The 57,671-nt window shown below is 71.4% G+C and carries 38 protein-coding genes (2 of these 38 only partly in view); 20 read left to right on the top strand and 18 right to left on the bottom strand.

From position 1 onward, the window contains the following. From ACSRUE_RS27585 to ACSRUE_RS27600, 4 genes are all read right to left on the bottom strand, one after another. Nucleotides 1-624 carry the 5' portion of a hypothetical protein gene (locus tag ACSRUE_RS27585; RefSeq protein WP_441286201.1) on the bottom strand. It extends 462 nt beyond the left edge of the window, so the window shows 624 of its 1,086 coding nt (coding positions 1-624); it begins with the start codon at nt 622-624; its stop codon lies beyond the left edge, outside the window. Between the two features lie 87 nt (nt 625-711). Continuing rightward, the gene (locus ACSRUE_RS27590) at nt 712-1,101 is read right to left on the bottom strand and encodes a hypothetical protein (RefSeq protein ID WP_437944419.1); all 390 of its coding nucleotides are present in this window, start codon (nt 1,099-1,101) and stop codon (nt 712-714) included. Nucleotides 1,102-2,074: 973 nt separating this feature from the next. After that, nucleotides 2,075-3,061 (bottom strand): protoglobin domain-containing protein, encoded by a 987-nt coding sequence (locus ACSRUE_RS27595; RefSeq protein ID WP_441286202.1) that lies wholly within the window; start codon nt 3,059-3,061, stop codon nt 2,075-2,077. Between the two features lie 184 nt (nt 3,062-3,245). Beyond that, nucleotides 3,246-5,990, bottom strand: coding sequence for a bifunctional acetate--CoA ligase family protein/GNAT family N-acetyltransferase (locus ACSRUE_RS27600; protein ID WP_441286203.1), 2,745 nt, complete (start codon nt 5,988-5,990; stop codon nt 3,246-3,248). 154 nt (nt 5,991-6,144) lie between these two features. On the opposite strand from ACSRUE_RS27600, the gene ACSRUE_RS27605 reads away from it, so the two are divergent. Beyond that, nucleotides 6,145-7,761 (top strand): pectinesterase family protein, encoded by a 1,617-nt coding sequence (locus ACSRUE_RS27605; RefSeq protein WP_441286204.1) that lies wholly within the window; start codon nt 6,145-6,147, stop codon nt 7,759-7,761. A 70-nt stretch (nt 7,762-7,831) separates the two neighbouring features. Continuing rightward, a complete protein-coding gene (gene uxuA / locus ACSRUE_RS27610) occupies nt 7,832-8,905 on the top strand; it encodes a mannonate dehydratase (RefSeq protein WP_441286205.1) in 1,074 nt (357 codons plus the stop codon). A gap of 187 nt (nt 8,906-9,092) precedes the next feature. Here the strand turns inward: uxuA and ACSRUE_RS27615 are convergent, their stop codons facing one another. Next, nucleotides 9,093-12,758 (bottom strand): hydantoinase B/oxoprolinase family protein, encoded by a 3,666-nt coding sequence (locus ACSRUE_RS27615; protein ID WP_441286206.1) that lies wholly within the window; start codon nt 12,756-12,758, stop codon nt 9,093-9,095. Nucleotides 12,759-13,256: 498 nt separating this feature from the next. Between ACSRUE_RS27615 and ACSRUE_RS27620 the strand changes: the two genes are divergently transcribed. The 3 genes from ACSRUE_RS27620 (at nt 13,257) to ACSRUE_RS27630 (ending at nt 17,061) form a co-directional block, all read left to right on the top strand. Next, complete coding sequence (locus ACSRUE_RS27620; protein ID WP_441286207.1) at nt 13,257-14,243, top strand: Rpn family recombination-promoting nuclease/putative transposase; 987 nt, start codon at nt 13,257-13,259, stop codon at nt 14,241-14,243. Nucleotides 14,244-14,402: 159 nt separating this feature from the next. Then, nucleotides 14,403-15,224: a hypothetical protein gene (locus ACSRUE_RS27625; RefSeq protein ID WP_441286208.1), complete on the top strand. Its 822-nt coding sequence runs from the start codon at nt 14,403-14,405 to the stop codon at nt 15,222-15,224. 175 nt (nt 15,225-15,399) lie between these two features. Next, on the top strand, nt 15,400-17,061 hold the full coding sequence (locus ACSRUE_RS27630) for a serine/threonine-protein kinase (RefSeq protein WP_441286209.1): 1,662 nt from the start codon (nt 15,400-15,402) through the stop codon (nt 17,059-17,061). Between the two features lie 55 nt (nt 17,062-17,116). On the opposite strand, the gene ACSRUE_RS27635 is transcribed toward ACSRUE_RS27630, so the two are convergent. Together ACSRUE_RS27635 and ACSRUE_RS27640 are read right to left on the bottom strand one after the other, a co-directional pair. Continuing rightward, nucleotides 17,117-18,061 carry a bifunctional methylenetetrahydrofolate dehydrogenase/methenyltetrahydrofolate cyclohydrolase gene (locus ACSRUE_RS27635; RefSeq protein WP_441286210.1) on the bottom strand — a complete coding sequence of 315 codons (945 nt, stop codon included), beginning with the start codon at nt 18,059-18,061 and terminating at the stop codon, nt 17,117-17,119. A gap of 120 nt (nt 18,062-18,181) precedes the next feature. Next, the gene (locus ACSRUE_RS27640; protein WP_437767228.1) at nt 18,182-18,979 is read right to left on the bottom strand and encodes a hypothetical protein; all 798 of its coding nucleotides are present in this window, start codon (nt 18,977-18,979) and stop codon (nt 18,182-18,184) included. Between the two features lie 439 nt (nt 18,980-19,418). On the opposite strand from ACSRUE_RS27640, the gene ACSRUE_RS27645 reads away from it, so the two are divergent. Beyond that, on the top strand, nt 19,419-24,356 hold the full coding sequence (locus tag ACSRUE_RS27645; protein ID WP_441286211.1) for an MG2 domain-containing protein: 4,938 nt from the start codon (nt 19,419-19,421) through the stop codon (nt 24,354-24,356). A 75-nt stretch (nt 24,357-24,431) separates the two neighbouring features. Here the strand turns inward: ACSRUE_RS27645 and ACSRUE_RS27650 are convergent, their stop codons facing one another. Then, on the bottom strand, nt 24,432-25,994 hold the full coding sequence (locus ACSRUE_RS27650; protein WP_441286212.1) for an endo alpha-1,4 polygalactosaminidase: 1,563 nt from the start codon (nt 25,992-25,994) through the stop codon (nt 24,432-24,434). Between the two features lie 265 nt (nt 25,995-26,259). On the opposite strand from ACSRUE_RS27650, the gene ACSRUE_RS27655 reads away from it, so the two are divergent. Beyond that, nucleotides 26,260-27,741, top strand: coding sequence for a sigma 54-interacting transcriptional regulator (locus ACSRUE_RS27655; protein WP_441286213.1), 1,482 nt, complete (start codon nt 26,260-26,262; stop codon nt 27,739-27,741). Here ACSRUE_RS27655 and ACSRUE_RS27660 read toward each other — a convergent pair. From ACSRUE_RS27660 to ACSRUE_RS27685, 6 genes are all read right to left on the bottom strand, one after another. Continuing rightward, nucleotides 27,731-27,919, bottom strand: a complete 189-nt coding sequence (locus tag ACSRUE_RS27660) for a hypothetical protein (RefSeq protein ID WP_441286214.1) — start codon at nt 27,917-27,919, stop codon at nt 27,731-27,733. The genes ACSRUE_RS27655 and ACSRUE_RS27660 overlap by 11 nt on opposite strands. A 109-nt stretch (nt 27,920-28,028) precedes the next feature. Continuing rightward, the gene (locus ACSRUE_RS27665; RefSeq protein ID WP_441286215.1) at nt 28,029-29,048 is read right to left on the bottom strand and encodes a hypothetical protein; all 1,020 of its coding nucleotides are present in this window, start codon (nt 29,046-29,048) and stop codon (nt 28,029-28,031) included. Nucleotides 29,049-29,809: 761 nt separating this feature from the next. Beyond that, the gene (locus ACSRUE_RS27670) at nt 29,810-30,670 is read right to left on the bottom strand and encodes a formylglycine-generating enzyme family protein (protein ID WP_441286216.1); all 861 of its coding nucleotides are present in this window, start codon (nt 30,668-30,670) and stop codon (nt 29,810-29,812) included. Continuing rightward, nucleotides 30,670-31,548: a hypothetical protein gene (locus ACSRUE_RS27675; protein WP_441286217.1), complete on the bottom strand. Its 879-nt coding sequence runs from the start codon at nt 31,546-31,548 to the stop codon at nt 30,670-30,672. Before ACSRUE_RS27675 ends, ACSRUE_RS27670 begins: the two co-directional genes overlap by 1 nt. 4 nt (nt 31,549-31,552) lie before the next feature. Then, nucleotides 31,553-33,280: a serine/threonine-protein kinase gene (locus ACSRUE_RS27680; protein ID WP_441286218.1), complete on the bottom strand. Its 1,728-nt coding sequence runs from the start codon at nt 33,278-33,280 to the stop codon at nt 31,553-31,555. A 65-nt stretch (nt 33,281-33,345) separates the two neighbouring features. Then, nucleotides 33,346-33,741, bottom strand: coding sequence for a VOC family protein (locus tag ACSRUE_RS27685; protein WP_441286219.1), 396 nt, complete (start codon nt 33,739-33,741; stop codon nt 33,346-33,348). A gap of 824 nt (nt 33,742-34,565) precedes the next feature. Here ACSRUE_RS27685 and ACSRUE_RS27690 point away from each other — a divergent pair. The 4 genes from ACSRUE_RS27690 to ACSRUE_RS27705 all read left to right on the top strand — a co-directional run bounded on the left by ACSRUE_RS27690 (nt 34,566) and on the right by ACSRUE_RS27705 (nt 38,381). Continuing rightward, on the top strand, nt 34,566-35,729 hold the full coding sequence (locus ACSRUE_RS27690; RefSeq protein ID WP_437767246.1) for an IS481 family transposase: 1,164 nt from the start codon (nt 34,566-34,568) through the stop codon (nt 35,727-35,729). Between the two features lie 873 nt (nt 35,730-36,602). Continuing rightward, nucleotides 36,603-37,424 (top strand): hypothetical protein, encoded by an 822-nt coding sequence (locus ACSRUE_RS27695; RefSeq protein ID WP_441286220.1) that lies wholly within the window; start codon nt 36,603-36,605, stop codon nt 37,422-37,424. A 214-nt stretch (nt 37,425-37,638) separates the two neighbouring features. After that, nucleotides 37,639-38,034 carry a hypothetical protein gene (locus ACSRUE_RS27700; protein ID WP_441286221.1) on the top strand — a complete coding sequence of 132 codons (396 nt, stop codon included), beginning with the start codon at nt 37,639-37,641 and terminating at the stop codon, nt 38,032-38,034. A 170-nt stretch (nt 38,035-38,204) separates the two neighbouring features. Next, entirely contained in the window at nt 38,205-38,381 is a 177-nt protein-coding gene (locus tag ACSRUE_RS27705; RefSeq protein WP_441286222.1) for a hypothetical protein, read from the top strand. 67 nt (nt 38,382-38,448) lie between these two features. On the opposite strand, the gene ACSRUE_RS27710 is transcribed toward ACSRUE_RS27705, so the two are convergent. The 4 genes from ACSRUE_RS27710 to ACSRUE_RS27725 all read right to left on the bottom strand — a co-directional run bounded on the left by ACSRUE_RS27710 (nt 38,449) and on the right by ACSRUE_RS27725 (nt 43,007). Continuing rightward, nucleotides 38,449-39,390, bottom strand: coding sequence for a formylglycine-generating enzyme family protein (locus tag ACSRUE_RS27710; RefSeq protein ID WP_441286223.1), 942 nt, complete (start codon nt 39,388-39,390; stop codon nt 38,449-38,451). A gap of 6 nt (nt 39,391-39,396) precedes the next feature. Continuing rightward, nucleotides 39,397-40,023: a hypothetical protein gene (locus tag ACSRUE_RS27715; protein ID WP_441286224.1), complete on the bottom strand. Its 627-nt coding sequence runs from the start codon at nt 40,021-40,023 to the stop codon at nt 39,397-39,399. Between the two features lie 11 nt (nt 40,024-40,034). Continuing rightward, nucleotides 40,035-42,227: a hypothetical protein gene (locus ACSRUE_RS27720; protein WP_441286225.1), complete on the bottom strand. Its 2,193-nt coding sequence runs from the start codon at nt 42,225-42,227 to the stop codon at nt 40,035-40,037. 168 nt (nt 42,228-42,395) lie between these two features. Continuing rightward, nucleotides 42,396-43,007, bottom strand: coding sequence for a 50S ribosomal protein L11 methyltransferase (locus ACSRUE_RS27725; RefSeq protein ID WP_441286226.1), 612 nt, complete (start codon nt 43,005-43,007; stop codon nt 42,396-42,398). Between the two features lie 553 nt (nt 43,008-43,560). Between ACSRUE_RS27725 and ACSRUE_RS27730 the strand changes: the two genes are divergently transcribed. The 9 genes from ACSRUE_RS27730 to ACSRUE_RS27770 all read left to right on the top strand — a co-directional run. After that, nucleotides 43,561-44,880 (top strand): CmpA/NrtA family ABC transporter substrate-binding protein, encoded by a 1,320-nt coding sequence (locus ACSRUE_RS27730; protein WP_441286227.1) that lies wholly within the window; start codon nt 43,561-43,563, stop codon nt 44,878-44,880. Between the two features lie 79 nt (nt 44,881-44,959). Then, nucleotides 44,960-45,757 carry a nitrate ABC transporter permease gene (gene ntrB / locus ACSRUE_RS27735; protein ID WP_437767261.1) on the top strand — a complete coding sequence of 266 codons (798 nt, stop codon included), beginning with the start codon at nt 44,960-44,962 and terminating at the stop codon, nt 45,755-45,757. 5 nt (nt 45,758-45,762) lie between these two features. Beyond that, nucleotides 45,763-46,593, top strand: a complete 831-nt coding sequence (locus ACSRUE_RS27740) for an ABC transporter ATP-binding protein (RefSeq protein ID WP_441293137.1) — start codon at nt 45,763-45,765, stop codon at nt 46,591-46,593. Further along, nucleotides 46,590-47,471, top strand: a complete 882-nt coding sequence (locus tag ACSRUE_RS27745; protein WP_441286228.1) for an ABC transporter ATP-binding protein — start codon at nt 46,590-46,592, stop codon at nt 47,469-47,471. Before ACSRUE_RS27740 ends, ACSRUE_RS27745 begins: the two co-directional genes overlap by 4 nt. Nucleotides 47,472-47,855: 384 nt before the next feature. Beyond that, the gene (locus ACSRUE_RS27750) at nt 47,856-49,592 is read left to right on the top strand and encodes a hypothetical protein (protein ID WP_441286229.1); all 1,737 of its coding nucleotides are present in this window, start codon (nt 47,856-47,858) and stop codon (nt 49,590-49,592) included. Nucleotides 49,593-49,646: 54 nt separating this feature from the next. Further along, nucleotides 49,647-50,873, top strand: coding sequence for a vWA domain-containing protein (locus ACSRUE_RS27755; protein WP_441286230.1), 1,227 nt, complete (start codon nt 49,647-49,649; stop codon nt 50,871-50,873). 358 nt (nt 50,874-51,231) lie between these two features. Beyond that, nucleotides 51,232-56,292, top strand: coding sequence for an AAA family ATPase (locus ACSRUE_RS27760; protein ID WP_441286231.1), 5,061 nt, complete (start codon nt 51,232-51,234; stop codon nt 56,290-56,292). Between the two features lie 188 nt (nt 56,293-56,480). Next, nucleotides 56,481-57,503: a sugar-binding protein gene (locus tag ACSRUE_RS27765; protein ID WP_441286232.1), complete on the top strand. Its 1,023-nt coding sequence runs from the start codon at nt 56,481-56,483 to the stop codon at nt 57,501-57,503. Nucleotides 57,504-57,583: 80 nt separating this feature from the next. Next, nucleotides 57,584-57,671 carry the start of a sugar ABC transporter ATP-binding protein gene (locus tag ACSRUE_RS27770; protein WP_441286233.1) on the top strand. 1,439 nt of this gene lie beyond the right edge of the window, so 88 of the gene's 1,527 nt are visible here — the first part of the coding sequence; it begins with the start codon at nt 57,584-57,586; its stop codon lies off the right edge, out of view.

Genomic DNA, 57,671 nt, shown 5'->3' on the forward strand with positions numbered 1-57,671 from the left:
CGCCGGGATCCCGCCGGGGTCGGCGACCATCCCAGGCGTCACAGTGTACAGCAGATGGTCGCCCTCGCGAGCGTTCGCCGGCACCGTCTCCACCACCCGCAGCGGAAAGACGCAGAGCCGACCCTCGTGTGTGCCCGGGCCCGTCGGGGTGAGCGCGCAGCCGAGCGATCTCAGCGCCTCGACGAAGCGCGGGGTCAGGCGGGGCGCGAGCACGCGGAGGGCGACGGAGGAGGGGGCCTCAATCTCTGCAACGACGAGGTACTGCAGCGCGTAAGCGAGGAGCATGCGGGCGTCGTCGCGTTCGAGCTCGTCGGTCGGCCCCTTGAAGTGCACGAGGGTGTGCTCGGCCAGCCCGCCCACGACGCTGGTGAGAAGGCTCGGCCTGGGCGGGGCGCCGCGCCGCCGGCGCCGGAGGATGACGAGGTCGACGCGGAGCGGCTCGCGCGCGAGCTGAAACTCCGAGATGCACTGATACCAGCCCGCGGGCAGCACGTGCTCGAGGAGCGCGACGAGCACCGGGTGCCACGCCGTGTAGACGCGGGCGCGACGGCGTCCCTGCGGGGAGCGCGTCCCGCTCTTCGTCGTCGTGCGCGCGGCCTTCGGCATGAGGAGCAGCGCTACCACGGCCGCCGCCGACAGGCGAGCTCGTGGCGTGAAGCGGTGACGCTGGCGGCGCAGCGCGGTGCCCGCCATTCATGGCCGCTCACACGATTACGTGACGCCCGGAGTCGTCGTTCCGGTGAAGGCATCCCAGGCGCGGATGTAAGCGCGCGCATCGGGTCCCAGATGAGAGACGACGCGCGCGACGGCGGCAGGGGCATCGACGCTGCGGGCGCAGATTGCCTCCAAGAGCCCCGTCGCGACCGCATCTGCCGCTGGGCCACTTCCTGACAGCGAGCGCTCCACGAGCCGCGAGACCTCATCAAGCGTGGTGTCATCGAGGTCGGACTCAAGCTGGACGAGCGCACGCCCGATGTGGCCGAAGACGACCGTCGCGGGCGCCGAATCGGGCTCCCAGTCGGCGACGACCTCAGACACCGCTTCCCGCAACTTCGGGTGGCAGGCGACAAAGTCCTGGTACGGGTTGAGCGAGTCTGCCATCGACGTCCTCCTGCTCGGAGAGGGCTCTCCTCGACGTTCAGGCGGTACGGCGCCGGGATCGCCTGGCTTTAGCTCTCTGGACCTGCAAAGCGAACACCTGCCTATTCGCGAGCGCCTCTCGGTCGCCGCGAAGGCGCTATTCCGTTGGCCAGGGGCGGCTCCTGCGACCAAACCGGGCCATCATTTCCCTGGCGCGCGGAGATGAGCTCAGCCGGTTCGCCACCGCCGGATGATCAGCCTTTCCTGCGTGCTCGAGCGCAATCACGGCCTCGGCTGCCGCGTCCATGGCAGAAGCCGCTCGTTCGATCTCTGCCAGAGCTCCCCAGGGGGCCCCGCCCAGCACCGTCGCCGCTGGGCCGTCGAGGGCGCCGCCCGCCCGCCGCGATCACGCCCCGTGAACTGTCCCGCCGGCTTGCACCTCGCGGTGGGGGATCGCCGCCGGCTTGCCGCTCGCCGGGGAAGGAGCCCGCATCCGCACCACAAGGCACACGCGTGGCTCGAGGGGGACTTCTCGATCCCCTGCTCGTTGAGATGATGGGGCGGAATTCGCCGCGAGAACGCTCGGCGAGGCGGTCGCCCACAGAGCGGGATGGTTCGGCGGGCGGGCGACTGCGCCGGGAGGGCCAGGCGGGGGTGTGTACCTCCTGATGCTCACGCTCCGCGCGCTTCGAGGGTAGGATGGCGGAATGACGCGTGTGATCGTCGCCGGCGCTGTGACGTGGACGCGATCTTCCACGTCGACCACCCGGACGACCTGCAAGTCCTGGTTCACTCAAGTCGAGGAGCGCCGTCGATCTGGGCGACCTGTTCGGCGCCGGCCCGCCGGAGGAGCTCGTGAGCTTCGGGCTCATCCCGGAGCTCATCGGGCGGTCGCCGGTGGCGGTGACGCCGCACGAGCTCAGCGAGGAGCCGCTCTTCGACATCCCGTCTACGTGAAAGAAGCGGAGCTCGCGTAGCGCGCGGTGGCGGGGGATCACCGCGCGCCGCCGGACGCGAGCCGCCGGCCCCGCTCGGCGGCGTGCGCCGGCGGCTCCGCCGTGCGCTGGCGCTCTGCTTTGGGCATGATCGCCATGCCCATGATATCGAGCGCGAGCTTGATCCCTGCGGCCAGCTCTCCGACCGCGTGCATTCCGGACATGTCGGCGTCGATCTCGACCAGGGTCTTCGCCAGGCTGGCGCGGACCCCTGTGAGCACCACGCTGGCCCCGAGCAGCCGCACGGCGGCCGTGGTCTTCACCAGGTGTCGAGCGATCTGCGCGTCCACCGTGGAGATGCCGGCGATGTCGAGGAGGAGCACCTGCGCTCGCTCCTCGCTCACGCGCTGGAGCACGGCCTCGATGATCTGCTGCGCGCGCTGATCGTCGATGGCGCCGACCAGGGGCAGGAGCAGCACGGCGTCGTGGACGCGGATGATCGGCGTGGACATCGCGCGGATCGACGCTTCATGGCGCCTCAACACGTCGAACGTCGTGGAGAAGTACGCGTCGAGCGCCAGGGAGACGTCGAAATAGACCAGCTTCTGGACGCTCTTGAACGCGCGCACCACCTCTGCAGGATCTCCGATGTCCTCGGAGAACGCCTCGAGCAGGAGGTGCATGTACCGGCGATACGCGCCGAGGTACCACGTGGGCTCGACGCCGATGCGCGCGTGCGCCGCGCCGACGTGCAGCCGGTGCTCGACATAGGCCCGGTCCAGCTTGCCGGTGAAGAGCCCCAGGAAATACTCGCGTTGCAGCTGCTTCACGCGGCGCAGGGAGTCGCCGTCGCGGAAGAGCTGGCGCGTCGGCCCGAAGGCGAGCAACAGCTCGTAAAACGCGTCGACGATCCTCTCGGTGCGCTTCTCGGCGTGCGGCCGCAGCGCCGCGACGCACGCGAGATCCTCGTCGGTGATCTGGAAAAACGCGCGACGATCCTCGATTTCGCGATCGAGCGGTCGCGACGATATTCTGTCTTGGGCCATGATGGGTCTTTGAGAGGAGAAAGGGCGATAGCACGCTTCGGGCCAAAGTAGATACGTCCCGGTCGTATTCCCTCTCGACGAGTGCTGGGCGGCTCGTTCTGCCCTCATCACGTGCAAGATTTGCGACGCCGCGCAAGGCGTGCGTGGTTCGCAGACGCGATCGGCGTCGGCCGCGACTGCGCGCCTACAGCGTCAGCTCCGCCCTCGCGGTCGAGTCCCCGATCTCGCGCGTCAGCCGGAAGCCGAGCTTCTGCGCCACGCGCTGCATCTCCACGTTGTCGGCCAGGATGTCGGCGCTGATGCGGGAGAGCCCCTCGTCGCGGCCGATCTGGACGAGGAGGCCGAGCAGCCGTGAACCGAGCCCCTGCCTCTGGTGCTCGTCGCTGATCAGCAGGGCGAACTCCGCGTCGCGCGTGCCTGGCAGCTTGCTCAGCCGGCCGACGCCGATGATCTGTCGCTGCGCGCCGCCCGCGGGCGGCTTCTCGACGACGAGTGCCATCTCGCGGTCGTAGTCCGCGAAGCAGACGCGCGTCAGCCGCTCGTGCGCGGTGCGCAGGTCGAGCTGCATCGGGTAGAAATAGCGGAGCCGCACGGTCCGCTCGGACAGCTTCTGGTGGAACTCGACCATCTGCGGCTCGTCCTCGGGGCGGATGGGCCGGATCGTGAACGCCTGTCCGTCCTTGCTCTTGAGCTCCGTCACGTACTGCGTGGGATACTCGCGGATCGCCGATCGGGGGAGCGAGGACTCCGGCGTGTCCGGCGCGTGCAGGACGACGCGGGCGTCGAGGGCGATGGCCCCCTCCGCGCTCACGGAGAGCGGGTTGATGTCGATCTCGCTTATCCATCGCTGCTCGATCACGAGCTGCGAGAACCTCACGAGCAGGTGCTCGAGCGCCGTGAGGTCCACGGGCTTGCGGCCGCGCACGCCCTTCAGCGCGCGGTAGATCCTCGTCTGCTCCATCATGCGCCGCGCCAGCGTCGCGTTGAGCGGCGGCAGGCCGAGCGAGCGGTCCTTGAAGATCTCGACGAGCTGCCCGCCGGCCCCGAACAGGAGCACCGGGCCGAACTGCGGATCGATCGAGCTGCCGAGGATGATCTCGTACGCGTCCTTCAGCGAGATCATCGGCTGGACCGTCACGCCCTGGAAGTGCTGCGCGCCGGCCCGCCGGGAGACGCTCTCCTGGATCTCCTCGAACGCCCTGCGCACGGCGTCGTCGTCGCGCAGATCGAGCTTCACGCCGCCCACGTCGGTCTTGTGGGTGATCGTCGCGCTGTACAGCTTGAGGACGGCCGGATACCCCATCTCCCTGGCCGTGGCCACGGCCTCGTCCGCGCTCCTCGCGACGGCCGTCGGCACCGTCGGGATGCCGTACGCCGCCATGAGCTGCTTCGACTCCACCTCATCCAGGAGCGTCCGCCCCGACGCGCGGACGCCGGCGATGAGCTCCCTGGCCCTCTCGCGATCGACGTTCAGCGCCCGCTCGTCCGTGCTCGGGGTCTCGTAGAGCCCCCGGAGGGCGTACGCGTAGCGGAACATGGAGCAGAACGCGCGAGCGGCGGTGTCGGGGTACTCGAACGTCGGGACCCCGGCGCGGTTCAAGATGGCTTTGCCCGCCTCCACCTCCGCGCCGCCCATCCAGCTGGCGAGGACCGGCTTGCCCTCGACGTGCGCGTGCTTGCGCAGCGCCTCGGCGGTCTGGGTCGGCTCGGTCATGTCCTGCGGCGTGAGGATGACCAGCACGCCGTCGTTGTTCGGGTCCTTCGCGCAGATCTCCAGGGCCTTCGCGTAGCGATCGGCGCCGGCGTCGCCGAGCACGTCGACCGGGTTGTTGCGGCTCCACGCGGCGGGGAGGAAGCCGCTCAGCTCGCCAAGGATCTCCGGCGAGAGCGGCGCCAGCTCGCCGCCGTTCGCGACGAGCGCGTCCGCCGCCAGCACGCCCGGGCCGCCGGCGTTGGTGACGATGCACAGCCGGTTGCCGCGGGGCCGGGGCTGCTTGGCCAGCGTCTCGGCCATGGAGAACAGGTCCGCGATGTCGTTCACGCGCAGCACGCCCACGCGCCGGAACGCCGCGTCGAGCACCTCGTCCGAGCCGGTGAGCGAGCCGGTGTGCGAGGCGGCCGCCTTCGCCGCCGCCTCGCTGCGGCCCGGCTTGATCACGATGATCGGCTTGGTGAGCGCCACCTCGCGGGCCGCCGACAGGAACGCTCGCGCGTCGCGCGGGTCGCCGATCGACTCCATGTAGATGAGGATGCTGCTCGTCTTCGGGTCGTTGCCGAGGTGGTCGATCAGGTCGCCCCAGCCGACGTCGAGCATCGAGCCGACGCTGACGAACGCGCTGAAGCCGACCTGCTCCTGGAGGCTCCAGTCGAGCACCGCCGTGCAGAGCGCGCCGGACTGGCTGATGAACGCGACCTTGCCCGGCCGCGCCTGCCCCTTCGCGAACGTCGCGTTGAGCCCGCCGATCGGGTTCATGACGCCCAGGCAGTTCGGGCCGATGATGCGCATCCTCCCGCGGGTGCGCTCCATGATCTGCTGCTCGAGCTGGACGCCCGGGGGGCCCATCTCCTTGAATCCCGCCGAGATGATGATCGCGCCGGGGACGCCGGCGTCCACGCACTCGCCGATGAGGCCCGGCACGCTCGCGGCCGGCGTGACGAGGACCGCGAGATCCACCTTCGCCGGCACGGCCGCGATGCTCGGATAGGCCTTGATGCCGAGGACGCTCTGCCGCTTCGGGTTCACCGGAAAGACGGTGCCGCCGAACGGGTTGCTGATCAGGTTCCAGAGGAGCGTGCGGCCGACGGCGCCGCTGTTCTCGGTCGCGCCGATGACCGCGACGTTCCGCGGCCTGAAGATGGGGTCGAGGCTCTGAGGCTCCTGACGAAGGACATCGTGGGCACGGTCGGTCATGGGTACGGAGTCAGCCATGAAGCTCCTCGAGGGTGGATGGGGCGAACGCACCAGGGGCCGTCGCGCGGGAACGACGATGGCCGTCGTGCCACACGGCCGGCCCTGGTGCATGGGGAGTCTCTGCGACCAGAGCAGGGGCACGTTCCGTGCCCTGAGCGCAGATTGCCAGGCCGTGCAGCGCCTTGATACCCTGCGCGGCGCCATGATCCGCTCTCGACTTTTTCTCTTCGGGCTCCTCGGTCTGTGTTCGATCGCCTGCGAGGGCGCCGAGACGGCGGACGACACAAGCGCCGAGGCGTCCAGCGGCGCCTCGACGGCCGGCGCCTCGACCAGCGGCGGATCGACCGGCGGCGGGTCGACCAGCAGCGCGGCGTCGGGCGGCGGCGGGTCGACCAGCAGCGCCGCATCGGGCGGCGCGGGAGAGGGCGGCGCCGGCGCGGCCGGCGGCGGCGAGGGCACGGGCGCGAGCCAGGGCGACGGCGGCGCGGATCCGGTCGACCTCCCTGCCGGCGTGAGCGCCCTGTTCCCCGCGCCGGGCGCCCGGGGGCTGTGCCCGGATCCGCCGCTCCGCATCACGTTCCCCGGCGCGCCGACGCTGGGCCGCGCGGGCGCCGTTCGCGTGTTCAACGCCGCCCGGCCGGGCGCGGCGGTCGCGACGGTCGACATGGCCTCGATGACCGTGACCGCCACGATCGGCGGCCGGACGTTCAACGTACCTCGCCCGGTGTACGTGGACGGCAACGATGCTGTCGTGTCCTTGCCGTCGCGCGCGCTCGACTACGGCCAGTCCTATTACGTCACGGTCGACCCCGGCGCCGTCGTCCCCCCGGGGGGCGGCTCCTTCGCGATCGCGGACGCGACGGCGTGGCGCTTCGACACGGCGGGCGCGGGCCCATCGAGCGTCGCGTCGCTCGAGGTGGCGCTCGACGGCTCCGGCGACTTCTGCTCGGTGCAAGGAGCGCTCGACGCGGTCCCGGCGAACAACCGGGACAGCGTGCTCATCACCGTTCAGCGCGGGACCCACCACGGCGTCGTCTACTTCGAGAACAAGCACAAGATCACGCTGCGCGGGGCCGATCGCAAAGGCACGGTCCTCTCGGGCACGAACAACAACAACCTGAACCCGAGCACCAGGGGGCGCGCGCTCGTCGGCGCCGACAAGGTGAGCGACCTGATCATCGAGAACCTCACCATCCACAACCTGACGCCGCAGGGCGGCTCCCAGGCGGAGGCGCTGCGGCTCCAGGACTGCGACAGGTGCGTCGTGCGCGACGCCGACATCCTGAGCCTCCAGGACACGCTGCTCTGGTCCGGGCGCCTCTACGCGGACAACTGCATGATCGCCGGCAACGTCGACTTCGTGTGGGGCACGGGCGCGGCGTATTTCAACCGGTGCGAGATCAAGACGGTCGGTCGATCCGGCTACAACGTCCAGGCGCGCAACGGCGACGCTGGCTACGGCTATGTCTTCGTCGACTCGCGCATCACCAGCGACGCGGGCATCACGGGGAACACGCTGGCGAGGATCGACGTGAGCCAGTATCCGGCGAGCCACGTCGCGTACGTCAACTGCACGCTCGGCAGCCACATCTCGCGGGCGGGGTGGACGATCACGGGCGGGTCTCCTCCGCGCACCCTCCGCTTCTGGGAGTACCAGAGCCGGGACGCCGATGGACGCCTCATCGACACCAGCGGGCGTATCGCCGGATCGACGCAGATCTCCGCGCAGCAAGCGGCGATGATGCGCGATCCGGCCATCGTGCTCGGCGGCTGGGCCCCTCCGCGCTGAGGCGGCCGCGCGGCGCCTCGACCCCCGAGCTCTGCACGGGATGACCCGTGACGCTGGAAGGACCGAAACGATGAAGATGACCTTTCGCTGGTACGGCGAGAACGACCCCGTGAAGCTCGAGTACATCCGTCAGATCCCGGGCATCTACGGCATCGTCTCGGCTATTTACGATGTGCCGGTGGGCGAGGTGTGGCCGGTCGAGCGGCTGCAGGCGCTCAGGGCGCGCGTCGAGGGCGCCGGGCTCCGGTTCGAGGTGGTGGAGAGCGTGCCGGTGCACGAGGACATCAAGCTCGGCAAGCCGACCCGCGCGCGGCTGATCGACAATTTCTGCCAGAACATCCGCAGCTGCGCGGCCGCCGGCGTGAAGGTGATCTGCTACAATTTCATGCCGGTCTTCGACTGGACCCGCACCGAGATGGCCAGGGAGCTGCCCGACGGCTCGCTGACGCTGGCCTTCGACGCCACGGCGGTGGCCGAGATCGACCCGGAACAAGGCATCTCGCTGCCCGGCTGGGACTCGAGCTACAAGCCGGAGCAGCTCCGCGCCGTCCTCGACGAGTACAGGAACGTCGGCGAAGACGCGCTATGGGAGCACCTCACGCACTTCCTCCGGCGCGTCATCCCGGTCGCCGAGGAGGTCGGCGTCCGGATGGCCATGCACCCGGACGACCCGCCCCGGCCGATCTTCGGCCTGCCGCGCATCGTCAAGAACCGCGACGACCTGATGCGCCTCGTGAAGACCGTCGATTCTCCGGCCAACGGCATCACGCTGTGCTCCGGCTCGCTGGGCGCCGATCTGTGCAACAACATCGTGTCGCTGGTGCGCGAGTTCGGCGGCATGGGCCGCATTCCCTTCGGGCACCTGCGCAACGTGGCGGTCCAGGAGGACGGCACCTTCTTCGAATCCGCCCACCTGTCCTGTGAGGGCTCGCTCGACATGGCCGCCATCGTGAAGGCGTACCATGACGTCGGCTTCGACGGCTATGTGCGCCCGGATCACGGCCGCATGATCTGGGGCGAGACCGGCAAGCCGGGCTATGGGCTTTATGATCGCGCGCTGGGCCTCGTGTACCTCAATGGTCTCTGGGAGGCCACGTGCAAGCTATCGCCCGGACCCGCTGCCAAGGCGCCGACTCCTGGATGAGCGGGTGAGCGGGCAGGGGAGCAGGACGCCTGCTATCTCAGCGGAACGCGCCTGACAAATCCCCTCATTTTATTGGCATTTTTAACGTGGAAGATTCACGGGAAGATGGTGGGATTTTACTCCCCGTCTCCCCGTCTCCCTGTGAATCTTCCCGAAAAATTCGAGGGGATGCTTCAGGAACGCGCCCTCACGCGGGCACCGGCGCCCCGTACCCGCCGCCCCCTGGCGTCTCGATCACGAACACATCGCCGCTCCCCATCTCGACCGATCCGATGTGCCCCAGCACCTCGACCGAGCCGTCCGCGCGCACCACCAGGTTGCGCCCTGGCGCGCCCGCCTGCCCGCCCGCCAGGCCGAACGCGGCCGTCGAGCGCCCGTTCGACAGGATCGACGCCGTCATCGGCTCCAGGAAGCGCACGGCGCGCGTGCCGCCGTTCCCGCCCGGAAAACGCCCGGCCCCGCCGGAGCCCTCGCGGATCTCGTAGCGATCCAGCCGCACAGGGAACCGATGCTCCAGCACCTCCGGATCCGTCAGGCGCGAGTTCGTCATGTGCGTCTGCACGACGCTCGTCCCCGCGAAGCCGCGCCCGGCGCGCGTGCCACCGCGGCCGCTCCCGCCGATCTCGATGCCCGCCCCCGAGCCGCCCGAGATCGTCTCGTAGTACTGGAGCCGCTCGTTGCCGAACGTGAAGTTGTTCATCGTCGGCTGGCTGCTCGCGAGCACGCCGAGCGCCCCGTACAGCGCGTTCGTGACGCAGGTCGACACCTCGACGTTGCCCGCCACCACCGCGGCCGGCGGGCGCGGGCTCAGCATCGAGCCCTCGGGGATCACGACCTCGATCGGCTTCAGGCAGCCCGCGTTGAGCGGGATGTCGTCGTCCACGAGCGTGCGGAAGACGTAGAGCACGGCGGCCATCGTCACAGCGCGGGGCGCGTTGAAGTTGTTCTCCGTCTGCCCGGACGTGCCGGTGAAGTCCACGACCGCGGCGCGGCGCTCCCTGTCGATCCGGAGGGCCACCTCGATCGTCGCGCCGTTGTCGAGCGGCAGCGAGAAGCGCCCGTCGTGCAGGAGCGCCGGGTCGAGCCGCGCGATCGCGAGGCGCACGCTCTCCTCGGCGTTGTCCTGCACGTGCTTCATGTAGGCCTGCACCGTCGGGAGGCCGAACTGCGCCACCATCGCGGCGAGCTCCTGCGCGCCCTTCTCGTTCGCCGCGATCTGCGCGCGCAGGTCGGCCAGGTTCTGCTGCGGGTTGCGCGCCGGGTACGGCCCTCCGCCGAGCAGCGCCAGGAGCTCCGCCTCGCGGAGCCGCCCGGCCTCGACCAGCTTCACGTTGTCGAGCAGGACGCCCTCCTCCTCGATCGCCCTGGAGAACGGCGGCATCGAGCCCGGCGTGACGCCGCCGATGTCCGCGTGATGGCCGCGCGACGCCACGTAGAACAGCACGCGAGCGCCCGCCTCGTCCCACACCGGCGTGACCACCGTCACGTCCGGCAGGTGGGTGCCGCCGCGGTACGGATCGTTGAGCGCGTAGACGTCCCCCGGCTTCATCCCGGGGTTGCGCGCGATCACGGTCTTGATCGACTCGCCCATCGAGCCGAGGTGCACCGGCATGTGCGGCGCGTTCGCGATCAGGCTGCCCTCCGCGTCGAACAGCGCGCACGAGAAGTCGAGCCGCTCCTTGATGTTGACCGAGTGGGCGGTGTTCTGGAGCCGCAGGCCCATCTGCTCGGCGATGTTCATGAACAGGTTGTTGAACACCTCCAGCATCACCGGGTCGACCTCGGTGCCCACCGCGCGCCGCTCCGGGCGCGGCGCCACCCGGGTGAGCACCATGTGGCCGAGCGCGGTGATCTCCGCCCGCCATCCCGGCTCGACAACGGTCGTCGCGTTGGCCTCGGCGACGATGGCCGGCCCGTCGATCACCGCGCCGCGCCCGAGCCGCTCGCGCCGGTACAGCGCCGCGTCGTGGAACGCGCCCTCGGCGTACATCCGCGCCCGGGCGTCGGCCTCGGGGCGGTGCGGGCGCGCCTCCGCGGGCCGCTCGTCGGCGGCCTCGCCCGGCCCGATCGCCTCCACGGAGACGCTCTCCAGGACGAGCGCCTTGTCCGGCATCAGGAAGGCGAACCGCCTGCGGTAGGCCGCGTCGAACGCGGCGCGGATCGCCTCCGCGTCGCCGTCGGGCACGACGAGGGCGGTGTCGGTGCCCTCGTAGCGCACGTGGACGCGCCGGACGAGCCGCACCCGCTCCGGCGAGAACCCTTGCCCCACGAGCTCGGCCTCCGCGTCGCGGCCGATGCGCGCGAGCGCCTCGCGCGCATCGGAGAGCCCCGCCTCGTCGAGCCGCCGCTCCACGGCCGCCTCGCGGATCGCGCTCTGGTCCGAGAGGCCCATGCCGTAGGCGGACAGGACCCCCGCGAGCGGGTGGACGAAGACGCGGCGCATGCCGAGCGCGTCGGCCACCGCGCAGGCGTGCTGGCCGCCGGCGCCGCCGAAGCATTGCAGGGTGTACTGGGTGACGTCGTGGCCGCGGGCGACCGAGATCTTCTTCACCGCGTTGGCCATGTTCGCGACGGCGATCTGCAGGAAGCCCTCGGCCAGCTGCTCCGGCGTGATCGGGCGCGACGTGTCGCGCTGCACGTCGGCCGCCATGGCCCGGAAGCGCTGCTCGACGACCTCGCGGTCGAGCGGCGCGTCGGCGCCCGGGCCGAACACGTGCGGGAAGAACTCCGGCTGGATCTTGCCGAGCATCACGTTCGCGTCGGTGACGGCCAGCCGCCCGCCGCGGCGGTAGCACGCGGGCCCCGGGCTCGCGCCGGCCGACTCCGGCCCCACGCGCAGCCGCGCGCCGTCGAAGCCGAGGAGCGAGCCGCCCCCCGCGGCCACGGTGTGGATGCTCATCATCGGCGCGCGCATCCGGACGCCGGCCACCTGCGTCTCGAAGGCGCGCTCGAGCTCGCCGGCGTAGTGCGACACGTCGGTCGAGGTGCCGCCCATGTCGAAGCCGATCACCTTCTCGTGCCCGCCCGCGAGCGCGGCGCGCACCATGCCGACGATGCCGCCCGCCGGGCCGCTCAGGATCGCGTCCTTGCCCTGGAAGCGGCCGGCCAGCGTCAGCCCGCCGCTCGACTGCATGAAGTAGAGCGGCACGCCGGGCATCTGGCCGGCCACCTGCTCGACGTAGCGGCGCAGGATGGGCGACAGGTACGCGTCGACCACCGTGGTGTCGCCGCGCGAGACGAGCTTCATCAGCGGGCTCACCTCGTGCGACGCGGAGACCTGGGTGAACCCGACCTCGCGCGCGATCTCGGCCGCCCGCCGCTCGTGCGCGGCGAACCGGTAGCCATGCATGAAGACGATCGCGCAGGCGCGGATCCCGGCCTCGAACGCCTCCGAGAGCGGGCCGCGCAGCGCCTCGCCGTCGAGCGGCTGGACCACCTCGCCGCGCGCGCCGACGCGCTCGCGGGCCTCGACCACGCGCTCGTAGAGCAGGTCGTGCAGCGCGATGTGGCGATCGAACAGGCGAGGGCGGTTCTGGTAGCCGATGCGCAGCGCGTCGCGGAAGCCGCGCGTGGTGACCAGCACGGTGCGGTCCCCCTTGCGCTCGAGCAGCGCGTTCGTGGCGACCGTGGTGCCCATCTTCACGCACTCGACCTCGGCGGGAGAGATGACCTGACCGGGCGCGAGGCCGAGCAGGCGGCGGATCCCCTCGACCGCCGCGTCGGCGTACTGCTCGGGGTTCTCCGACAGGAGCTTGGCGGTGGTGAGCGAGCCGTCCGGCCGTTTGGCCACGACGTCCGTGAACGTGCCTCCGCGATCGATCCAGAACTGCCACTTGTGCGAGGTCGAGGTCATGGAACCCACTCCTTGCCGGCCGCCTCCTCCGCCGCGCTCCGCGCCGTCCTGCCCGCCGAAGGGCGGCAAGACTAAGTTTTCATTGAACAATCTTCAACCGTCGGGAGGGCGGCCCCGCCCACGCCGCTGGAAGCTCGCAGCGTCCCGGGAATTGCTGTCCTGTACGTAAAATTGGCATCTCGGCTTGATGGAGGTCCTTGCCGTCGGCCCGCTCCCCGTGGCCTCGCTCCTCTGGCAGCCGCCGGGCGCGTGGATGTTCAGGTTCGTCTGCGAGGCCACGTTCGCGCCGTAGCAGCGCGCCGGTCCGCTCGCTGGTGGCCCGGCTCTCCGTCGCCGAGATCGACAAGTCGATCGAGGTCGTGTGCGACAGGATGCTCACGAAGGACGGTGCGTCGCGCGAGCATGGATTACGGAGAGCCGTTCTGATTCATTCGCAAAAGAGCTTGTCGAAGAAATGGTGTCTGTGACGCGCGCATGAGGCATGGTGCTGCCCGACCCATGCAGATCAACGCGCATGATGCGCTGTTCAAGGCAGCCTTTTCCCAGGTCGAGCACGCGGCGGGTGAGCTGAGGCAAGCGCTGCCGCCCGCCCTCTCGGCGCGGATCGACTTCGCGGCGCTGCGGCTTCGCCCCGGGAGCTTCGTGGATGAGGCGTTGAAAGAGCGACAGAGCGATCTGCTCTTCTCGGCGTCGATGGGCGAAGCCCGCGTGCTCCTGTATCTCCTGTGCGAGCACCAGAGCACGGTGGAGCCGCTGATGGCGTTCCGGCTCCTCCGGTATATGGTGCGGATCTGGGAGCACCACCTGGCGGAGCACCCGGGGTCGAAGCTCCTGCCGGCGATCTTGCCGGTGGTGCTGCACCACAGCGAGACGGGATGGACCGCGGCGACGTCCTTCGAGGACCTGCTCGAGCTCGACGAGGGCGCGCGGGCCGTGATGGCCGACCATGTGCCGCGGTTCCGGTTCGTGCTGGACGACATCAGCCAGGAGGGAGACGAGGCGCTGAAGGCGCGGGCGATGAGCGCGTTCTCGCGGCTGGTGCTGTGGTGCCTGCGGCACGGGCGGGAGCCGGACGAGCTGCTCCGGCAGCTGGGGAAGTGGCTCGACCTGGTGAACGAGGTGCGGCGCGCGCCGAACGGGGTGGAGGCGCTGCGGGCGATATGGCGGTACATTCTGGCGACGAACGAGCGCGACGAGGCGGACGAGGTCCTGCAGCGGCTCCTGGCCGCGGCGGGAGAGCCCTGGAAGGAGGAGATCGTGTCGGCAGCCGATCAACTGATGGAGCGCGGCAGACAGCAGGGGTTGCGGGAGGGGTTGCGGGAAGGGCGCCGCCACATGCTGCTGAAAGTGCTCGGCGCGCGGTTCGGCGCGCTGCCCGACGACGCCGTGGCGCGGGTCAACGCCGCCGACATCGCGGTGCTCGATCGATGGTCCGAGCGCGTGCTCACCGCGCCGACGCTCGCGGCGGTGCTGAGCGAGCCCTGAGGCTGAGGCGCGCGTCGCCGGCCGCGCGCAAGGGGGCGCCGCCTCGCCACGACCCCATGGCCGCGTGCGCCCGTCGGGAACCGGCGTTCAGCGCTGTACAACCGTTCGTGCGGCGTGATAAGCGCTCGAGCAGCTCTCGAAGCGAGAGGATCTGCTCGAATGTCCAGCAAACAACCTCCTCCGCACGTCACCGCCGCCCACGCGGCGGGCCTGGCCGCGCTGCTCGGCGCGACGGACGCTGCCGCGGAGAACGAGCGCGCGGGGAGCGCGGAGCGGCACTTCGAGCGGTCACGAGGGGTGCGGTCAGCGCGACCCGGGCCGCGCGCGAAGCCCGCCGCCGGCCCGCTCCCGTCGCCGCCGGGCGGCAGGTCGAACGCGGGCGGCGCGCGGGAGTACGCGCACGCCGCGCCGACGCGCTCGCCGGTGCTGAACGCGTTCCTGAGCGAGCTCGGCACGGAAGGCGACGCGCTCGTGCCGGCGAACGTCCACGTCTTCGACGAGCACACCCTCGCGCCGCGGCTCGTCGAGCTCGCGCGCCAGCGGGTGGTCTCCATGCTGCTCGCCGTGGGCAGGACCGAGGTGGCCCTGACCCTGGCGCAGATGCCGCAGATCACCAACGAGCGCGCGGCGCGGCTCTTCATGCGGCAGGCGGTCCACGTCGGCGGCGATCTCGGGGCGATCACGGGCGACTACGCGCGGCACTACCGGCGCTCGGGGGCCCCGGAGCGCGACGACCAGCGCGCGGGCTGCATCATGGCCGCGTTCGCAGGACGCCTGAGCGCCATGGCGGAGAAGCTCCTCGGCCCGCACGTGCGCGCCGAGCTGCGCGTCGCCCTGGAGACGCTGACGTCGCAGGGCAGCCCTCCCGCGCGGCGGGCGCGCGCGAGCGATCTGCGCGCGCCGCAGGGCGCCGGGCGAGGCGCCCCTGCGACGGCGGCGCGCGACGCCGCGAGCTCGGCGACACGGCCGAGGCGCAAGTAGGCGGCGCGCGGCGCCGCGAGCGCGGCGATCCGGTCGAGGCGAAAGGACGCGGCGCGCGGCCCGGGTCGGATCCTGTTGCGGTGGGCTCCGTCGTTTGCTTCGTTGGGCGCGAGGCGCCCCGGCTGCTCGACTCCGAGCGCCTGGGGTGCGCGTCCCCAGCGAGAGGCCGAGGCTCATGAATTCGCTCGCAGAAGGCAGCGTCGTCGCCGGAAGATACCGCCTCGAGCGGGTGCTCGCGCGGGGCGGGATGGGCTCGATCTGGGTGGCCCGGCACCTCCAGCTCGACGCCACGGTCGCGGTCAAGCTCATGGCGCCCGAGTACGCTGCCTCGTCCACCGCGCGGGCGCGCTTCGAGCGCGAGGCGAGGGCCGCGGCGCAGCTCAAGATACCGAACGTCGTGCACGTGCACGATTATGGGCTCGAGGGCGACACGCCTTTCCTCGTGATGGAGCTCCTCGACGGCGAGGATCTGGAGACGCGGCTCGCGCGGGAGGGGCGCCTCTCCACGGCGGCCACGCTCGGCATCGTCACGCAGGTGTGCAAGGCCCTGCGCCGCGCGCACGAGATGGGGATCGTCCACCGCGACCTCAAGCCCGCGAACCTCTTTCTCTCGCGGCAGGACGAGGACGAGCTCGTGAAGGTCCTCGACTTCGGGATCGCCAAGGCCCAGGGCACGCTGCTGGCCGGCAACGAGACGAAGACAGGCACGCTCGTCGGCTCGCCCTACTACATGAGCCCCGAGCAGGTGCGCCGCAGCAAGACCCTCGACTGGCGCAGCGATCTCTGGTCCGTCGGCGTGATCGCCTATCGCTGCCTCACCGGCCGACTCCCGTTGCCGGGCGAGGAGATCGGCGAGGTGTTCGTGGCGATCTGCACAGAGGACGTCCCCCTCGCATCGAGCGTCGTGCCGGAGCTCGGGCCCGCCGTGGATGGGTTCTTCTCGCGGGCGCTCGCGCGCGACCCGGCGCATCGGTTCCAGGGCGCGAGCGAGCTCGCCGAGGCGTTCGGCGCGGCGGCCTCCGCGGCGGGGTCGGAGCCCCGACCTCTCCAGCCGTCGGCTCCCGAGGAGCGTGCGTCTCCGCTGCTCGTCGTCCGCGGCGGCACGATGGCCGCGAGCCCAGATGCGATCGGGGCGCGTCCAGATGCGATCGGGACGCGTCCAGATGCGATCGGGACGCGTCCAGATGCGATCGGGACGCGTCCAGATGCGATCGGGGCGCGTCCAGATGCGATCGGGGCGCGTCCAGATGCGATCGGGGCGCGTCCAGATGCGGCGAGCCCTGGAATGATGGAACCGAGCCCCGGCACGATGGGCGCCGCCTCCAGCGCGTCCTTGCCGACGCTGCGAAACGAAGCAGGGCCCCCCTTCCACGGCTCTCCGAGCCGCGGCGCCTCGGAGGGCGCTGCGCCGGCGTTCCAGGAGGCCGTCAGCACGTTGACGTCGGCCGGAAGTACCCTCGCCCCGACGAACGCCGACGGCCGCCGCGCCAGGATCTCGCTGGCCCTGGGCGCCGCCGCGCTCGCCCTGGGGCTCGTCACCTATGCGGTCCTTCGCGCCCCCGCGCCGGGCGGCGAACCGACGTCGCAGCCCGACCCGGCGGCCTCACCTGCCGCCGCGTCCGCGCTGTCCGCCGCCGCGCCGTCTACCGCGTCAACGGAGCCTCCGCCGCCGCCCTCCCACAGCGCGACGGCCGCGCCGGGCGCGCCTTCGGCCTCCGAGGCGCAGACCAGCGCGCCCGCGCCCGTGCCGCCGGCGCCGTCGTCGTCCGCCAGAAAACGGGCGCCGCTGCCCCCGAGGCCCCGGATCCCTCGGGACGATCCCACCGACCACATGTGACCGGCCGCCGCGCAGCGAGGAGCCCGTGCGCTCGCGCGCGCCGCTGCGAGCGAGCTCACCCGCCCGGGTGGGTGTTCTTGTAGAGCCGCAGGCTGTTTCGGATCGCCATCGTCACCGTCATGGGGCCGACGCGGGGCACGAACACGCTCGCTTTGCTCTGGATATCGTCGCTGAAGTTCTTGAAGGTGGAGAAGTTGATGCAGAGGGCGCCCTCGCGGATCTCGGCGCCCTGCACGACCGGGAAGCTCCGCGAGGGCACGCCGGTCACCACGATGTCGGCCTGCCGCAGCGCGGTGGCCCGGTCCACCGTCGTCTCGCGCACCTCGTGCATGTCGCCCGAGGAGCTGGGCACGAAGAGCAACGGTCCATCGATGTCGAACGAGGTCACGTGGGCTCCGTCGTGCGCCATCATGCTCGCGAGCGGCCTCCCGACGACCTCGCTCCGGTTGAAGATGCACACGCGCCGGCCCTCGAGCGGCCGCTCCCCCTCATCGAAGAAGCCGGCCGCCTCGACCAGCTTGAGGATGGCCAGCGGCGTGCACGGCAGGATCGCCTTCCTGGTCTTCGCCTCGTCCAGGAAGCGCTGGTTCTGGTACAGGCAACGTGCCCAGAACGTGTGGAGCCCCTCGATGTCCTTCGCGGGATCGACGCTGTCCCGCAAGTACACGTCCTGCTCCGTGCCGAAGATCGGGTAATACACCATCATCCCATGCACGCGCGCGTCCTCGTTCGCCGCGCGGATGGCCTCCTCGGCGTCGAGCCGCGTCGCGTGGCGGATCTCGAAGCGGACCCCCACGTCCTCGCACGCCTTGCGCGTGTACTCCGCGTACGTGTACGACGGCCCGTGATCCGCCGCGAGCACACCGACCAGGACCAGCGGCTCGGGCAGCGCCGCGAGCTCCGCCCGGATCTCGCTGCGGAACGTCTCCGCCACCGCGGTCGGATCGAGGACGCTGGCCGTGCGCGTGCCCGGGCTCGGCGGAATGTGGTGAGGGTCCATCCTGGGGCGGAGACGAGCACGCGCGAGCATCGGTGTCAAGTTTCCGGCGGGGCGACGATCTCAACTCCACCTCTCGGAAACTCCATCTCTCCGGAGAGCCGCCGTGCCTGGCTCACGGGCTCATCGCGAGGAGGACCGCCGCTCCGGGCCCTCCTCCACCACCGGCGCCGCCACGCGGTTGCTCTCGGCCTCGGCGGGGCTGCCGGCGCCGGGCACGCGGAGGAGCATACCGCCCTTGCCGCGCAGCTCATCGACGAAATTCGCTCCGAACACCTCCTCGGGCGTGTCGCCGTCGCGTCCGCCCATGCCCGAGAGCCCCTCGAGGCTCGCGAGGTTTCCGTCCCGGCGTCTGGGCGCCGGACGAGAGCGCAAGATATCGTCCCGGGTCACCTTCAGCGCCACCACGTCCTCGCGCATCACGTCGATCCAGGACGCGGGGAAGTCGGCCTCGGCGCCTGCGGGGCCGCGCACGCGGATCCGCGAGATGTCGTTGCCAGGATCGTTCGCGCCGATGCCCACGAGCTGCGCCTCGGCCTCGTCGGCGGTCATCACCCGCGTGTCGGGGCCGAGCTCGACCGTATCGTCCGTGACCCCGAGCGCCTCCTCCAGCTCCTGCCTCCGCTCGGGCGGCTGCGGCACGAGCGAGGTATCGACGCGCCCCGGCGGCTGCGCCGTCGTCCGCCCCTCGTAGTACCGAGGCAGCGCCAGGAGCTCGTCCCGGCCGGGCCGTAAGCGGAGGTGCCCGTCCGCCGTGCCCTGCACGAGATCCATCGAGATCAGCAGCTCCTCGCTCGCCAGCGGAGAACGGAGCACCACGTGGGTCAGCACGCCCCGCTCCCGGTCGACCAGGACGCGGTCGAGCACGCCCGCATCGAGGCCGCCGTCGGCCATCACGGGCATCTCGAAGTCGATCTGCATGATCCCCTCCTCGGCGGCGAAGCGCCTTGCGCTCGCGCGAGAACCTGAGACGGTCCGATCCCGATGTCCAGGGGAGCACGGCGCGGACCCTCGTGACCGGTCGACCCCATCCCATGGGCCGGGCACGCCACGCGGCCTCGCCATCGCGGGGGGGCGGCGGTCCTCGGCTCGTCGAGTCATCGAGTCATCGAGTCATCGAGTGATCGAGTCATCGAGTCACAGAGGCGTCGCGATCCCCCCAAGTGAACGGATACCCGCACGCGGTGGAGGCGCGGATCGGCCAGAACCTTGGCACAAGGTGGCGCACATTCCGCGCGTGGTCCGCGTCTATTCCCGCGGATTTGCTGCTCGATGGCGGTGGTACATCTTGGTACGTCGTATGCAGCTTCCGCGCCGGTCGCTGGGGATGTGCCAGCGCCGCTCGGGAGGATTTGGACTTATGCGTGTACGCTTCGATGCTCTCCGCCGACGCTGGAGCTCTCCCCACCTGCTCGCCGCGCTGGCGCTGGCGAGCGCGTTCGCGGCGGGGTGCTCCTCCGACGAGGCCCCGCCAACGACGCTTGGTCGCCCGGATCAACCGCGGAACGGCACGCTCGAGATCGACGAAGCGCGGCTGCTGGGCGTGATCGACGGGAGCGATCTGCGCCTCCAGATCCCGGTGCGCAACCTGACCGCCGGCGCGACGAGCGGCCACCTGCGCGTCACGCTCGTCGATCTCGACGCGGACAGGGAACAAGGCACGACCGAGGTCGACCTGGAGATCGCGGGCCAGACGGCGACGACCGCGGAGGCGCGCCTTCCGGCGCCGGCCGTGAGCGCGCAGCCGGGCCTCGCGCGGTACCTCGTCCGTGTCGACGACGGGTCGGAGGAGGGGCTGCTCGTCACGCGGAGCCTCCTGCGCGTCATCCCGCCCTACGACGTGCAGCTCGAGGGGCCGGCGCGCGTGGTGCGCGGGCGCACCGCGAGCTACCGCGTGCGCGCGACCGATGCTTTCTCCCATCAGCCGGTGCCCAACGTGGACGTCGAGCTCGCGGTGGGCGAGGGGGCGCGGCCGCTCCGCGGGACGACCGACGCGCTCGGCGCCGCGGTGTTCGAGGTGGAGCCCGGCGCGCTCGGCGCGCACCCCGTCTCCGCGCAGGCGCTCGGCTTCGGCGTCAACGCGGCCCTCACGGCGAACATCACCGTCGAGGGCCCCGGCCCGAAGCTGCTCCTCACCACCGACAAGCCGCTCTACAAGCCCGGCCAGACGATCCACCTGCGCGCGCTCGCGCTCGAGCGGGGGAACAACGCGCCGCTCGTCCGCGAGGCGATCACGTTCGAGGTGGAGGACGGCAAGGGCAACAAGATCTTCAAGAAGCCCATCGAGACCGACGCCTACGGCGTCGCCGCGACGACGTTCCGGATCGGCTCCATCGTGAACACCGGCGAGTTCAAGGTGCGCCTCGTGAGCGGGGAGACCACGACGGAGAAGGTCGTGACCGTGGGGCAGTACGCGCTGCCCAAGTTCGAGGTCGCCGTGAGGACCGACAGGCCGTGGTACACCGCGGGTGACACGCTGACCGGCACCATCGACGCGCGCTATTTCTTCGGCAAGAACGTCGCCGGCGGCAGCGTGACCATCGAGGCGGCGTCGCTGGACGTCGGTCAGACGACGTTCCAGCGCATCGTGGGCGAGCTCGACGCCGAGGGCCATTACGGGTTCAGCCTGACGCTTCCGCCGAGCCTCGCGGGCCTGCCGCTGGAGCAGGGCGACGCGGCCGTGACGCTCACCGTCACCGTCGCGGACACGGCGGGGCAGGAGGTCACGAAGGCGATCCCGGTCAAGGTCGCCGCCGACGCGGCCTCGATCGTGCTCGTGCCCGAGGCGCGCGAGCTCGTCCCGGGGATCCCCAACACCCTTCTTCTCTTCGTCACCGACCCGCTCGGGGCGCCGCTCGCCGACACGGAGGCGGTCATCACGGCGCCGGACGGCGCGCAGCTCACCGCGCGCACCGACGCCTTCGGCCAGGCCGCGGTGAGCTTCACCCCGCCGGTCGGCACGGCGGACGGCGCGTTCGAGGTGCGGGCGACGGTGGGGGCGCGGGCGGTCACGCGGAGGTTCTCGTTCGCCACGCAGACGGGCGGCGAGCACCTGCTCGTGCGCACCGACCGGGCCGTCTACGAGACCGGCGAGACGGTCGAGGTCACCATCGAGTCGAGCGAGGAGGCCGGCAGCGTCTACGTCGACTGGCTGAACGACGGTCAGGCCGTGGACATGCGCTCTCTCGAGCTCGAGGGCGGGCGCGCCCGTTTCAGCATGCCTGTCGACGCCGGATTGCTCGGCAGCAACCGGGTCGAGGCCTACCTCGTCGACGACGATGGCAACCTGGTCCGCTCCGGCCGCACCGTGTTCGCGCGGGGCGACTCCGCGCTGAGCGTCGAGGTCGAGGCCGACAAGCCCCTGTATGCGCCGGGGGAGACGGCGACGCTGCGGCTGTCGGTCAAGGACGACGCGGGGAACCCGAAGGTCGCCGCGCTCGGCGTCCAGGTGGTCGATCAGGCGGTCTTCGCGCTCGTCGACGCCCAGCCGGGGCTGCTCCGCACCTACTTCGAGCTGGAGGACGAGTTCGCGAAGCCGAGCTACGAGATCCACGGCCCGGCCGCGAACCTCCAGGACCTGCTGTTCAACGCGACAGCGAGCGAGGACCCCGAGCAGGCCGAGGCCGCGCAGGTGAAGACCCAGGCCTCGCTCGCCGCGCTCGCCGGCACGTCGCTCACCGGCCTCCAGGCGCGCACGTGGCCCGCCGTGCTGGCGAAGGTGCCGGCGGAGCTCGCGCCGTTCTACGAGCGCCAGAAGGGCGTGATGAAGCCCTGGCTCGCGGAGGCCGCCGCGGCCGCCGCGCGGGAGCTGAAGGCGCTCGGCTGCGACGCCACCCAGTTCAGCTGCAACGGGCAGGGCGTGTACGTCGAGCTGCTCGGGAATCGGGTCGCCGAGCGCCTGCGCGCCTTCGACGTGTGGGGCAACGCGTACCGGGTGGCCTCCAGCTGGAGCGGGTTCACGCTGCAATCGTCGGGGCCCGACGAGGTGGCGCAGAGCCAGGACGACGCGACGTTCGCGTTCTCGTTCAGCGATCTCGGGGTCCAGGTGCCCACGCAGGACTGGGCAGAAGGGGGCATCCCCGGCGACGCGGACGGCGGCTGGGTCAACGGCGGCGCGACCGGGGGAACCGGAGCGGGCGGCGGCTCGGCCGGGGATCCGAGCGCGGAGCCCGGCGGCGACGACGGGGGCGGGCCGCGCGTCCGGCGCGAGTTCCCGGAGACCCTCTACGTCAACCCGAGCGTGATCACGAGCCCCGACGGCACGGCCACCCTGAGCATCCCGCTCGCGGACAGCATCACCGAGTGGCGGCTCTCGGCGCTGGCGAACTCCACGGACGGCAAGCTCGGCGGCATCCAGAGCGGCTTCAAGGTGTTCCAGGACTTCTTCGTCGACGTGAGCTTCCCGGCGACGCTCACGCGCGGCGACGAGGTCGAGTTCCCGATCGCCGTCTACAACTACCTGGAGACGCCGCAGACGGTCGATCTCACCCTCGAGCCGGGGAGCTGGTACACCCCGCTCGACGTGACGTCGAAGCAGGTGTCCCTCGCGGCGGGCGAGGTGCGCGGCGTCCGGTTCCCGGTGAAGGTGAACACGGTGGGCGTCAACTCGCTCACGGTCACCGCGCGGGGCAGCGCGGGCGCCGACGCGGTGGCCCGCACCGTGCGCGTGGTCCCGGACGGGAAGCCCTTCGCAGAGAGCGCGTCTGGCATGCTCGCGTCGGGCAGCGCCGAGCACGCGCTGTCGTTCCCTGCGGACGCGGTCCCCGGCTCGAACCAGCTCTATCTCGAGATCTACCCCGCGTTCCTGTCGCAGGTCGTGAGCGGCATGGACAGCATGCTCCAGATCCCGAATGGCTGCTTCGAGCAGACCACCTCGACGACCTGGCCCAACGTGCTCGTCACGCAGTACATGAAGCAGACAGGCCAGATCACCCCGGAGATCCAGATGAAGGCGGAGTCGCTGATCTCGGCGGGGTACCAGCGATTGCTCACGTTCGAGCACCCGGGCGGCGGCTTCTCGTGGTTCGGCGAGCAGGACGGGCATCCGTACCTGTCGGTCACCGCGTTCGGCGTCATGGAGTTCGCCGACATGATCAAGGTCCACACCGTGGACGAGGCGATGCTCGCCCGGACCGTCGCCTGGCTCGCCGGGCAGCAGAAGGCGGACGGCACGTGGGAAGGCGACCAGACCGAGTTCTTCAGCTTCCACACGGGCACGCTCCGCAACAGCGCCTTCGTGCTCTGGGCGCTCGCGAGCGCGGGGTACACCGGGCCCGAGATCGGGACGGGGCTCGCCTACCTGGGCCGCTCGCTGAAGCCGGCGACCGACGACCTGTACACGCTGGCGATCGCGGCCAACGCGCTCGCCGTGGCCGACCCCTCCGGCGCGCTGACCGACGGCGTGCTCGACGCGCTGGACCAGCGCAAGTCTGCGGAAGGAGACGCATTTTACTGGGATGACGGTGGCACGCAGACCTCGTTCTACGAGTCCGGGAACGACGCCAGGGTCACGACCACCGCGCTCGCGGTCCACGCGCTGCTCTCCGCGGGCGCCCACCGGTCGAGCGCCGACGGCGGCGTGAAGTTCCTGACCCAGTCGAAGGACCCGAACGGCAACTTCGGCTCCACCCAGGCGACGATCTGGAGCCTGCGCACCCTGCTCCTCGCCGCGAGCAAGGGCACGGAGGGCGCCACGGGGAGGGTGACCGTCGCGGTCGACGGCGCGTCGGCGGGCGCGGTCCTCCTGTCGGAGGAACAGTCCGACGTCATGACGACGGTCGACCTCACGCACCTCGCGACCGCGGGAGCGCACGACGTCACGATCGCGTTCTCGGGGGAGGGGAAGCTCAGCTACAACCTGGTCGGCCGCCACAACCTGCCGTGGAGCGCGGTCCCGAGCGACGCGGGCGGGCCGCTCGCGGTCAGCGTCATGTACGACAAGACCCAGCTGTACGTGGACGACATCGTGACGGCGTCGCTGAGCGTCCAGAACAAGACGGACTCGGTGCAGAGCATGGTCCTCGTGACCGTGGGGCTGCCGCCCGGCTTCCAGCTCCTGACCGAGGATCTCCAGGAGTACATCGCGGCGGGCCAGCTCTCGAGGTTCGAGATCACGGGCAAGCAGCTGATCCTCTACGTGAAGGAGATCCCTGCGGGGCGCGCGGCCACCTTCGCTTACCGGCTGCAAGCGACCATGCCTGTCCGGGCGGAGGACGGCGGCGCCGAGGCGCACCCGTACTACCAGCCGGAGCAGCAGAGCTTCTCCGGAGCGCAGACCTTCGAGGTGGCGGCGGAGTGAAGGGCTGAGCGGGCGAGGGGCGCGCCCGCGGGGGCGCGGCCGGCGCCCCTGCGCCGGCGGGCGCTGGCGCGTGGATCAGGGGCAGGCGACGCGCCAGGCGTCGAGGTCGAGCTTCTTGATCAAGGTCGAGAGCCCGAGCGGCTTCGTGGCGGCGCAGACGGCGTTCGCCTGCGAGGCGTCGACGTACTCCGCGTGGAACACCGCCTTGCCGGCGCGGATGAACGGGGTGAGCATGTCGCACTCGTCGTATTCGTGGCACTCCTCGTTCAGGGCCCAGTCGAAGCTCCCCACCAGGTCTCTCACCTGATCGAGATCGTTCTTCAGCCCGATGGACAGCCCGCGCGCGTGCGCCTCGGCGGCCAGGAAGCGGTTGTAATCGAGCTGCGTCGCCGCCGTCAGCGGGAAGCCGGGGCCGTTGGTGTAGCCGTCGACGTTGTCGGGCTCCACGCCGTCGCAGCGCTTCTGCACCGCGAGGTCCAGCCGAGCCTTCATGACGTCGCGCACGCCGGCGTTGCGGGTGTCGAGCCACCGCTCGCCCGGCCAGCCGTCGAGCGGGTTGCCGAGCGCCGCGGCGGGGAACTTCGACGCGTCGTCGCGCCAGTCCTCGCTGCTCCCCGCGCTGAAGTAGCAGATCACCTTCTTTCCGGCCGCGCGCAGCGTGTCGATCTTCGCCTGCGGGGCGTCGAAGAGATCGATATCGTACATGGCGACATCGAGGCTGGTGTCGATGGTGCCCGTGAGCTGCCATTGCCACGTCGTCCCGGGCGCGGGGACCCAGATGCCGGTGCCAGTGGAGCCGCCGCTGCCGCCGGAGCCGCCGGAGCCGCCGGCGCCGCCGGAGCCGCCGCTGCCGTCGGCGCCGCCGGAGCCGCCGGAGCCGCCGGTGCCGCCGCTGCCGCCGGCGCCGCCGCTGCCGCCGGAGCCGCCGCTGCCGCCGGAGCCGCCGGAGCCGCCGCTGCCGTCGGCGCCGCCAGAGCCGCCGGAGCCGCCGGTGCCGGCGCCAGTGGAGCCGCCGCTGGTCGTGCCCGTGAGGACGAGCTTGTCGAGCATCGAGCTGTCGGCGGAGCTGCTCGTCGCGTACCGGATCTTGAGGGTCCCGCCCGCCACGAACCGCCCGAGCGATCCCGGCAGGCTCAGGCTCGCGCTCGTCCAGGACCAGTCGCGCGCGAACGCGTTGTCGCCGACCGGGACCCAGGCGCGGGCGACCGCGTCCCACGCCTCGAAGGTCCAGCGCATGGCCGACCTCGCCGGGCCGCGGTAATTCACGCCCAGCGCGAGGGACGCGAGCTGCGTCGCCGAGGTGCCCTTGGGGAGCGCGTACTCGCACGTCGCGCTCGTGCCGGGCGCGAACTCGACGTACTTGCTCCACACGTCCTGCTGGCCCGTGAGCTCCGCCGTCGCGAGCGCGGCGGCCGTCTGCCCGGCGCCGATGCTGCCCCGGCTCACCGTCAGCCTGGAGCAGGTCATCGTGAGGGCGCCGGTGACCGCGTCGCCGCTCGCCGCCGAGGCGATCTCCGCGTCGGAGCCCGGATCCGCGCCGCACCCGGCGGCGGCGAGCGCCGCGGCCAGGCTCACGAGGGCATGGCGCAGGGGGCCGCGGATCGCGAGAGAGGTCGCCGGTCGGATGGGATAAGTCATGCTCGTCTCCTGTCGTGCTGGTCGTTCGTGAAGCCAGGCGCACGTCGGCGCGATGCGCCTCCAGACGCTCCGGTGCCCGCGACGGCTCCCGGCGATCGCGGCTCCCGCAGCGTCACCGCGCGCCAGAGAGGCGCCGGTCCGTGCGCGCCGCGGAGGCACTGCAAGGCGGGGACCAGCGCGCGCTCCGCGTCTTCCGCGCGGCGGCGCGCGCTGCCGTTGCTGCGGGTTGCGCAAGCGTCGTACACTTGCGCAACCCTCGAACGGCATGGCGGAGCGAGACCCTCGTCGACAGGCAGCTTCTCCGCCGAGCGCGGCGCCGCCGCCGAGCGCGGCCGAGGTCGCGACCGAGCTCGACGCCGCGGAGAGCGCGCCCAGCGAGCGGACGCCGCAGGGCCAGGCCTCCCTGATCGTCCGCGCCGGTGATGGCGCGGCGCGGGTGATCGATCTCACCGACGGCGATGTGGTCGCGGTCGGCCGCGCGCCGGAGTGCACGGTCTGCGTGGACGACGCCCGCGTCTCGCGCAACCACGCGCGCGTCGCGCGGCGGGGCCAGGTCGTCGCGCTCGTCGACCTCGGGAGCCGCAATGGCACGTCGGTGAACGGCGCCGTCGTGCGCGGGGCGGAGCGGGCCCTCGCCGGCGGCGACGTGATCCGCATCGGCCCGGCCGAGATCGTCGTCGCGATCGCGGCGGCGGCGCCCGTCGAGGCGGCGCCGCTGGGGGCCGCACCGGAGGCGCTGGAGGGCCCGCCCTCCGGCGCCGGCTTTGTCGTCGCGGACGAGGCGATGGTGAAGGTCTTCCAGGTGGTGCAGCGCCTCGCGCGCGCGCAGACGACGGTGCTCGTGCTCGGCGAGACGGGTTCGGGGAAAGAGGTCGTCTCCGAGCAGCTCCACCGCATAAGCCCGCGCGCCGGGGGCCCGTTCGTGAGGCTCAGCTGCGCGGCGCTGCCCGAGGCGCTGCTCGAGAGCGAGCTCTTCGGGCACGAGAAGGCCGCCTTCACCGGGGCGGATCGCCGCAAGATCGGCTACTTCGAGGCGGCGCAGGGCGGCACGCTGCTGCTCGACGAGATCGGCGAGCTGCCCCTCGCCATGCAGGCCAAGCTCCTGCGCGTGCTCGAGAGCCGGCGCGTGGCGCGGATCGGCGGCACGCAGGAGGTCGAGCTCGACGTGCGCGTCGTGTGCGCCACGCACAGGGACCTCCAGGCCGAGGTGGCGGCCGGGAGGTTCCGGCAGGATCTCTACTATCGCATCAGCACGTTCGTCCTCCGCGTCCCGCCGCTGCGCGAGCGGCGTGCCGAGATCGCGCTGCTCGCGCACCGCTTCGCGCAGCAGGTCGCCGGGCGCATGGGGGAGCGGGCGCCGCGCTTCGCGCCCGCGGCGACACAGGCGCTCGAGGCGCACGCGTGGCCCGGCAACCTGCGCGAGCTGCGCAACGCGGTGGAGCACGCCGTCGTGCTGGCCGAGGGCGGCGTCATCGAGGTCGAGCACCTTCCGGCCTCCGTGGTGGAGGGCGCCGAGGGCGCCGCGCCCCCCGCGAGCGCGGGCGCGGGCGCACCCCCGGCGAGCACGGGGGCGCCGCCGCCGTCCGCCGACGGGACGATGCCGGCGCGCCTCGCCGAGCTGGAGAAGCGGAGCATCGAGGACGCCCTCGCCGCCGAGGGGAACAACCAGACGCGCGCGGCGAAGCGACTCGGCATCTCGCGGCGCGCGCTGCTCTACAAGCTGGACAAGTACGACATCAGGCGGTGAGCCGCGGGGAGCGCGCATGGGCGCCGCGCCCGGGAGCCGGCGCGCTTCGGCGAGGGGGGATGCTGGTGGAGTCGCCGGTCGCGAGCCGGCGCGCGAGCTCGGCCAGGTCTCGCTCGAACGCCTCGGCGTGCTCCTTCCAGACACGCCGGGTGATGGCGAGGTGGATCGTCCGGCTCATGCGCGGGCTGCCTGGTTCCGCCTGTTTCGGGATCGTGCCTGCATCCCCGCGCTCCTGGTGGATCAACGGGCTTTCATGGGTAAACAGGATATCCGAGCAGCCGTCTCGTCTAGAATCCCTTCTTCCGGAGGACGAACTGTCCGCCATCGGTCGGCGGAGCGTAGCGCTTTCCCGAAAAATCGAGGGCCGTTTCCCAGGCCCCGCTGACCCAAACGCCGCCTTTCGTATCGACGGCGACGTGCGTCAGGCCGTTCGGGTTACCGGTCGCGAACTCGACGCTCTCGCCCTTCGTTCCGTCTGCCGCGAAGCGCGTGAGGCGCCCTCCTTTGGCATCTTCTTCCGTGCCGAGCCAGCCGAAGCGACCGGCCACGTAGCTTTGACCATCGCCGCCCAGGGCCAGCGCGTTGCCGTAATAGTCTGGTCCGCCGAGCCGGCTCGCCCAGCGCACTGTCTCACCGTCCTCGAAATCATAGAGGACCGACTCCGATCTCTCCTCGTCGAAGATGTCCGTGTGATCGAGGAAGGTCGATGTCGACGTCTGTGAGGCGAGGAGGAGGAGGCGTCCAGAGGCGGTCGACTTCAGGTCTTTCACATAGTCGAAGCTCGCCCCGCCAAAGCGGAGCGCGCGCAGGGGATCGCCGCTCTCCGGGTCGAGCCAGGCGAGCCAGCCGTTGTAGACGGCTGGATCGTCCTGCCCTCCAGCCTTTTCGAGCTCTGTCCCTCCGATCGTGAGTCTTCCAGTGAACGCGCCGCCGGCGAGGATCTCACCGCCACGATTGAACGTGAGGGCAATCGTGTATCCCTGGCTGATATCGTGCTCGAACGTCGTGCGCCAGATCTCTTCGAGGGTCGACCCGGAGAACTTCATGATCCGAGGTTTTTGTACGGACGCGTCGTCGTTGTACACGCCGAGGCCAACGACGACGTCGCCGTCCGCGTCGACCGCCATCGTGCTCAGAGGAGAGCTGCCTTCGAGGGTGACCCCGACCGCAAGGGCGATCGAAAAGTCGGGGTTCACCTTGACCAGATAAAACCCTTCCTCGACGGCCGTGAGGGTGAACTCGCCGAAGGTCATGTCCATGTAGAGCTGACCGACGAGGAAGATCGAGCCTTTCGCGTCGATCGCCATCAACTCTGGCTCAGCGGCTCCGGGCAGCGCGAGCGCGTGGAGAACTTCTCCGGTCGCCGAGTACTCCGCGAGAAAGGGTTCGCCGATCGAATCGGGGAGGAGCTCCGCGGGAGCTCGAGCTCCGACCGTGACGACCGAGCCATCTGGGGTCGCTGCGAGCGGTTGACCGAGGCCAAAGGCGTTGCGCCGCGGGAAGCTCAGGAGAAATTCCTCGCCGGCCCCATCGGGGTCGGGCTGCGCTCCGCCGCTCCCGTTCGCGCCGCCGCTCGCAGCGCCGCCGCTTGCTGCGCCACCCGCACCGCCATTTGCTCCACCTGACGCCGTTCCACCGGCGCCCGCGCCCCCGGTCGACGCATCTCCGCCGGACGCGTTCTCCGCAGTCGCCGCCGGTCCGCCCGTCGTCCCGCACGCGAGGAGAACGAAGGGCAACGCGAGAGCGATGAAGCGGCGTACCTGCGACGTCGGGATCTGACCAAGGCCGACCTTGGCACACGCTGACACGCGTCCAGGGTCGCGGTTTCCTCGGCCGAGGCCGAGGGCCAGCGCGATCCCAGAGCTTTTCCGGAGACTTCGAAGAGGCGAGGAGGGGGGCATCGTTCCCGTCGGAGCAGACTTCGTGCCGCTTTGGTGCCTCGCCCTCGAGGGGCCAATGGGCGTCTTCCTGGCAGGGGAAGTTCCCTGGTCGCCTCCGGGGTTCCCCTTCTACGTCAGGGAAGATGTCGCCGAGGGAAGAGCCCGCGGCCGCCGGCGTCGTCGCGGCGCTACCCGCTGCAGCAGCGGAACCCGATCGTGTGATCGGTGTCGGCGCGCTCGCGCTCGTCGCGCGCGTCGCACCGGAGCTCTTCGAGCGTGCCCTCGCTGTCGAACGCCCCGCCCCGGGTCCTGCAGAGGTCGCCGGAGCCGACGTCGTCGGAGCACGCGTCTTCCCACTCGCGGACGTTTCCGCTCATGTGCTGCAGGCCGAGATAGCCGCCCTCGCATGCCAGGCTGGTGTCGTCGCCGACCGGCACCGTCTCGGTGCTGTCGCCGTTGCACTGGAGAGCGTCGAACTCGCCGGTGGAGTGAGCGAGCGCGCCGTGCTTGCTGCACGCGTCGAACCACTCGCCCTGCGCCATGTCACCGCGGAACGGCAGCGGGCCGCCGTGGCGCTCGCCGCAGAGGCGCTTGCCCTGGCTCTTGCAGAAGGCGCGCGCGTCGCACCAGTCGACGCAGGTGGCGGGGTGCTCGTCCTCCTTGCGGCGCGCCGTGCACACGGGGGGCGCGTCGGGCTCGGTGTCGTCGAAATCGAAGGTGCCGTTGAACGCGCAGAACGGCTCCTGCCCCGCGACGTCCGGCCGCGTGGCGAGGAAGGCGCGGTAGGCGGCGTTCGACACCTCGGTTCGATCGACGCAGAACGAGCTCTCGATCGTCACCATGCCGGCGGGGCACTGGCAGACGCCCTCGGTGCACGCGGCCGTCGTGCAGTCGGCGCTGGCGTCGCAGGGCTGGCCGTACAGGCACGAGGCGTTGCCGGCCCCGGGCTCGCAGGTGAGGCCGTGCAGCGGGCGCACGAGCGAGCACGCCGAGAGGAGGGCCACCGCCAGGGCGGCGGCGCCGCCGCGGGCGCGGGCCGACGCGCGCATCAGAAGGCCCCCGCGACGCCCGCGGCGCTGCCGGCGATGAACGGCCGGAGTGCCGTCGCGCCGGCCTTCAGGGGCTGCGCCGCGGCCGGCCGGGTCATGTAGAGCCACGCCGCGGCGCCCAGCGCGACGACGCCCACGCCGAGGCCGACGTCGGCGATGGCGTGCTGGACCCGGATGGCGCGCACCTCGTCCTCCGCGCAGCGCGGGGCGCACGTGGCGCGCAGGTCGGCCTCGGCGCTCAGCGAGAGGGCGCCGGCGACGGCGAACACCGCGAGGCCAGCGACGCCGACGGCGCCGGAGGCCCACACGAGCCCCGGGACCGAGGGCTCCGCGGGGGGCGCGGCGCGCGGGGCGAGCGGGCGAGGGGAGGTGGGGGCGCCGGCCGCAAGCGCGCCCAGGGTCACGGTGAGCGGGCGGTTCTTCTCGCCCTCGCGGATCAGCACGCGCTCCTCGACGGCGGGGCCCGCCGCGGGCTCGAAGCGGAAGGTGCGTGGACCCGGGTCGACCGGCAGCGCCTTGCCGTCGAGCGCCGCGGCGAGGGGACGCCCGTCCACGAGCACGCGCACGTCGAGGCGCTCTCGCCCGTGCGCGTCCTTCGCGGCGACGACCACGGAGGGCAGGCTCCGCTCGACCTCGGCGAGCCACGGCCCGCAGTCGGCCACGGCGGCCGCCGGGCACGTCGGCTGCGAGCAGACGACCAGCGCGGCGCGCGCCTCGATCAGCCGACCGTCGCGGCGGAGGCCCTGCGCGCGCTCGTAGGCGTCGGCGCACGCCTGCTTGTGGGGCGCGGCGTCGGCGCGCGCGCCGGTGAGCGAGAGCGCCGCCGCGGCGGCGAGGGAGAGCGCGAGCCGGGGGCGGGCGGGACACGCGGGGTTCATCGGTTCACAGGCACTCGGGCTTGAGCCGGCGTATGCCGGCCTTGTCCACGGTATAGGGCGGGGAGCAGCGCTGGGCGTCGGCGCGGGTCGCGCGCGGCGCGGGTGCGGGCGCGCGCGCGCCGGCTGCGGGGCGCGCCGGGCGCTGTGCGGGTGCTGGCGCGGCGGCGCTCGCCGGGGCGGCCGGGGCGGCGCTCGCCGGGCTCGCCACGATGGCGCTCGCCGGGGCGGCCGCGGCGGTGCTCGCCGGGCTCGCCGCGATGGCGCTCGCCGGGGCCGCCGCGGCGGCGCTCGACGAGCTCGCTGCGACGGCGCTCGCCGCGCTCGCCGTCGAGGCGCTGGCCGGCTGCGCCGCGGGCACGTGGGCCGCGCGCGCGGCGTCCTCCGGGCCGGGAGGGGCGCCGCGCCACGACTGCGCCGCGAGCGCGGCCGCGCCGCCGAGGAGCAGCGCGCCGAGCAGCGCGAGCAGCGGGCGCGCGCGCTTCCTCGCCGTGGGGGGCGGCCCCTCGCGCCGCGCGCCGTCGGTCGCAGGCAGCCCCAGCGAGATCCCGCTGGACGTCACCGATCCGGGCGGGGGCTCAGCCGCCGGCGTCCCTTGCTCGAGGGCTCTCGACGGGATCGAGGGCGCGGTCTCTGCCAGCCCCCGCGCCGGGCCGCCCGGCGGCGTGGGCTCGCCTTCGTCTTCTGCCCCGTCGCCGGGCGCGCCCGACCCACCCCGCGCGGCCGCGCCCGAGCTGGCCGTCGCCGGGCCGCCCGGGATCGCCGCCGACGCGCTCTCGATGGCGGCGACGCGCGCCGCCCGCCGCGCGAGCGCGTCGCCGGCGAGCGCCTCCACCCACTCGCCCACGGCGCGCGGCGACGCGAGCGGGACGGCGTCCTCGATGGCGACCGCGAGCTCGCGGGCGGTCGGGTAGCGGCCCTCCGGGTTCCGCTCCAGCGCACGGAGGACGATGGCGTCGAGCGCAGGCGGCACGTGCGCCGCGAGCGAGCTCGGAGGCAGGATCGGCTCCTCGAGCACGGCCCGGATGAGGTCGCCCTCGTCGCCGCCGTCGAAGAGCCGGCGGCCTGCGAGCGCCTCCCAGAGGACCGCGCCCGCCGCGAACACGTCGGTCCGCCGGGTCACGTCGGCGCAGAGGACCTGCTCGGGGGCCATGTACGCGAGCTTGCCCTTGATCTGCCCGCCGCGGGTGATGCTGAGCCGCCCGCGCGCCTTGGCGATGCCGAAGTCGAGCAGCCGCGCCGCCCCGTCGACGCCGACGAGCACGTTCTCGGGCGAGACGTCCCGGTGCACGATGCCGAGCGGCTCGCCCGACTCGGTGCGCGCCTCGTGGGCCGCGTGCAGGCCGTGGAGCGCGCCGCACGCGATGCTCGCGACGATGGGCACCGGCGCCGGCGCGCCGCCCGCGCGCGCCGCCCGGAGCAGCCGCGCCAGCGACTCGCCCCGCACGTACTCCATGACAAGGAACGCCTCGTCCTCGGCGAGGAGGAGGTCGACCATGGCGACGACGTTGGGGTGCTGGATGCGCGCGACGATGCGGGCCTCGTCGCGCAGGCTCTCGGCGATCTCGGGCGCCTCGGCGAGCGCGGGGTGCAGCCGCTTGATGGCCACGGTGCGCGAGAAGCCCGCGTCGCCGACGAGCCGGCCGAGGTGCACGGACGCCATCCCGCCGGATGCGATCGCGCCGTACAGCAGATACCGCCCGATGGGCCTGGGCTGCGACGGCTCCGGCGACATGCCGGTGGGATGATACACGAGCGCGCCCGGCGCCGCCTGGGAGGCGCCGGCGCGGGCAGCGGGCCTCAGCTCGGGAGGGGCGTGCTCGGCTCGACGAAGCAGAGGCGGTAGCCGTCGGGGTCGGCGACGACGACCTCCCGTGTGTGCCACGGCTGGTCGCGCGGCCCGTCGACGGCGGCGCCGGCCGCCGCGGCGCGCGCGGCGATGGTCTCGATGCCGCGGTCGCCGGCGGCGCTGAAGCAGACGATGACGCCGAGGCCGCGCTGCCCCGCGAGCGAGACCCCCGGCGGCGTCGCGACGAGGAAGAGATCGGCATAACGCGCCCAGCGCAGGTGGATGAACACCGGATCCCGGTGGACGCGGGTGAAGCCGAGGAGCTCGTAGAACGAGGCGGAGCGCTCCGCGTCGGTGACGAGGAGCTTGACGTAAGCGGGCATCACGTAGGGGTCGTCGCCGGGCATGGTCGCTGGGCGCGAAGGTGCGCTGCGCCGGGCCGGAAGGCAAGGCGCGAGCGCCGGACGGGGCAGCGGCCGTCCGCGAGCCCGGCGGTCCGCTGGGCAGCGCGCGAGGGATCGGGAGAGCGGAACGGGCTCTGGGGCGGATAGCACTGCTGCGGGAAGCTGCCCCGGATCGGCAGAGAAACCGCCAAGGCGCCGAGGTCGCCAAGGGGAGAAGAGGAGGTGCCGTTCCGGCATTCCCTCTCCCAGCTCCCTGGTTTCTTGGCGCCCTTGGCGCCCTTGGCGCCCTTGGCGCCATGGCGGTTCGCTTCCCCCTCCGACTTCCCGCAGTAGATCTTGTGCTGGCTTCTCGGCACACAATGATAGTGCGCAATTCACCAGTCGCCCGTGACAACGAAGGACCCCGTCCGCGTAACCATCGTATTGGTCTGCGTCTCCTCACCCCCCGGTGAGTGACGGCGGCCACCCGGACCGCGGCTCCGAGCCTCGCGGACCGCGATCCCTGGAGCCCAGAAAGTGTCACCTAGAGCGACAAACGGGTTGAAACCCCGAGAAAAAGCGGGAGTTTCACAGGGAGGCGAGGAGGCGGGGAGCGAGAGACGGCGAGAAGAAGAATTTTTTCTCTCTCTCTTCCTCCCCGCCTCCTCGCCTCCCTGTGAAAATTCTCCGGGTTTCAACATGATTGGTGTCCTAGGCTCCCGGCCTAACGTGTTAGGTACGGACCGGTGGCCTGGGTAACGGTTCAGACCGGGAGCCTGGGTAGCACCCGGACGGACCGGGAGCTTAGGTGACACATGTCGTAGAGGACTGGCGACGGAGGAGCGCTGGTGCCTTGGAAAGAGACATGTTCAGTGGACGAGAGACTTCGGTTCATCGCGCAGGTCAACGAGTCGGACGAGACGTTCGCGGAGCTGTGCCGGCGGTTCGGCATCAGCCGGAAGACGGGGTACAAGTGGGTGGAGCGCTACGAGCAGGCCGGACCGAGCGGGCTGGAGGAGCGGCGGCCCGTGGCGCGCTCGTTCCCGCATGCGACGCCAGCGGCGCTCATCGACGCGCTGATCGAGCTGCGGAAGGAGCGCCCCACGTGGGGGCCGAAGAAGCTGCGTGCGCGGCTGGAGAGCCTGGGCGTCGAGGGGCTGCCAGCAACGAGCACCATCGGCGAGTTGCTCAAGAAGCACGGGCTGATCCGGCCCCGTCGGCGCCGCGTGGTGACGCCGACGACCGCGATGCCGTCGCCGCTGGCTCCAGCCGAGCAGCCGAATGACACGTGGTGCGCCGATTTCAAAGGGCACTTCGCGCTCGGCGACAGGACGCGCTGCCACCCGCTGACGTTGACGGACCAGGCGTCGCGGTACCTGCTCAAGTGCGAGGGCGTGGCGAAGCCGGACGAGGCCTCGGTGCGGCCGCACTTCGAGCGCGCGTTCCGCGAGTTCGGGCTGCCGCACCGCATCCGCTCCGATAACGGCCCGCCGTTCGCCACGATTGGCATCGGTGGGCTCTCGGCGCTCTCGGTCAGCTGGATCAAGCTCGGCATTCATCCCGAGCGGATCGAGCCCGGTAAGCCGCAGCAGAACGGCCGTCACGAGCGAATGCACAAGACGTTGAAGGCGGAGGCGACATCGCCGCCAGAAGCCAACTTGGCAGCGCAGCAGCGCGTCTTCGACCGGTTTCGGCACGAGTACAATGATCAGCGTCCGCACGAGGCGCTCGGCCAGAGGACGCCGGCTTCGCGCTACACGCCCTCGCGCCGCTCGATGCCGAGCAAGCCCTCGTCGCCGGAGTACCCGGACACGATGGCCGTTCGACGCCTGGACGAGCAAGGACGGATGCTGTTCGGGGGCGCGCAGACCAACGTCTCCACACTGCTCGCCGGCGAGCCCGTGGGGCTGACTCCGATCGCCGATGACGTCTGGGAGCTGTACTACGGCCCGGTCCTGCTCGCGCAGGTCACCCTCAAGAACAAGGAGCTGAAGCTGGCCAGGGCGCGGTGACCTGCGCGAACTCACGCCGGATCGTGAGGAGAGGCTCGTGTGTACCGCGACCACGGGGAGCGGTTCGTGTATAGATCCAGGCGGTCCGAGAAAGTGCGGCGAGCGTGTCGCGTCGACGAGGATCCGGTCCCTGTTTCCAGTCCTCCCGGAGCAGGGGTCCGTGGCTCAAGGAAGTGTCACCGCAGCTCCCGGTCAGAAGTGTTACCAGGGCTCCGCTCGTACATTACCAGGGATCCCGGTCGTTCACTGCGCAGCCCGGGCGCCCTCCTGGGCAGCCCCGGCGGTGCTGCTGCGCAGCCCGGGCGGCCCTCCTGGGCGGCCTCGGCGTCCTCCAGCGCAGCCCCCGCGACCCTCCTGCGTACCCATTTGGGTGTCCTATCGTACGATCGCGTGGCTCCAGCGCAGCCCCCGCGACCCTCCTGCGCACCTACTTTGGTGTCCTATCGTACGATCGCGTGGCTCCAGCGCAGCCCCGGCGCCCTCCTGGCCGGCCAATTGGTGCCTTGCGTTGCCATGGCTCGACGCCTGCGCATGGCCGTCGCCGCTGCTGCGCAGCCTCGGCGTCCGCTTGCGCGGCGCAGAGGCCGAGTCGCTCGGCGACCTCCAGGGCCGCGTATCTGTCGCCAGGGATCGTCGTGAGGCGCTCCATGAGAGCTTGTCCGTCGGTCTCCACGATGTACGTCTCCAGCCGCTTGCCGCTCTCGCTGAGCACGGCAAACGTCGTGCTGGTCCTCGGCGCTCTTCTCGAAAACGCCGCCCCGCGCGCGCCGTAAGCCCCGTGCCCGTTGTTACCGGGTCGGGTCAGCGTAGCATTGCCGTCGCAGCGCGCCGCCTCGGCCCGCTGCGTTCGAAAAAGGGAAACATCCTATGCACATGCAACTAGCTCGCGCTTGTTTTCGCGTGCTGTCGGTCGCTTCGGTCGTCGCCCTCCTGGGGTGCAACGTCGAGGTCGAGAGCCCGGATCAGGGCAACGGCGACGTCGACGGGGGCGAGGACGAGGCGATCGGCGCCGCCGAGCAGGCGTTTGCCGCGTTCGGGTACAGCAGCGCCACCGCGACGTCGGGCAACGCCTTCCAGAACCTCGGCACCTGGAGCGGGAACGCGGCCTACCTCATGGGCGTGACCGGAAACCTCCGGGACGGTGGCAACGTCGCGATGTACAGCTGGCTCGGCACGGCGCGCGTGTTCGCGCACGCCGACTCGGGTGTGTCGGTTCGTGCCTACGGTGGGCTCGCCAACCCCGGCACCATGATCCCGCAAGTCGGTTACTCCAACAACAGCTATACCACGACCAGCCCCAGGGTGTACCTCGCGTCCACCAGCAACAACCGACGCTGCTTCCTGACGCAGGTCATCAACTACGAGGGCGGCGACAACTTCGCCAGCGCGTCGGACTACATCGGCGTGGTGAAAGACGGCGGCGCTTGGTACCTCCACGGGCAGGGGAAGGTCGCGGGCTACGCGAGCTGCGTCCAGGTGACGGACCACCTCGGCGAGGCCTACCACGGCATCCAGGCAGGGTCGGTGAACCTCGGCCCCGCGGTGGACGGCAAGACGTGCTGGCTCAAGGGGATCGGCGGCATTCTCCGCGGCGGCGTCTCCACCGGCGTGGTCGTCCAGTACGACGCCACCCAGTCCAGGTGGGAGATGAACGTCTCCACGAACACGCAGGGCTTCGTGGAGTGCAACATCTGATCGGCCGAGGTCCGGCGCCGGCGATCCTCTCGAGGATCGTCGCGCGCTCGGCTTCGTTGGCCGCTCGCGCTCAGGCGGTCGCCTTCTTGCGCTTCCGCGCCGGGAGCGCACGGCCGCTACGAGGCGTCTGAGTTTCAGATAGCAGCGCCTGGACCGCGGCCTGCGGTCACGACCTGACGCCTCGCGCGTTGGGGCGAATGGACAGGAGGTACCGATGGACGAGCCCTGTGGACGCGATCTGGCGAACAACGCGGTGGTTCCCGAGCGGCTGGCTGAGCTGTTCCGACACGTGGCCGACAACCTGGAAGCCCACGCGCGCTGGGTGGGCAGCGCGACGCCCGAGGCCCGCCGCGAACACGACGCGATGCGCCGGGTGGCCGCCGGCTACCGCGAGATCGGCGAGGCGGCGGGCCGCGCCGCGGAGACGATGCGGGCTGCGGGCGATTTGCCCGCCGCCCCCCACGACCTCGCGCGCTTCGACCGCGGCGCCTTCGAGGCGTGGATGCGCCGCAAGATCGAGCTTCAGCGCGGTTTTGCGGCGCTGCTGCTCGAGCACGCCGAAGCCTCCGAGCGCGTCCTGCGCTCCATGGCGGCCGACGATCGCGGCTGACGGCCGCGCGCTGCGTCAGTCCATCGTTCACCCGCTACGGTGCAGGAGGGTGACGATTTTTGTTCGGTGCGCCAGGTGTGCGCCGGTAACACGATCACGGCGAACTGCAGGACTATCGGTGGGGTTGCCAGCTGTGTTTATCAAGACAGCTTTGGCGGGTATGAGCGCCGTTGAACATCAGCTGTAAGCAGGAAGATCCGGCATTGGGGTGGCAGTGTGAGTGCAGCGCGGCGGACCGTCACGTCATCACCGTCGACGCCGAAGACGCGATGGACGCCTGTGACACCGCCGCCGCGCCGTGCCAGGAACTGGCGAACCAGGGCGCGACCTCAGCAACCGCCGAGTGACGGGTCCGGTGTCAGGGACGGCATTCCCAGCCGATTCCCGTCTGGCGCTCGGCCGACGCGGCGCGGCTTACTTGGTCGCCTGGGCCGCCGGCTCGACGACGCAGCGGATGCCGAGGAACCCGCAGCGGTACGTCGCCTCGAAGCCGCCCGGCCGCGCGGTCCTGACGAGCGGCGCGATGCCGTCGCGCCAGCTGCCGCCGCGGGCGATGCGCATCTTGCCCTTGCCGTCGTTGGCGTTGGTGGTCCACTCGAAGACGTTGCCCGCCAGGTCCTGGATGCCCTGCGGGCTGGCGCCGGCCGGGAAGCTCCCCACGTCGCACGCGGTCTTGCGCACGGTGCCGCCGCCGGACCAGCAGAGCTGATCCTTCGGCGCCTCCTCGCCCCACGGATACGGCCGCGCCTCCTCGCCGCCGCGGGCCGCCCACTCCCACTCGTCGTCGCGCGGCAGCCGCTTGCCCTGCGCCGCGCAGTAGGCCTGGGCCTGCGAGAAGTCGACGCAGACCATCGGCTGCTTCTCCTTGCCGGCCACGCCGTAGGTCGACGCCTCCTTGGCGCAATTGGCCAACGTATCCGTGCATTTGCCATCCTTGACGCACGCCGCGAAGGCCTCCGCGGTGACCTCGGTCCTGTCGACGCAGAGGTCACTCACGGTGGCCTTCACCTTGAGCGGGCCCATCACGAAGCTGCCGCCCGGGACCCGGGCCATGCCCTCGGGGCAGCCGTCCGATGGCCTCGTCGCCTCGGCGGGCGCGGCGGGCGGCTCGGCGCCGGGCTGCCCGGCGCTCGCCTGCGCCGAGGTCGCCGTCGGCTCGGGCTGGGGCGACGCCGGGGCGAGCGCCGCCCCGGTCGGGGCGGGGCTCGTGGCCGCAGGCTGCGCAGCGGGCGCCTGATCGGCGGGCGGGCCGCCGGGAGCCGCGGGGGCGGCGCCGCACGCGACGGCGAGGACGCCGCTCGCAGCGGCGAGGAGGAACAGCGAGGAGATGGCGCGGAGCGTGGTGTGGGATCGCATGATGTCTCAGGAGGCGGTCACGGTCGGCGCCGGCTCGTCTTCCAGCCATTGCTCCTGGATGACGATCGCCGGCAACAAGGTGAACGGCCCGTCGTAGCCCGGGCCGAACGTCAGGATCTGGATCACCCGCCGATCGCCGCGGCGGATCGGGAACATCACCTCGCCCCCGCGCGGGAGCTCGCTGCCGCCGCGGGGCGGATCGATCCAGAAGGCCACGCCCTCGGTCTTCCCGCCGAGCAGCGAGATGGCCGAGACGGTGAGCTCCGGGCAGCGGATGCGCAGCCACTCCCTCGCCCTGTACGCGCGGCAGCCCGCGGCCGCGGGGCCGGCGCGGGAGAGGCGGACGCGGGGCGCCGCCTTCCACTCGGCGGCCGTGGGCTGCCTGGACGGCTCGGGCGGGAAGGGCGCGGCGTCGAGGGGCAGCTCGTCGCCGGCGTCGGTCGCGCCGGCGTCGGTCGCGCCGGCATCGGTCGCGCCGGCGTCGGCCGTGGCGCTCGCCGCGGCCTTGGACGCGCCGCCGGGCTGCGAGGCGCTCACCTCGGCCCTGGGCGCGCCGCCTGGCTGCGCGCCGGGCGCCCCCGACGTCGCGGCCAGGACGGAGGCCACGCCAGCGACCATCAAGGCGAGCAGCATGGAGCGCGGCCTCATAACGTCTCCAGGAACGCCACGAGCGCCGCCCTGTCCTCGGGCGACAGGTGGCTTGTCTTGCCCATCCAGTCGGCGTTCTGCTCGATGAGCTCTGCCAGCGTGCCGGCGCGCCCGTCGTGAAGGTACGGCGGCCGGCCTCCGACGAAGCGCAGCGACGGCGTCTTGTACTCGGGGCGCGGATCCTCGTCGTAGCCCGGCGGCGGCGGTCGCTTCGGCATCGGGTACGCCGTGCGATCGGTGAAATCGCTCGTGGGGACGTGGCAGCGGGAGCACTTCGCCTCGTCGCTGTGGAAGATCTCCCGGCCGCGCTTCACGCGCTCGTCCGGCGCCCTTTCGGCGCCTGGCGGCGTGACGAGGCCCCGCCGGAGGAACATCGCGAGATAGGTCGCCCGCGCCGCGAGGCTGGTCGGCGTATGGTCGATCGGCAACCCGCCCCAGCGGTGCAGCCCCATGCCCGTCTGGAGCCTGCTCACGAGGTCCTCGCTCTCGCCGTGCCAGCCGTACGGCCCGGCCGCGCCCACGTTGCCGGCGAGCATCGGGGTGCGCCGCGCAGCCCCTCGCTTCCTGGCGACCTCGGGGATGTTCTCCGGCCGCCCGACGAAGTTCGCGTGCTCGCCGTCGGCCGTGCTGAAGGTGGCCTCGCGCCAGACGTACCCGTCGTCGCGCCCGTCGGGGTGGCATCCCGCGCAGCCGAGGTTGCCGCTCACCGTGGCGTCGAGCGCGTTGTAGAAGAGCCGGCGGCCCTTCGCGACCTCCGGCCCGAGCGGATCGTCGGCGAGGTGCACGAGCGCCGACGGCCCTTCCGCCGCGCCCGCGGCGGCTGACGCCGGCGCGGGGCCGGCCGAGCCCGCCGCTCCCACGGGCGCGACGGTCGAGCCCGCCGCCGCGTCGTGCAGCCGGATCGCCGCCACGTCGCCTGTCGATCGGCAGAAGACCCATGCCGTCGCCTCGTCCGCGGAGAGCGCGAGGCCTGTCGGCGCGCCGCACGTGCCGGCCACGCGGATGTGCGGATCGTAGCGGCCGCCGACCGGGTAGCTCTTCACGATCGCGAGCGTCGGATCGACCGCGGTCGCGTCCACCTCGAGAACGAGATCGTCGCCCTCGCCCGCGACGAGCAGCGTGCGCGCGCGCTTGCGGTACGCCATGGCGCGCGGCTGGGTGACGGGCGTGACGCCCGCGCCGGGCAGGGTGATCACGCTCTCCGGGGTGATCACCTGCTCCGCGAACGCCGACCGGAGCACCGGCAGGTTGCCGTGGTGCGGCGGGGCGAGCGGCTCGTCCCGGCCGGTGATCAGCACGTCCACCGTCGCGGCGCCGAACCACGCGGCGTGGCCCATGGCGCCGAGCGCGTGCCGCGCCGCGAACAGGCGCCGCCCGTCCTCGGAGAGCGAGAGCGCATACCCCAGCGACGCGGCGAGCCGCTCGCCCGACGGCGCGCGCAGCGGCGAGGCGGGCAGGGCGACGCGCCGGACCTTCGGCGCCCCGCCGAGATCGTCGATCCTCGTGAGATCGGCGCCGACGAGGTGGCTCACGTACGCGGCGCTGCCGTCGGGCAGCACCGCCACGCCCCGCGGCTCGCGCGCCACGTCGACGGTCCACCGCGTCTGCCCGGCCTCGAGGTCGACGGCCGAGACCTTGTGGGTCCACGCCGAGGTCACGATCGCGGTCTTCTCGTCGGGCGTGACCGCGATGCCCCACGCGTCGGCGGGCAGCGGCACGCGGCCCACCTCGACGAGGCCGGCCGCAGGATCCGGCCGGAGGATCAGCAGCAGCCCCGGGTCGCGGACGGTGGCGAGCACGCGCGCGTCGCGCTCGCCGCGCCCGCCGAGCGCGAGCACCTGCGCGGGCCTGCCCGGCGCGGGGACCCCTGCGCCGGGCCGGGCGGGGTCGAGCGGCAGCGGCACGACGCGCACGACGCCGTGGTCCTCGTCGGCCACATAGAGCACGTCCTCGCGCGCGGCGCGGGACAGGGCGCCGCCCTCGCGGACCGGCGCGCGCAGCGGCGCGGCCGCGGCCGGAGGCAGGGGAGCGGCCGGAGCGCCCGCGCCGCTGGCGCCGCTGACCGAGGAGCTCGCGCTGCCGGCCGGGCCAGGCCCCGCGTCCGTGCCGGGCGCGGGGCCGCGGGAGCAGGCGCTCGCGGCGAGCGCGAGGAGCGCGGCGAGGTGGCGTGTCGCGGGGAGGGGCGGCAAGGGATCGCCGGATGTTCGCGTGCCTTCGCGCCCCGGGTCAACGGCCGCGCTGCGGGAGGGCGCGACGGCGCTGCTCCCTCATGCTCCTCCGGTTCCGGTTCCGGTTCCGGTTCCGGTCATGGAGTCATGCGGTCATGCCGTCATCCGGGGGCGCCCGCCGCGCCGAGATCATGTCGCGGCTCCGGCACCGGCGCGCGGCTCGGCGTCGCGCCACACGAGCGCGCGCCACGCGCCCCGCTCGAAGATCTCCGGTCGACGGTCGGTGAGGAGCGGCGCATAACGCGCCACGATCTCCGGAACGTCGGTGGACACGAGCCCCGAGAGGATCAACGTCCCGCGGGGAGCCAGGCGCGCCACGATCCGAGGGGCGAGCGCCGTGAGGACGTCGCGGAGGATGTTGGCCACGACGATGTCGAACGTCCCGTCCGGCCACGTCGTCGAGAAGCTCACGCGCGCTTCCACCCCGCTCCGCCGCGCGTTGTCCGCCGCGATCGCGTTCGCGGCGGCGTCGATGTCGACGCCCATCGCCTCGCCGCCGAGCTTCGCGGCGCCGATCGAGAGGATCCCCGTCCCGCTCCCCACGTCGAAGACGCGAAAGCCGCTGCGTGGCGCGAACGACGCGAGCGCCTGGAGGCACATCCGCGTGCTCTCGTGCCGGCCGTCGCCGAACGCGTGGCTCGGGCCGAGGACGATGGTGCGGTCGTCGACCTCCGCGCCCCGTGGATCGGTGATCACGCGAAAGCGAGGCGGCACGTCAACGAGGGTCGAACGGTCGCTCATGCGTCGTCGAAGTCTGCCACCGCGGCGGCCCGGGTGTCAGCTCCCCGGTGTCGATGCCCTCGGCGGTCGCCCGCATCACCTCGGCGACGCCCACCCCCACCACCGGCGCCCCCGCCCGCCTCCAGGCGGAAGGGCCCATCGAGCGCGGCGAGGGACGTACACCCGCACGCTGAAACCGACGACGAAGGCGACGCGACGAACGAAACGAACATGACGGACGCAACGAACGTGATGAACGTGATGAACGTGATGAACGTGAAGCGAATGAAGAAAAATATCCTATAGAAACTTCATAGAAACACGCGCCCATGCATCGTCCTTGGCAAATCCTGGGCCCGTGTATGGCTGAGACCATCCAGGGCGCACGCCCGCGGCGAGAGAGCGCTCACCCTGCCGATCTCGCCGCGGAGCTGGCCTAGCTCACCCTCGAACGAACAGGCGGTTTCACGGACGGCGCCTCGGAGCGCAGCCCGTCCAGTCTGCCCCGACCGGCGGGCGTGTCCCTCTCCATGCGTCCGAGGCTCCACGGTCATCCCAGCAAAGGATCTTTGCAATGAAGAGACGAGAACCTGCGAGCGAGGCCCCGAGCGCCACGCCCCTCCACCGCCGGCGCTTCCTCGGCGGTGCGCTCGCGCTCGGGGGAGCCGCGCTCCTCCCCGCTTGCGAATCGCGGTCCGAGGCGTCGGCGAAGCCCGCGGCGAACGCCGCGCCCCTCATCCCGGACGCCGCCAGGCCCGAGGTGCCCGATCTGCGCTTCGGCATCATCGCGCTGACCGACTGCTCTCCTCTCGTGATCGCCCACGAGAAGGGGTTCTTCAAGAAGTACGGCATCAACGCGACCATCGTGAAGGGCGCGAGCTGGGCCGCGATCCGCGACTCGCTCACGAACGGGGATCTGCAGGCGACGCACATGCTCTTCGGCATGCCCCTCGCCTCGACGATGGGGCTCCTCGGATCGCCGAAGATGCCGATGGTCATCCCGTGGCTGCTCAACCGCAACGGCCAGGCGATCACGATGAAGAGCGACCTCCGGGGCAAGGTGGCCGGAGATCCCAGGGCGCTCAAGCCGTTCGTCGAGGAGGCGAAGGAGAAGGGGGCGCCCATGACCTTCGCGATGACGTTCCCGCCTGGAACGCACGCCATGTGGACCCGTTATTACCTGGGCGCGGGCGGCGTCCACCCGGACAAGGACGTCGCGCTCGTGACCATCCCGCCCGCCCAGATGGTCGCCAACATGAAGGTGGGCAAGATGGACGGCTTCTGCGTCGGCGAGCCGTGGAACGCCAGGGCGATCTCCGACCAGATCGGCTACACGGCCATCACCACGCAGGAGCTCTGGAGGGACCACCCCGAGAAGGTGTGCGCGTTCACCGCGGAGTTCGCCGACAAGAACCCGAAGACGGTGAAGGCGGTGATCAAGGCGCTCCACGAGGCGAGCGTCTGGCTGGACAGGCTCGACAACCGCCCCGAGCAGGCGGACATCGTGTCGAGGCCCACGTACATCAACTGTCCGCCGGAGCTCATCCTCGGCCGGCTGCAGGGGCGCTACGACTACGGCGACGGGCGCAAGAACGAGGACAAGGACTACATGATCTTCAGCGAGCGGGGCTGCAACTACCCGCAGCCCAAGTACGCTCTCTGGTGGCTCAGCCAGTTCCGCCGGTGGGGCATGGTGGAGGGGAAGCCGGACTACGAGGGCGTCGTCAAGCAGGTCATGCGCCCCGATCTCTACGAGGAGGCGATGAAGGAGCTCGGGGTCGCGCACGGCGGCCGGAGCGACGCGCCCGAGACGCTGTTCGACGGCGTGACGTTCGATCCGAAGGACCCGGAGAAGTACGCGACGTCGTTCCCGGTCCACGCCCTGAAGGGATGAACCCACAGCGCCATCGCCGCGCAGGCGAGAGGCGCGGCGGCGGAAGCGGAAGCGGAAGACGCGGAATGAGGAGTGCTGCATGAGCGAGGCGAAGGCGATCTCTCCGAGGATTCGAGTCGACCACATGATCCTCCCCTTCTTCGGGGTGGCGTGCGTGATCGGGCTGTGGGCCGCCGCGAGCAGCCTGTGGACCCAGGCGCTGCCCTCTCCGCTCAAGACATGGGAGGTGAGCAGGCCTTACATCTTCGAGCCGTTCGAGAAGCGGGGAGAGCTCGACCAGGGCATCCTCCGCTTCACCTGGTACTCGCTCCAGCGGGTCGCCAAGGGCTACACGCTGGCGATCCTGCTCGGGACGCCGATCGGCTTCTTCCTGGGCGCGTCGAGGCTGTTCAGGTCGAGCTTCGATCCCATCATCCAGATCCTCCGCCCGGTCTCGCCCCTCGCGTGGCTCCCGCTCGGCCTCGTGCTCTTCCAGAAGCCCGACCCTGCCGGCGTCTTCACCATCGCGATGTGCTCGATGTGGCCGACGGTCCTGAACACCGCGCTCGGGGTGCGATCGATCCCGCAGGACTACATGAACGTCGCCCGGGTGCTCCGGCTGTCGCGCATGAAGACGCTGTTCAAGGTGCAGCTCCCCGCGGCGCTCCCCTACATGTTCACGGGCTTCCGGCTCAGCCTGGGAATCGCCTGGCTTGTCATCGTCGCCGTGGAGATGCTGACCGGCTCGCCCGGGGTCGGCGGCTTCCTCTGGCAGGAGTACAACAGCCTCATCTACGAGCACATCATCCTGTGCATCATCACCATCGGGGTCGTCGGCTTCCTCCTGGACGCCCTGATGAGCCTCGTCGAGCGCCGGCTCAAGCTGGCGGGAGCGTGACGTCCATGCCGCTGGTCGAGCTCTGCAACGTCGGGAAGAGCTACGGTGGCGGGGCCACCCGCACCGAGGTGCTCAGGGACATCCACCTGGAGATCGAGAAGGGCGAGTTCGTCGCCGTCGTCGGCTATTCGGGCGCCGGCAAGACGACGCTCATGTCCCTCATCGCCGGGCTCCTCAGGCCGGACACCGGGGAGGTCAAGCTGAACGGGAAGGTCGTCGAGGGGCCGGGCCCCGACCGCGGCGTCATCTTCCAGAACTATTCTCTCCTGCCCTGGCTCACGGTCTACGAGAACGTCTACCTGGCCGTGGACCAGATCTTCGGCTCCTGGTCCACAGAGAAGAAGCGGGAGCACACCGAGCGCTACATCGCCATGGTGAAGCTCACCGAGGCCCGCGAGAAGAAGCCGGCGCAGCTCTCCGGCGGCATGCGCCAGCGGGTCTCGGTGGCGCGGGCGCTCGCCATGGATCCGGAGGTCCTCCTGATGGACGAGCCGTTCGGGGCGCTGGACGCGCTCACGCGCGCGACGCTCCAGGACGAGCTCGCGCGGATCTGGCGCGCCACCCGGAAGACCGTGCTCCTCATCACGAACGACGTCGACGAGGGCATCCTCCTCGCCGACCGGATCCTCCCGCTCAGCAAGGGCCCCCGGGCCACGCTGGGGCCAGGGATCACCGTCGATCTCGAGCGCCCTCGGGATCGCAAGGCCCTCAACCGCGACCCGCGGTTCAAGGAGATCCGCGGCGCGGTGATCGGCTACCTGCTCGGCCCGGGCGCCGGGCCCAAGGCGGGCGAGGGCGCGCCCGATGCAGCGCGGAGCGCGGAGGCGGTCGCATGAAGAAGTACCTCGAGATCTGGAACGTCACGAAGACCTTTCCCACGCCGAAGGGCCCGTCGGTCGTCGTCAGGAACTTCGATCTGAACCTGAGGAAGGGAGAGTTCCTGTCCCTCATCGGCCACTCGGGGTGCGGCAAGTCCACCGTGCTGTCGATGGTCGCGGGCCTCTCCGAGATCACGAGCGGCGGTATCGTCCTCGCGGGCAGGCAGATCCAGGGGCCTGGCCCGGACCGCGGGGTCGTGTTCCAGTCGCCCTGCCTCCTGCACTGGATGACGGCGCTCGAGAACGTCCTGCTCGGGGTCGAGCAGGTCCACCGGCAGAAGAGCAGGAACGACTGCATCGAGATCGCGACGCACTACCTCGAGCTCGTGGGGCTCGAGGAGTCCCTGCACAAGAAGCCGCGCGAGCTGTCGTCGGGGATGCAGCAGCGGGTCGGGCTGGCGCGCGCCTTCGCCCTGTCGCCCAAGATGCTCCTTCTGGACGAGCCCTTCGGCATGCTCGACTCGCTCACCCGGTTCGAGCTCCAGGAGGTGCTCATGAACCTGTGGGCAGAGGACCAGAAGACGGCGCTGATGGTCACGCACGACGTCGACGAGGCCCTGTTCCTGTCGGACCGCATCGCGATGATGACGAACGGCCCGGGGGCGCGGGTCGGCGAGATCCTCGAGGTCCCGTTCCCGCACCCGCGGGACCGTCAGGAGGTGCTGGAGGACCCGATGTACTATCTCCTTCGAGAGCGGCTGATCACCTTCCTCGAGGGCCAGGCCCACAAGGAGAAGCCCGCCGAGGAGAGCGCCCGAGAGTCCGTCCCGGAGGGCGCCGTGAAGACGGGGCGGTTCTGGAGCACGCTCTGGAAGGGGACGAGGACATCGGCGTAAGCGGGGGAGAAGGGAGCGGACGGCCGCCGCCGGGCTGCCCCATCAACGTGCCTCTCCAGACAGCCTGCATGTCCTCTCCTCTCGAGGACCGTACAGCGTACAGCGTCGCTTCCTCCGTCGAGGGGTCTTTGCGACGAACCTCACCAAAGCGCGGAGTGCGGTCTCGCTGACCGTTCTGGTCAGAGCCATCACGGGCAGGCGAGCGCGAGCTCTGCGCTGCGCGCACAGGTGCGCGCAGCGCGCACGAAGCTCACCACCTCCGACAAAAATAGAGGGGGAGGGGCATGCCCTGAAACAAAAGCCATACGGACACGCTGGAGTTGCGCGAATGTATCCTTTCTCCGACTGCGTCGGTTGCGGCGAACGATCAAGCGAGGAAACTGCATGCGTGTATCTCGAATCTTCGCGGCTGTCGGCATCGTATGGCTCTCTGGTGCCTGCGGCTCGTCCGGGGGCACCGGCTCGGGAGGCGAAGGTGGCGTCGCCACCACGTCGGGGCCCTCCAGCGGCGCGGCCGGGGGCAGCTCCTCGGCCGGTGGCTCCGGAGGGGCCAACGCTGGCGGCGGCGGGACGACTGGAACGGGCGGCGGCGGCGAGACGGCCGGAGCGGGCGGCGCCAGCGCGACGGCGAGCGCTGGAGAAGGCGGCGCGGGCGCGGGCACGGGCGTTGGTGGCGCGGGCACCGGCGGTGCGCTCGCCAGCGGTACGGGCGCCGGCGGTACCGACGGCGTCGGCGGCGCGGGCGGCCCTGACACGGGGGTCGAGGTGCCGACCTGCGCGCCTTTCGGGTCCACGTGCGCGCGCTCCGGAGATTGCTGTTCCGGCATCTGCGACAGCGCGACGAGCACCTGCGCCTCGCCGCTCAGCGTCTGCCTCGGGACAGGCGCCGCTTGCGAGGAATCCTCGGAGTGCTGTAGTCTCAACTGCGCTTCGGGCAGGTGCAGCGCGACCGCCTGCCTCCCCGACGGATCCGACTGCACGGCAGGCGGCGCCGCGTGCTGCAGCGGCATGTGCGCCGGCGGGACGTGCAGCGACGTCAACGGCGCCACCGCATGCAAGACGGGCGGCAACCCGTGCACCGAGGACAGCCAGTGTTGCTCCCAGCTCTGCGGGCGAGACAACCGCTGCGTCCTCTACTCCTCGTTCTGTGTGCAGCGCAACGACGTCTGCAAGGGCGACAGCGACTGCTGTACCGGCGTATGCGTGAAGCGGAACACCTCCGATCCCGCGGGGTACTGCGGCGCGGAGCCGTCGACGGCGAGCCGCTGCAACAGCGGCGGCATCGACGGCGCGGTCTGCGACAGCTGCGGCTTCTGCTGCAGCCGCGTGTGCGCGCCGTACGGCCCCACCGGGATCGCCGTCTGCCAGCCGCCGAGCGGCTGCCGCGTGAACGGCGCCCTGTGCCAGCGCAACGAGGACTGCTGCGGCGGCGATCCCACCGCCGCTCTGCCGGGCGCGGGCAACGTCGTCTGCGACAAGTCGGGGGATCCGGACGGGGAGATCGGCCGCTGCCGCAACCCGAACGGCTGCACGCCCCAGGGCGGCGTCTGTCACTTCAAGGACAGCTATTGCTCGGATACCTCCACCAGCGCTCCCAACAACTGCTGCAACTACCTGGGGAACGCCAGCAACTGCCGCCTCGACGCCCTCGGCGTGCCTCGGTGCAACGCGCTCACAGCCTGCCGCCAGGCAGGCGAGGACTGCGCCTCCGCCGACGATTGCTGCGACGGCGCTCCCTGCGTGCGGAATAGCGAAACAGGCAAGCTCCAGTGTTACGACACGCCCGGAGGGACGACGCCCCAGTGTGTCACGGCGGGCGGACCCTGCACGAACAACGGCGACTGCTGCGTCGGAACGACGTGCGAGTACGAGCCGGGCTCCCTGTCGGGCACGTGCACGACAGACTCCCCGTCAGGCGCGACCGGGAGCTCGAGCGCGACCGGCGGAACGGGCGGCGCAGGCGGCGCAGGCGGCGCAGGCGGCGGCGGTGGCTCGGACGGGGCGGGCGGCACCCCGCCGCGATGCGCCGAGTACGGGCAGCTCTGCGGCGCGACGTCCGACTGCTGCAACGCCGGAACCGTGCAGTGTTACAGCGGCATCTGCCGCATTCCTCCGGGCTGACGCCGCGCGCTGGCGTTGACTCGTGTCGATTCACTCGTGTCGAGGAGAATGGCTATGATCGGCAAGAACCGCGGGAACCACGCCCGCTCCTTGTTCCTGGCATCGCTCTGGTGCCTCGGCTGGGCGCTCGCGCCGGGATGCTCGGTATCGGGTGGCGGAACGGGCGCGGGCAGCGGCGGCTCCGGAGACGGCGGCGCCGGCGGGACGGACTTCGGTGGAACGAGCGGGGAGCCCTCGCTCGGAGGCGGCTTCATCGCGTCCGGGCCGGGCGCCAGCTCGGGCGGGGGGGAGGGCGGCGGCGACTGCGGCGGCCAGCAGGTCGAAGCTCAGCCGCGGCAGGTTCACCTCGTGATCGTGCTCGATCGCTCCGACAGCATGACCAAGGACTGGGAAGGGAGCGACCGCTGGACGATGATGAAGGACGCCCTCGGCACCGCGCTCGACGTGATCCAGGACAGGATGTCCGTCGGGCTTCAGCTCTTTCCCTCCGACGAGCACTGCGGCATGCCGGCGGGGGAGGACCTGAGCGTGGCCGTTGCGCCGGGCGCGACCTCCGTCCCCGCCATCAAAACCCTCCTGGACGGCACGGACCCCGGCGGCGCGACGCCGACCGCGGACGCCCTCGCGCGCGCCCTCGGGTACCTCACCGTGGGAGCTGGAGGCACCCTCGAAGGCGACAAGTACGTCCTCCTGGCGACCGACGGCGGTCCCAACTGCAACCAGGATCCGGCCATGACCTGCGAGGCCGCGACCTGCACCACGAACATGGATGGCGACTGCCCTTCGGGCGTGCCGAACTGCTGCGTCGCCGGCTTGACGGACGTGTGCCTGGACGACGTGCGCACGGTGCAGCGGGTGAAGGACCTGCGCGCGGCCGGCATCAAGACCTTCGTCGTCGGCATCCCCGGCGCGACGGCCTATGCCCATGTGCTGGACCAGCTCGCCGTCGAGGGCGACACGGCCACGTCGGAGACCTCGCCCCGTTATTTCGAGGTGGTGGACGCGGCGAGCCTCGGCGATACGCTGACAGGCATCACGAGGGATCTCGTGAGGACCTGCGCGCTCTCGCTGGAGACCGAGCCGCCGGACCGCGCGAAGGTGAACGTCTTCATCGACGACGAGGTGCTGCCGAAGCCGGGCGACGACGGCTGGGACTACGACGATTCGACGACCCCGCCCACCATCGTGATCAAGGGCGCCACGTGTGAGCACGTGAAATCCATGGGGGCGGAGAGCGTCCGTGTCGAGTTCGGTTGTCCCACCGTCGAGGTGCCGCAATGACCTGCGCCTGTGACGCGCCCTCCCGGCGCGCCGCTTGATCGACCTCCTCCAGCCCACCGAGAGCCAGCCCACATCGCATGAAGCGCCGCGCTAGCGCGCCGCACTGCCGCGCTCGGTGACGGGCGCGAACGCCGGACTCCGTCCAAGTTGGATGTCTAGCGCACAAATGCTGAAAAATATCACCACGGACGAATCGATGTTCCGATTTCGGTGGTGACTCGGGGGCAGCGATCTAGACATAATCCGCCCATGGTGCGCTTGTGCGAGAACACCGTCCGTCCTGCCCGCTCGACGCGAGCAGCGACGGCGGTCCGGCCGAGCGCCCCGGCGAGGTGAGATGCTCTCCGCGACCTGTTCCGTGAGCCAGCCGATCTACGTCGACTCGAGCATCGAGGTGTTCGAAGGGACCTGGGGTGACGAGCGCAAGCCTGCTGTCTTCAAGGTCCTGAAGAGCGAGTTCCCGAGCGCGCGTGAGCTCGCGGCGCTCCGGCACGAGTACAACGTGCTCTGCGCGCTCGACGTCGAGGGCGTCGTCAAGGCCTACGGGCTCGAGAAGCACAGGAACGGCCTCGCGCTCGTGCTCGAGCGGCCGAGCAGGACGACGCTCCACGACCTCCTGCGCGCGGGCCGGCTGGAGCTCAAGGCGGCGTTGACGATCGCCCGCTCGGCGGCCCGGGTCCTCGACGAGTTCCACCGCCACAAGGTGATTCACAAGGACATCAAGCCGCACAACCTCCTCGTCGACCCGGACACGCTCGAGGTCCATTTCGTCGGCTTCGGCATCGCGACGCTCCTCCCGCAGGAGACGCAGCAGGCGATAAGCCCCGAGGCGCTCGAGGGGACGCTCGCGTACATGTCACCGGAGCAGACCGGCCGGATGAACCGCGTGATCGACCGCCGCACCGACCTCTACTCGTTCGGCGTGACCCTCTATCAGATGCTCACCGGCGTCCTGCCGTTCACCGGCAGCGACCCGCTCGATCTCATCCATGGCCACATCGCGCGGACGCCGGTGCCGCCGCCCGAGCAAGTCCCGGGCGTGCCCGACGCGGTGTCCCGGATCGTGATGAAGCTCCTCGAGAAGAACGCGGAGGACCGGTACCAGAGCGCCTTCGGGCTCTTCGCCGATCTCGACGCGTGCCTCCGCCAGCTCTCGAGCTCCGGCGCCGTGGCGCCCTTCGCGCTCGGCCTGCGCGACATCCCCGATACGCTGCGCATCCCGCAGAAGCTCTACGGCCGCGCCGAGGAGGAGCGCGCGCTGCTCGCCGCCTTCGAGCGCGCCGCCGGCGGGGAGGGCGAGCTCCTGCTCGTGTCGGGGTACTCGGGGATGGGCAAGTCGGCCCTGGTGAACGAGATGCGCAGGGCCATCGCCCAGCGAGGCGGCTACTTCACCGCGGGCAAGTTCGAGCAGCTGAACCGCGGGGCGCCGTACGCCTCGCTCGCGCGCGCCTTCCGGGAGCTCCTCCGGCACATCCTCACCGAGCGACCGGAGCAGCTCGCGCGCTGGAGCGCGGCGCTCGGCCGCGCGGTCGGGAGCACCGGCCAGCTCCTCGTCGACCTCATCCCGGAGCTCGAGTGGATCATCGGCCAGCAGCCCCCGGTCCAGCAGCTCCCGCCGGCGGAGGCGCAGGGCCGCTTCCACGCGATCTTCAAGGCGTTCGTCGGCGTCTTCGCGACCGCCGAGCACCCGCTCGTCCTCTTCCTGGACGATCTGCAGTGGGCCGACCCGGCCTCGCTCAAGCTGCTCCAGGTCCTGGCCGCCGATCCAGGGCGCGGCCACCTGCTCCTCCTCGGCGCCTTCCGCGACAACGAGGTGTACGAGGCCCACCCGCTCCGCGTCGCGCTCGACGAGATCGAGAAGGCGGGGGCGCCGCTCCGCGAGCTCAAGCTGCGGCCGCTCGCCCTCGCCGACGTGATCGCGCTGCTCTCGGACGCGCTCTACGCGGCCCGCGCGGACGTCGAGCCGCTCGCCCGCGTGGTGTTCGACCGGACGCAGAGCAATCCGTTCTTCGTGCGGCAGTTCCTGGGCTCGCTCCACGCGGAGGGCCTGCTCCGCTTCGAGAAGGGCGCCTGGACATGGGATCTCGACGGCATCCGGCGGCGCACGGTCACCGACAACGTCGTCGACTTCATGGCGCGCAAGATCGAGGAGCTCGAGCCCGAGCTCGTCCGCGTCCTCCGGCTCGCGGCCTGCATCGGGCACGAGTTCGACCTGCGCACCCTCGCGGTCATCAGCGAGCGGCCGGCGCACGAGACCGTGGCCGCGCTGTGGAAGATCCTGCAAGAGGGCCTGATCGCGCCCGTGGACGCCGACTACCGCCTCGCGCACGCGACCGACGACGAGGCGCGGACCGGCGTCGACTGGCGCGTCACCTACCGCTTCCTGCACGATCGCGTCCAGCAGGCGGCGTACTCGCTCATCAGCGAGGATCGCAAGCGCGAGGTCCACCTCAGGATCGCGCGGCTCATGCTCGCCAGCTGCGAGGGTGCCGCGCGGGACGAGGCGCTCTTCGACATCGTGAACCACGTCAACATCGCGGCGCCCATCGTGACCTCGGCCGCGGAGCAGGCCACGGCCGCGGAGCTGAACCTCGCCGCCGGCAGGAGGGCCAAGGCCGCCACCGCCTACGAGGCGGCGGCCGGCTATCTCCGCGCGGGGCTCGGGTTTCTGCCCCACGGCGGCTTCGACGACCACTACGACCTCGCCCTGGCGCTCCACAGGGAGCGCGCCGAGGTCGAGTCGCTGTGCGGCGCCTTCGAGGAGGCCGAGCGGCTCTGTACCGCGGCGCTCGCGCGCGCCCGGACGGCCATGGACAAGGTCTCTGTCCTCCTCGTCCAGGCGAACCAGTACCTGCTCCAGTGGCGCAATCACGAGGCGACCCTGGTCCAGAAGGCCGGCCTCCGGCTCCTCGGCTGTCCGATCCCCGAGGCCCGGGAGGAGGTCGCCGCGCTGCTCGAGCAGGAGCTCCGGGCGGTGCCCGTCCTCCTCGGCGGGCGCAGCATCGAGGAGCTCGCCCGCGCCCCGAGGACGACGAGCCCCGAGCACCCCGTGACGCTGGAGCTGCTCGTGAACCTGTTCTTCGGGGCCTACAACTCGAGCGACCAGACGCTCGCGAACCTCGCCATCGTGAAGATGGTGACGCTCTCGCTGCAGCACGGGAACAGCGATATGTCCGCGTTCGGATACGTCGCGTACGGCATGGTGGTCGGCCCGCTGCTCGGCGAGTACGAGACGGCGTATCGGTTCGGCAAGATGGCCGTCGAGCTCGCAGACCAGCTCGACAACCTCGTGCTCCGGGCCAAGACCTACCACATCTTCTCCGCGGACGTGCACAGCTGGACGCAGCCCCTGCGGAAGGCGGACCCCTATTACGACCGGGTCTACGACCTCGGGCTCCAGGCCGGCGACTGGACGGCCATGGGATACATGATCAGCCAGAGCGGCTCGGACCGGCTCACTTACGGGATGAACCTCGTGGAGCTCTCGCAGCTCACCGAGACGCACCTCGCGTTCCTGCGGCGCGCCCGCAGCCACGACATCATCGATATCCTCCTCGCGGGCGTGATCCAGCCCCTCCGGTGCCTGCAAGGGCTGACGAGGGGCCGGCTCAGCTTCGACGACGACGGGTTCGACGAGGCGTCCTACGCGGCGAAGCACGGCGGCTCGCCCTACCACATGGGGTGGTTGGTTTACGCCAAGATCCGGAATGCCTACCTGTTCGGCGACAGGGCGAGCTTTGCCGATCTGATGCCGAAGCTCGCCGTGATCGAGGGCGCCTTGCCGACGCACGCCAAGGTGCCCGAGGCGACGTTCTACGCGGGCCTCATGCGGATCGCCGCGTGGGAGAGCGCCGAGGACGCGGCGCGGCGGGAGCACGAGGAGCAGCTGCTGCGGCTCCTCGGGCGGATGAAGCGCTGGGCCGACGCCGGGCCGGACAACGTGCTTCACAAGCACCTGCTCCTGCTCGCCGAGCAGGCCCGCGTCGAGGGGCGGAGGGCCGAGGCGATGGACCTGTACGAGCGGGGCATCGAGGCCGCGCGGCAGGCCGACTACATCAACAACCAGGCGCTCGGCAACGAGCTTTACGGCAGGTTCTGGCTCGCCCAGGGCAGGGTCGAGTTCGCGCACATCTTCCTGCGCAGGGCGGTTTACCTGTACGACCGCTGGGGGGCGACCGAGAAGGCCAAGGCGCTGCGCGAGGAGCTCGCGTCGGCCGACCCCTCGGCCCTGGGCCAGCCTCTTCCGCTCTCGCCGACCGGCACAGCGCTCCAGGGCCTCGTCGCGGGGGAGAGCTTCGATCTCGCCACGGTCCTCAGCACAGCCCAGGCCATCTCGAGCGCGATCGTGCTCGACAAGGTGATCGAGCAGGTCCTGCGCAGCGTCATCAAGAGCGCCGGGGCGAGCCGGGGGTTCCTCATCCTCGCGCGCGGCGAGGTGCTGACGGTCGAGGCGATGATCGCGGTCGGCCCCGACACGGTGAGCCTGGGCCTCTCGATGCCCCTGGAGGCGCGCCTCGATCTGGCCCGCTCGGTCGTGCATTACGTGGCGCGCTCGCGCGAGGCGCTCGTGATCGGGCGCGCGGACGACGACCCGCGCCTCGCCGGCGATCCGCACGTGATCGCGCGCCGGCCGAAATCGATCCTGGGCTTGCCGCTCCTGCACCAGGGCCGGCTGAGCGGGGTGCTGTACCTGGAGAACCACCTCGCGGAGCACGCGTTCACCGCCGATCGCACCGAGCTCTTGCGGCTCCTGTCCTCGCAGGCGGCGGTGGCGCTCGAGAACGCGCTGCTCTACGCGGACCTTACGGCCGTGAGCGCCGAGCTCCGTGAGGCCAACGAGCGGCTGGAGCAGGAGGTGAGGGAGCGGACCGAGGAGCTCTCTCTGGCCAACGTGCGCCTCTCCGCGCAGAGCGCCGAGCTCCGGGACGCCAACCTGCGCCTGTTGCACGAGCTCGGCGAGCGCGAGCGCGCCGAGGCGGCCCGGGCCGAGCTGCAAGAGGAGGTGATCCGGTTCCAGCGGGCGAAGATCTCCGAGCTGTCGACCCCGCTCGTGCCCATCACGAGCGACGTCATGGTCATGCCGCTCATCGGCACGCTGGACGAGGAGCGCGCGCACGACGTGCTCGAGACCCTGCTCGACGGCGCGACGAGGAGCGGCACCCGCACCGTCATCATCGATGTCACGGGGATCAAGGGGGTCGATCAACGCGTGGCGAACGCCCTGCTCAAGGCGGCGAACGCGCTCCGGCTGCTCGGGGTCCAGGCGGTGCTGACGGGCATCCGCGGCGAGGTCGCGCAGGCGCTCCTCCGGCTCGACATCGACATGTCGCGCATCGTGATCCGGGGGACGCTGCAGAGCGGGATCGCGTACGCCGTCGGCCGGTCGGGCGGCATGAGCGCGCCGGGCACGCCGCGCTAGGGGGGCGAGAGGCGCGCGGCGATCTGCGCGTCGAATCGTGTAGACACGTCTGGAGCGGATCGCGCATCATGAGCTGGCCAGTTGACCGGGGGGGTCCTGCTCTGTCGTGGCCCGAGCGGCGGCACGAGGCGCAGGGGCCCGTCGCGCGAGGCGGCTCTTGTCGGGTGGACGGGCGGAGGGGAGAGCGCATGTTGAAGAGCATCGGTCGGTTCATCGTCGGGGTCTGCGTGGCGGCGGGGCTCACGACCCTGGGCTGCGACAACGGCGGCGCGCCGGCGGCGGGGGGCAAGCCGAAGCTCGCCTACATCACGAACGGCGTCGCCCCGTTCTGGACCATCGCCGAGAAGGGCGTCATCGACGGCGCGAAGGAGCATAACGTCGAGGTGAGCGTCGTGATGCCGAGCGACGTGAACGACCAGCTGCACCGGGTCGAGGATCTCCTGATCCGCGGCGTCGACGGCATCGCGATCAGCCCGATCGACGCGGAGAACCAGGTCCCGCTGCTCAACAAGGCGGCCGCGAAGACGAAGCTCATCACGCAGGACTCGGACGCTCCGAAGAGCGATCGCATCGTGTACATCGGCATCGACAACTACGTCGCTGGCCGGATGGCGGGGCAGCTCGTGAAGGAGGCGATCCCCGGCGGCGGCAAGGTGGCCATCCTGGTCGGGCGGCTCGAGGGCGACAACGCCCGCAAGCGCCGTCAAGGCGTGCTCGACGAGCTGCTCGATCGCCAGGACAACAGCGCCGGGAACGACCCGCTCAACCAGGAGCTGAAGGGGGCGAAATACACCATCGTCGCGACCCTGACCGACCAGATCGACGCCGCCAAGGCGAAGAGCAACGCCGAAGACATGATGTCGGCGCACCCGGACCTCGTGGGCCTGATCGGCCTGAACGCGTACCACACGCCGGCCCTGCTCGAGGCGGTGAAGCAGGCGGGGAAGATGAGCTCGATCCAGGTCGTCGGCTTCGACGAGCAGGACGCGACGCTGCGCGCGATCCAGGACGGCGAGGTGGTCGGCACGGTGGTGCAGAATCCGTACATGTACGGCAAGGAGTCGGTGCGCGTGCTCGCGGCGCTCGTGCGGGGGGATAGCTCCGTCGTGCCTCAGGACAAGTTCATCTCCCTGCCGGCCCGGCAGATCCGCAAGAGCAACCTGGACGAGTTCTGGGCCGATCTGAAGCAGAAGGCGGGCAAGCAACAGTGAGCCCGGCGTCGGGCAGCGCGGCGCCCGCGCGGCGCGCGCCCCGGGCCGGCGACGCTCGACGCGCCGACGCGCCGACGCGAATGACAGCCTCCTCGCCTGAACCGGACGCGACGCCGCTGCTCGAGGCGCGCGGCCTGACCAAGCGCTTCCCCGGCGTGCTCGCGCTCG

Origin of the sequence: Sorangium sp. KYC3313 (assembly GCF_052075895.1) — a bacterium.
Lineage (GTDB): Bacteria > Myxococcota_A > Polyangia > Polyangiales > Polyangiaceae > Sorangium > Sorangium cellulosum_B.

Coding starts and splice junctions, on each gene's coding strand:
- ACSRUE_RS27590 (WP_437944419.1), bottom strand. CDS start 1,101: ATGGCAGACTCGCTCAACCCGTACCAGGACTTTGTCGCCTGCCACCCG.
- ACSRUE_RS27595 (WP_441286202.1), bottom strand. CDS start 3,061: ATGGCCCAAGACAGAATATCGTCGCGACCGCTCGATCGCGAAATCGAG.
- ACSRUE_RS27600 (WP_441286203.1), bottom strand. CDS start 5,990: ATGGCTGACTCCGTACCCATGACCGACCGTGCCCACGATGTCCTTCGT.
- uxuA (WP_441286205.1), top strand. CDS start 7,832: ATGAAGATGACCTTTCGCTGGTACGGCGAGAACGACCCCGTGAAGCTC.
- ACSRUE_RS27615 (WP_441286206.1), bottom strand. CDS start 12,758: ATGACCTCGACCTCGCACAAGTGGCAGTTCTGGATCGATCGCGGAGGC.
- ACSRUE_RS27620 (WP_441286207.1), top strand. CDS start 13,257: ATGCAGATCAACGCGCATGATGCGCTGTTCAAGGCAGCCTTTTCCCAG.
- ACSRUE_RS27625 (WP_441286208.1), top strand. CDS start 14,403: ATGTCCAGCAAACAACCTCCTCCGCACGTCACCGCCGCCCACGCGGCG.
- ACSRUE_RS27630 (WP_441286209.1), top strand. CDS start 15,400: ATGAATTCGCTCGCAGAAGGCAGCGTCGTCGCCGGAAGATACCGCCTC.
- ACSRUE_RS27635 (WP_441286210.1), bottom strand. CDS start 18,061: ATGGACCCTCACCACATTCCGCCGAGCCCGGGCACGCGCACGGCCAGC.
- ACSRUE_RS27640 (WP_437767228.1), bottom strand. CDS start 18,979: ATGCAGATCGACTTCGAGATGCCCGTGATGGCCGACGGCGGCCTCGAT.
- ACSRUE_RS27645 (WP_441286211.1), top strand. CDS start 19,419: ATGCGTGTACGCTTCGATGCTCTCCGCCGACGCTGGAGCTCTCCCCAC.
- ACSRUE_RS27650 (WP_441286212.1), bottom strand. CDS start 25,994: ATGACTTATCCCATCCGACCGGCGACCTCTCTCGCGATCCGCGGCCCC.
- ACSRUE_RS27655 (WP_441286213.1), top strand. CDS start 26,260: ATGGCGGAGCGAGACCCTCGTCGACAGGCAGCTTCTCCGCCGAGCGCG.
- ACSRUE_RS27660 (WP_441286214.1), bottom strand. CDS start 27,919: ATGAGCCGGACGATCCACCTCGCCATCACCCGGCGTGTCTGGAAGGAG.
- ACSRUE_RS27665 (WP_441286215.1), bottom strand. CDS start 29,048: ATGGCGATCGACGCGAAAGGCTCGATCTTCCTCGTCGGTCAGCTCTAC.
- ACSRUE_RS27670 (WP_441286216.1), bottom strand. CDS start 30,670: ATGCGCGCGTCGGCCCGCGCCCGCGGCGGCGCCGCCGCCCTGGCGGTG.
- ACSRUE_RS27675 (WP_441286217.1), bottom strand. CDS start 31,548: ATGAACCCCGCGTGTCCCGCCCGCCCCCGGCTCGCGCTCTCCCTCGCC.
- ACSRUE_RS27680 (WP_441286218.1), bottom strand. CDS start 33,280: ATGTCGCCGGAGCCGTCGCAGCCCAGGCCCATCGGGCGGTATCTGCTG.
- ACSRUE_RS27685 (WP_441286219.1), bottom strand. CDS start 33,741: ATGCCCGGCGACGACCCCTACGTGATGCCCGCTTACGTCAAGCTCCTC.
- ACSRUE_RS27695 (WP_441286220.1), top strand. CDS start 36,603: ATGCAACTAGCTCGCGCTTGTTTTCGCGTGCTGTCGGTCGCTTCGGTC.
- ACSRUE_RS27700 (WP_441286221.1), top strand. CDS start 37,639: ATGGACGAGCCCTGTGGACGCGATCTGGCGAACAACGCGGTGGTTCCC.
- ACSRUE_RS27710 (WP_441286223.1), bottom strand. CDS start 39,390: ATGCGATCCCACACCACGCTCCGCGCCATCTCCTCGCTGTTCCTCCTC.
- ACSRUE_RS27715 (WP_441286224.1), bottom strand. CDS start 40,023: ATGCTGCTCGCCTTGATGGTCGCTGGCGTGGCCTCCGTCCTGGCCGCG.
- ACSRUE_RS27725 (WP_441286226.1), bottom strand. CDS start 43,007: ATGAGCGACCGTTCGACCCTCGTTGACGTGCCGCCTCGCTTTCGCGTG.
- ACSRUE_RS27730 (WP_441286227.1), top strand. CDS start 43,561: ATGAAGAGACGAGAACCTGCGAGCGAGGCCCCGAGCGCCACGCCCCTC.
- ntrB (WP_437767261.1), top strand. CDS start 44,960: ATGAGCGAGGCGAAGGCGATCTCTCCGAGGATTCGAGTCGACCACATG.
- ACSRUE_RS27740 (WP_441293137.1), top strand. CDS start 45,763: ATGCCGCTGGTCGAGCTCTGCAACGTCGGGAAGAGCTACGGTGGCGGG.
- ACSRUE_RS27745 (WP_441286228.1), top strand. CDS start 46,590: ATGAAGAAGTACCTCGAGATCTGGAACGTCACGAAGACCTTTCCCACG.
- ACSRUE_RS27750 (WP_441286229.1), top strand. CDS start 47,856: ATGCGTGTATCTCGAATCTTCGCGGCTGTCGGCATCGTATGGCTCTCT.
- ACSRUE_RS27755 (WP_441286230.1), top strand. CDS start 49,647: ATGATCGGCAAGAACCGCGGGAACCACGCCCGCTCCTTGTTCCTGGCA.
- ACSRUE_RS27765 (WP_441286232.1), top strand. CDS start 56,481: ATGTTGAAGAGCATCGGTCGGTTCATCGTCGGGGTCTGCGTGGCGGCG.